This is a genomic window from Eleftheria terrae (genome assembly GCF_030419005.1).
Classification (GTDB): Bacteria; Pseudomonadota; Gammaproteobacteria; order Burkholderiales; family Burkholderiaceae_C; genus Caldimonas; species Caldimonas terrae.
Genome location: NZ_CP106953.1, coordinates 403,701 through 461,371, shown reverse-complemented (window position 1 = coordinate 461,371; position 57,671 = coordinate 403,701). Strand labels below are relative to the sequence as shown.

General features: G+C 58.9%; 29 protein-coding genes, 6 pseudogenes and 1 other annotated feature (2 of these 36 cut by a window edge). Of the genes and pseudogenes, 16 read left to right on the top strand and 19 right to left on the bottom strand.

The annotated features are described in order from the left end of the window. Positions 1-780, bottom strand: a pseudogene (locus N7L95_RS28815) (site-specific DNA-methyltransferase) (it extends 472 nt beyond the left edge of the window). Positions 781-2,590: 1,810 nt separating this feature from the next. Between N7L95_RS28815 and N7L95_RS28810 the strand changes: the two are divergent. After that, entirely contained in the window at positions 2,591-3,706 is a 1,116-nt protein-coding gene (locus tag N7L95_RS28810; protein WP_301261052.1) for an IS5 family transposase, read from the top strand. 369 nt (positions 3,707-4,075) lie between these two features. On the opposite strand, the gene N7L95_RS29810 is transcribed toward N7L95_RS28810, so the two are convergent. Continuing rightward, a complete protein-coding gene (locus N7L95_RS29810) occupies positions 4,076-4,390 on the bottom strand; it encodes a DUF3885 domain-containing protein (protein WP_494516332.1) in 315 nt (104 codons plus the stop codon). A gap of 148 nt (positions 4,391-4,538) precedes the next feature. On the opposite strand from N7L95_RS29810, the gene N7L95_RS28805 reads away from it, so the two are divergent. Next, positions 4,539-5,654 carry an IS5 family transposase gene (locus N7L95_RS28805; protein ID WP_301255679.1) on the top strand — a complete coding sequence of 372 codons (1,116 nt, stop codon included), beginning with the start codon at positions 4,539-4,541 and terminating at the stop codon, positions 5,652-5,654. A gap of 134 nt (positions 5,655-5,788) precedes the next feature. Here the strand turns inward: N7L95_RS28805 and N7L95_RS28800 are convergent, their stop codons facing one another. The 13 genes and pseudogenes from N7L95_RS28800 to N7L95_RS28740 form a co-directional block, all read right to left on the bottom strand. Then, positions 5,789-6,055 (bottom strand): DUF3885 domain-containing protein, encoded by a 267-nt coding sequence (locus N7L95_RS28800; protein ID WP_301261051.1) that lies wholly within the window; start codon positions 6,053-6,055, stop codon positions 5,789-5,791. 100 nt (positions 6,056-6,155) lie between these two features. After that, entirely contained in the window at positions 6,156-6,527 is a 372-nt protein-coding gene (locus N7L95_RS28795; protein WP_435870128.1) for a DUF6362 family protein, read from the bottom strand. 25 nt (positions 6,528-6,552) lie between these two features. Then, the gene (locus N7L95_RS28790; protein WP_301261049.1) at positions 6,553-6,762 is read right to left on the bottom strand and encodes a hypothetical protein; all 210 of its coding nucleotides are present in this window, start codon (positions 6,760-6,762) and stop codon (positions 6,553-6,555) included. Between the two features lie 2 nt (positions 6,763-6,764). After that, the gene (locus N7L95_RS28785; RefSeq protein WP_301261048.1) at positions 6,765-7,217 is read right to left on the bottom strand and encodes a hypothetical protein; all 453 of its coding nucleotides are present in this window, start codon (positions 7,215-7,217) and stop codon (positions 6,765-6,767) included. 313 nt (positions 7,218-7,530) lie between these two features. Then, positions 7,531-9,786 (bottom strand): AAA family ATPase, encoded by a 2,256-nt coding sequence (locus tag N7L95_RS28780; RefSeq protein WP_301261047.1) that lies wholly within the window; start codon positions 9,784-9,786, stop codon positions 7,531-7,533. A gap of 143 nt (positions 9,787-9,929) precedes the next feature. Continuing rightward, on the bottom strand, positions 9,930-10,217 hold the full coding sequence (locus N7L95_RS28775; protein ID WP_301261046.1) for a helix-turn-helix transcriptional regulator: 288 nt from the start codon (positions 10,215-10,217) through the stop codon (positions 9,930-9,932). 89 nt (positions 10,218-10,306) lie between these two features. Next, positions 10,307-10,924 carry a hypothetical protein gene (locus tag N7L95_RS28770; protein WP_301261045.1) on the bottom strand — a complete coding sequence of 206 codons (618 nt, stop codon included), beginning with the start codon at positions 10,922-10,924 and terminating at the stop codon, positions 10,307-10,309. 390 nt (positions 10,925-11,314) lie between these two features. Further along, positions 11,315-12,097 carry a P63C domain-containing protein gene (locus tag N7L95_RS28765; RefSeq protein ID WP_301261044.1) on the bottom strand — a complete coding sequence of 261 codons (783 nt, stop codon included), beginning with the start codon at positions 12,095-12,097 and terminating at the stop codon, positions 11,315-11,317. 11 nt (positions 12,098-12,108) lie between these two features. Further along, the gene (locus N7L95_RS28760; protein ID WP_301261043.1) at positions 12,109-12,612 is read right to left on the bottom strand and encodes a hypothetical protein; all 504 of its coding nucleotides are present in this window, start codon (positions 12,610-12,612) and stop codon (positions 12,109-12,111) included. Between the two features lie 182 nt (positions 12,613-12,794). Beyond that, positions 12,795-14,020, bottom strand: a protein-coding gene (locus tag N7L95_RS28755) for an IS3 family transposase (RefSeq protein ID WP_301261042.1) whose coding sequence is annotated in 2 segments (ribosomal slippage) — positions 12,795-13,732 and positions 13,732-14,020 — 1,227 coding nt in all. Because the reading frame shifts where the segments join, the coding sequence is not laid out codon by codon here. Continuing rightward, positions 13,626-13,742: a sequence feature (AL1L pseudoknot), on the bottom strand. It overlaps the preceding gene by 117 nt. Before the next feature lie 441 nt (positions 14,021-14,461). Further along, complete coding sequence (locus tag N7L95_RS28750; RefSeq protein ID WP_301261041.1) at positions 14,462-16,516, bottom strand: hypothetical protein; 2,055 nt, start codon at positions 16,514-16,516, stop codon at positions 14,462-14,464. 276 nt (positions 16,517-16,792) lie between these two features. Then, complete coding sequence (locus tag N7L95_RS28745; protein WP_301261040.1) at positions 16,793-16,915, bottom strand: hypothetical protein; 123 nt, start codon at positions 16,913-16,915, stop codon at positions 16,793-16,795. 135 nt (positions 16,916-17,050) lie between these two features. Further along, positions 17,051-18,622, bottom strand: a pseudogene (locus tag N7L95_RS28740) (IS3 family transposase). A gap of 72 nt (positions 18,623-18,694) precedes the next feature. On the opposite strand from N7L95_RS28740, the pseudogene N7L95_RS28735 reads away from it, so the two are divergent. The 7 genes and pseudogenes from N7L95_RS28735 to N7L95_RS29795 all read left to right on the top strand — a co-directional run bounded on the left by N7L95_RS28735 (position 18,695) and on the right by N7L95_RS29795 (position 45,955). Next, positions 18,695-19,602 (top strand): annotated as a pseudogene (locus tag N7L95_RS28735) (IS3 family transposase). An 88-nt stretch (positions 19,603-19,690) separates the two neighbouring features. Beyond that, positions 19,691-20,461, top strand: coding sequence for a class I SAM-dependent methyltransferase (locus tag N7L95_RS28730; RefSeq protein ID WP_301261039.1), 771 nt, complete (start codon positions 19,691-19,693; stop codon positions 20,459-20,461). Between the two features lie 158 nt (positions 20,462-20,619). Further along, positions 20,620-22,116, top strand: coding sequence for an FAD-dependent oxidoreductase (locus N7L95_RS28725; protein WP_363324901.1), 1,497 nt, complete (start codon positions 20,620-20,622; stop codon positions 22,114-22,116). Positions 22,117-22,169: 53 nt separating this feature from the next. After that, positions 22,170-27,329: a non-ribosomal peptide synthetase gene (locus tag N7L95_RS28720; RefSeq protein WP_301261037.1), complete on the top strand. Its 5,160-nt coding sequence runs from the start codon at positions 22,170-22,172 to the stop codon at positions 27,327-27,329. Then, positions 27,326-33,934: pseudogene (locus tag N7L95_RS29805) on the top strand (amino acid adenylation domain-containing protein); the annotation flags it as partial. The gene N7L95_RS28720 and the pseudogene N7L95_RS29805, both read left to right, overlap by 4 nt. Positions 33,935-34,390: 456 nt before the next feature. Further along, positions 34,391-44,593 (top strand): annotated as a pseudogene (locus tag N7L95_RS29800) (non-ribosomal peptide synthetase); the annotation flags it as partial. 93 nt (positions 44,594-44,686) lie between these two features. Further along, positions 44,687-45,955 (top strand): condensation domain-containing protein, encoded by a 1,269-nt coding sequence (locus N7L95_RS29795; RefSeq protein WP_435870134.1) that lies wholly within the window; start codon positions 44,687-44,689, stop codon positions 45,953-45,955. A gap of 272 nt (positions 45,956-46,227) precedes the next feature. On the opposite strand, the gene N7L95_RS28710 is transcribed toward N7L95_RS29795, so the two are convergent. After that, positions 46,228-47,336 (bottom strand): IS3 family transposase gene (locus tag N7L95_RS28710; RefSeq protein WP_435870127.1). Its coding sequence is split into 2 segments (ribosomal slippage): positions 46,228-47,084 and positions 47,084-47,336, totalling 1,110 coding nucleotides; the frame shifts between segments, so codons are not numbered across the junction. A 294-nt stretch (positions 47,337-47,630) separates the two neighbouring features. On the opposite strand from N7L95_RS28710, the gene istA reads away from it, so the two are divergent. Together istA and istB are read left to right on the top strand one after the other, a co-directional pair. Next, positions 47,631-48,647 (top strand): IS21 family transposase, encoded by a 1,017-nt coding sequence (istA, locus tag N7L95_RS28705; protein ID WP_301255746.1) that lies wholly within the window; start codon positions 47,631-47,633, stop codon positions 48,645-48,647. Continuing rightward, positions 48,644-49,414 carry an IS21-like element helper ATPase IstB gene (gene istB, locus N7L95_RS28700; RefSeq protein ID WP_301255747.1) on the top strand — a complete coding sequence of 257 codons (771 nt, stop codon included), beginning with the start codon at positions 48,644-48,646 and terminating at the stop codon, positions 49,412-49,414. Before istA ends, istB begins: the two co-directional genes overlap by 4 nt. On the opposite strand, the gene N7L95_RS28695 is transcribed toward istB, so the two are convergent. Then, entirely contained in the window at positions 49,398-49,763 is a 366-nt protein-coding gene (locus tag N7L95_RS28695; RefSeq protein WP_301261034.1) for a LysR substrate-binding domain-containing protein, read from the bottom strand. The two genes, istB and N7L95_RS28695, sit on opposite strands and share 17 nt — an antisense overlap. 226 nt (positions 49,764-49,989) lie before the next feature. Beyond that, positions 49,990-51,105 carry an IS5 family transposase gene (locus tag N7L95_RS28690; protein WP_301261033.1) on the bottom strand — a complete coding sequence of 372 codons (1,116 nt, stop codon included), beginning with the start codon at positions 51,103-51,105 and terminating at the stop codon, positions 49,990-49,992. A gap of 192 nt (positions 51,106-51,297) precedes the next feature. On the opposite strand from N7L95_RS28690, the gene N7L95_RS28685 reads away from it, so the two are divergent. Together N7L95_RS28685 and N7L95_RS28680 are read left to right on the top strand one after the other, a co-directional pair. After that, entirely contained in the window at positions 51,298-52,395 is a 1,098-nt protein-coding gene (locus N7L95_RS28685; protein ID WP_301261032.1) for a hypothetical protein, read from the top strand. 49 nt (positions 52,396-52,444) lie between these two features. Beyond that, positions 52,445-53,392: a hypothetical protein gene (locus N7L95_RS28680; protein WP_301261031.1), complete on the top strand. Its 948-nt coding sequence runs from the start codon at positions 52,445-52,447 to the stop codon at positions 53,390-53,392. A 742-nt stretch (positions 53,393-54,134) separates the two neighbouring features. Here the strand turns inward: N7L95_RS28680 and N7L95_RS28675 are convergent. After that, positions 54,135-54,968 (bottom strand): tetratricopeptide repeat protein, encoded by an 834-nt coding sequence (locus N7L95_RS28675; protein WP_301261030.1) that lies wholly within the window; start codon positions 54,966-54,968, stop codon positions 54,135-54,137. A gap of 464 nt (positions 54,969-55,432) precedes the next feature. Here N7L95_RS28675 and N7L95_RS29790 point away from each other — a divergent pair. From N7L95_RS29790 to N7L95_RS28655, 3 genes and pseudogenes are all read left to right on the top strand, one after another. Further along, a pseudogene (locus N7L95_RS29790) lies at positions 55,433-56,070 on the top strand (transposase). Positions 56,071-56,121: 51 nt separating this feature from the next. Then, a protein-coding gene (locus N7L95_RS28660) for an IS3 family transposase (protein WP_435870126.1) occupies positions 56,122-57,248 on the top strand; the annotation gives its coding sequence in 2 pieces (ribosomal slippage) (positions 56,122-56,383 and positions 56,383-57,248; 1,128 coding nt in all). Positions 57,249-57,263: 15 nt separating this feature from the next. Further along, positions 57,264-57,671: the 5' portion of an integrase core domain-containing protein gene (locus tag N7L95_RS28655; RefSeq protein WP_363324904.1), read on the top strand. Its footprint extends 111 nt past the window's final position; only the first 408 of its 519 coding nucleotides appear in the window; the start codon lies at positions 57,264-57,266; the stop codon falls past the right edge of the window.

Here is a 57,671-nt window from a genome sequence, read left to right as displayed (position 1 = left end):
CTGTCCAGCTCGCTGGAGGACATGGCGATGTACATCGCTCCTCGGCAGCGCGGGACCATCAGCGATAGGGCATCAGCGAGGAACCGCTGGAAGCCGGCACCCAGAGCGTCGTTCAGGATGGGACGGGCCGTGCCGCGCTTCTGGTGCATCGGGTTTCCGGTGTACGCGACGTTATAGGGCGGGTCGGTGAACACCATGTCGACCTGTCCATCGCCCAGCAGCAGCTGATAGGCCTCGGCGTTTGTTGCGTCGCCGCAGACCAGGCGGTGCTTCCCCATCAGCCACACATCACCCACCTGGGGGATTGGACGCGCCCCCCGGCTCCGGAACTGCATCGTCGTTAGTCGCGCCATCGTGATCTGGCTCCTCGCCCTGCAGCAGCTCGGCCAGCGCGTCTGGGTCGAAGCCGGTCAGGTCCAGATCGAAGCCTTCGGCGTCCAACGCCTTCAGCTCAAGCCGGAGCAGCCCGTCGTCCCAGCCCGCAAGCTCCGCCGTGCGGTTGTCGTTGATCACGTAGGCCCGCTTCTGCACCTCGGTCAGGTGCGCGAGTTCGATCACCGGCACCGTCTTCAGGCCGAGCTTGCGAGCGGCGAGCAGCCGGCCGTGGCCGGCTACCAGTACGCCGTCGGAGCCAACCAGGCACGGGTTGACGAAGCCGTAGGCCACGATGCTCGCTGCAATCTGCGCGACCTGCTGCTCCGAGTGAGTGCGGGCATTATTTGCATAGGGCAGCAGCCGCTCGATCGGCCACTGCTCGATCTTGGCGGCCAGCCAGTTCACGGCGGGCGACTTGGGAGGGAGCATTTGATTTTTCAGGAGGAGGTCTGGCTCCTGAGCTGAGGCCGGCACCAGGAAGACGGGCACACGACCGCAGGAGCATCTGTAATGACTGGTCGAGGCCCGGTCAAAAGTTTGGTTAGAACCTGCAGGCAACACGAAGGAACGGTCACGCCTGCGCTGCTGTGCCTCGTCTGATGAGGCCGACGGTATTCGCCATTGATACGCAGCAAGTAGAAGCGGGCTAAACCGGGAGAACGTGATTCACTCCTGCCCCGGCAGAAGCAATTGGAGGAACTTGGCGATGCAAGGCGTTCGGCTCTCGAAGTGGCACTGGGCAGCAGTCCGGCCACTCGCTACCGGTCTCCTATTGGGGCTATCCCCCGCTATCGCCCTGCAAGCCGTTGCGAGGCTGGTAATGGGTCCTCAGTGCAACTTCCATGAAGGCGTGGGAGCCGTTTTTTTTCTCGGAGGGTTTGTCGCCTTTCCGCTCTCTCTATACGCGGTATTCGCTGTATTCGCGCGGGCAACCGAGGCCTTTCGAGTCTACCCTAGAGGTCACAAGTTGGCACTTTTCATGGTTCTCGCGCTGACGGTCGGGGCGCACCTCATGCCTTGGATGGGCAACGGCTTCTTCGAGCGAGCGTTGCGCACCTTAGGCCTTTGCTAAAGCCGACTTGGTTGGATGCGAGATCCATGGCGAAGTCCGGCTGAAGAACGACGTCGACCAGGCACTACCGCCCGCGAACTCCGCAAACCTTGGTTTGCATCAACCGGTAGATGAGCGTCGCGGGTTTTCCGCCCGCATTGGGTACCAAAAGGAAGGACCCACAAACTCTCCCGTGGGCTGGCGATGAGGGCGCCAACAGCGATCCGAGGTGGATCGCGTCGCTCTACAGAAGGTCCTTGTGCAGTCGCAGTTCGAACTGTACCGAGAACGACGCCGGCCGTCTTGTGCTCCGACGCGCCGGCTACACCGCGGGTGGGAGCGCCAGCCCTCCTATCGCCGCGGACGGGAGCGCAAAGTAACTCTGGCTACCAAGGTCTGCTTTACGCTCCGGGAGATTACTCCCTACTGCTGGTCCCTGCGCCACCGTACCCAAAAATGTACCCAAAAACGGCCAAAGTGTTGCAGCCCTCAAGTAGCGCTTGAGGGCGCGCATGGGAGCTATAGCCGCATTTCAGGTGCACCTGGGTGCGCAAAGGAGCGCTGGCATCAACGGCCTGCTGGTTGAGTCGATCCACGACGACCTGCAGAGCCACCAGCCACCGGCGCCAGGCCGTGTTGGCGATCTCCTGCCAGCCATAGCGCTGCGCACGCATCCACACCTAATGCCGCGGCTCGACCTCCGGCCGTCGCACCCCTCTCATCACCTTCGGCGAGGCGCTCATTCTGACGGCTTTGACGGCACTTAAAGCTCACCGCGCGCCATCTTGCCGAGTTTCAGCACAGCGTCGTAGAGCGCCCGAATCGGCTCGCCCTGGTCGTCGAATCGCCCCTGCCAGATCACCGAAGCTCTCTGGTGGCCTCTCGCTACATAAAGTCCGAAACGCGCACCGCCTAGCATTGGATTAAACGGGTGCTCCCGAAACGAGCACGTGATCATGTCCGTCAGCTCAACGAGCCGCCACATTTGCTCGGGTTCCACCTTGAAGTCGGTATGCGGGAAATCGGGCTGGAACTCCGGGTCACGGCCGCGCCTCGGAACGTCCTTCTAGCAGGCTGCTGAAATACCTCGCCGTCGGCAGCGCATCCTGGCGGAGATGCGGCACAGTGTCACCCAGCACCCGAACCTGAATCTTGTTGCCACCTATGCGCGGTCCCGACACCTTCACCGAGAGCCTGTTCAGCGTCAAGAAGCTGGACGACTTCGTGCCGGCCACGCATCCGCTGCGGGCGATACGCGCGATGGTCAACGACGCGCTGAGCGAGCTTGAAGACATGTTCGCCGACATGTATGAGGACGCCGCCAAGGGCGGGCGTCCGAGCATCGCCCCGCAGAAGCTGCTACGGGCGATGTTGCTGCAGGTGCTGTACTCGGTGCGCTCGGAGCGACTGCTGATGGAGCAAGTGCAATACAACTTGCTGTTTCGCTGGTTCATCGGCCTATCGATGGACGACAACGTGTGGGTGCCCACGGTATTCAGCAAGAACCGACAGCGCTTGATCGAGCACGATGCGGTGGTCGCGTTCTTCAACGAAGTGCTGGCGCAAGCCGAGCGCAAGAACTGGCTGTCCAAGGAACACTTCAGTGTGGACGGCACGCTGATCCAGGCGTGGGCCAGCCACAAGAGCTTTGTGCCCAAGAAGGCCGGTGACGACGACGACGCGGGCGGTGGCAGCAGCAACGATGGCAGCGACTTCCGGGGCCAGCTGCGTAGCAACGACACGCACGAATCGAAGACCGATCCAGACAGCCGCCTGTATCGCAAGGGCAAGACTGCCAGCGAGATGCGCTTCATGGGCCACACGCTGATGGACAACCGGCACGGCCTGATCGTCAATGCCGTGGTCACTCAGGCAGACGGCTATGCCGAGCGCGCGACGGCCCGGGCCATGATCAACGATGCCCGGCAGGTCAGCCCTGAGGCAGAGATCACGCTGGGTGCAGACAAGGGCTACGACGCGGCGCAGTTCATCGCCGAGTTGCAGCAGCTCAAGGTCGAGCCTCATGTGGCGCAGAACAAGTCGGGGCGTCGCTCGGCGGTGCCCGATGAGATCGCCCAGACCGACGGGTACGCGTTGTCGATGCAATGCCGCAAGCGCATCGAGCAGGCCTTCGGGTGGGCCAAGACCATCGGCTCGATCCGGCAGGTGATGGTGCGCGGACTCAAGAAGGTGGACCAGTTGTTCGTGCTGAACATGGCGGCCTACAACTTGGTGCGCATGCGCTCGCTGGGACAGGTCCGTCTGCAAGGCGCCAGATGAGCAGCGCAGGTGCGCAACTCGGCCCTCCACAGGGGCGAACCGGCCTGGAAATGGCCCTTCTGACACTCCTCGCGACGGCAGCTACCGAAGCTCCATCAGCTCGCGGGTCAAGGTAGGTGCTTCAGCGCAGTATTTCAGCAGCCTGCTAGGACTGCACCACTCCAGTCGCCACGTCCTCCTCGAAGCCAGAAGCGCCGATCTCAATGAGATAACCAGAGACAGAGGGTCGGTGAGGTACCAGCCATATCCCAATCTCGATTTCTGGAAGTGTCATGTCGTCTCACGCAGTGCCGCTGTCCATCTGTACCAGGGGATGGTATGGTCTCAGCCGAGGTGCTTGGCGATCTCCGCTCAGTAGCTCGGGCAGCCCTATGACTCGAAGGTAGCTCTCATGGCATCCAAGTCATAGCGCAGGAGGTACGCCATATAGCGCGCATAGAGCTTCGCCAGAAGCGCATGGTTTGGGCCGACAACGTCCATCCCTCTGTCGTCGTACGGCCACACCATCACCCCGTCGGCCAAGTTGAAAAGGTAGCAGTCGCACGCGGGGCGGGGTCGGACGGATCCGAAATCGCGAGAGAAGGCGCACCACAAAAAGCGGTGCAGATAGGACGTGGGTGCTTCAAATGCAAGGCTCACGTACCACTCCTCCGCATCCTCATCGAAACGATCGTCGAGAGGCACCGGCTCTGTCCACAAGGACCGCTCCCTGGGCGCCTTGATACCTGTATTCCCTAGCAGGCTGCTGAAATACCTCGCCGTCGGCAGCGCATCCTGGCGGAGATGCGGCACAGTGTCACCCAGCACCCGAACCTGAATCTTGTTGTCACCTATGCGCGGTCCCGACACCTTCACCGAGAGCCTGTTCAGCGTCAAGAAGCTGGACGACTTCGTGCCGGCCACGCATCCGCTGCGAGCGATACGCGCGATGGTCAACGACGCGTTGATCGAGCTTGAAGACATGTTCGCCGACATGTATGAGGACGCCGCCAAGGGCGGGCGTCCGAGCATCGCCCCGCAGAAGCTGCTACGGGCGATGTTGCTGCAGGTGCTGTACTCGGTGCGCTCGGAGCGACTGCTGATGGAGCAAGTGCAATACAACTTGCTGTTTCGCTGGTTCATCGGCCTATCGATGGACGACAACGTGTGGGTGCCCACGGTATTCAGCAAGAACCGACAGCGCTTGATCGAGCACGATGCGGTGGTCGCGTTCTTCAACGAAGTGCTGGCGCAAGCCGAGCGCAAGAACTGGCTGTCCAAGGAACACTTCAGTGTGGACGGCACGCTGATCCAGGCGTGGGCCAGCCACAAGAGCTTTGTGCCCAAGAAGGCCGGTGACGACGACGACGCGGGCGGTGGCAGCAGCAACGATGGCAGCGACTTCCGGGGCCAGCCGCGCAGCAACGACACGCACGAATCGAAGACCGATCCAGACAGCCGCCTGTATTGCAAGGGCAAGACTGCCAGCGAGATGCGCTTCATGGGCCACACACTGATGGACAACCGGCACGGCCTGATCGTCAATGCCGTGGTCACTCAGGCAGACGGCTATGCCGAGCGCGCGGCGGCCCGGGCCATGATCAACGATGCCCGGCAGGTCAACCCTGAGGCAGAGATCACGCTGGGTGCAGACAAGGGCTACGACGCGGCGCAGTTCATCGCCGAGTTGCAGCAGCTCAAGGTCGAGCCTCATGTGGCGCAGAACAAGTCGGGGCGTCGCTCGGCGGTGCCCGATGAGATCGCCCAGACCGACGGGTACGCGTTGTCGATGCAATGCCGCAAGCGCATCGAGCAGGCCTTCGGGTGGGCCAAGACCATCGGCTCGATCCGGCAGGTGATGGTGCGCGGACTCAAGAAGGTGGACCAGTTGTTCGTGCTGAACATGGCGGCCTACAACTTGGTGCGCATGCGCTCGCTGGGACAGGTCCGTCTGCAAGGCGCCAGATGAGCAGCGCAGGTGCGCAACTCGGCCCTCCACAGGGGCGAACCGGCCCGGAAATGGCCCTTCTGACACTCCTCGCGACGGCAGCTACCGAAACTCCATCAGCTCGCGGGTCGAGGTAGGTGCTTCAGCGCAGTATTTCAGCAGCCTGCTAGTTCGCGAAGCAGATGACGATAGGCAAAGGGCTGACTTGGCCCGCGTACCCGCAGGCACACCGTCAGCACTTGCTGGCCTTCGAACACGCTCTCGCAAATCTGCTGACCCTTACGCAACGCCGTCAAGAACTGGTCAATGGCACTCCCGCCCTCTGAAAGCTCGAATCGGAGGCCTCCGGGGTACCGATAGAACAATGGCCGCAGGAACGTCTTGCCGTTGAAGACATTCTCGATCTCATCACGGATCCGCATTCATCCTCCCGGAGGACACCGTCACACCACTTCGCATTTTTGCACGGCGTCCGCGGAGTACGTGGAGGCGTTCATCTTGCTTCTCGCCAAGCACTCCCTGCTACTCAATGAATGCTAGGGAAGTGCCGCAGCAGTTCAGCTGCTCCGCTACCCGACCTAACGCCCTCTGCCGGCGCCGCCACGCGGTCGTGCGGTCGCAGCCCAGGCGCTTGCCGATCTCCTGCCAGCCGTAGCGCTGCGCCCGCATCCACACCAAGTGCCGCTGCTCCACCTGCAGCCACTGCACCCACTGCATGGCCTGCAGCAGGCGGTCGATGTCCTGGGGGCTGGGCGGGAAGCGCATCGGCGTCTCCTCCCTGCGTCCCAGTGCCTCCCACTGCTCCCGAACGACCCGCGGCCAGGTGCTGAGGTAGCCCTGCACTCGGACAGCGGGCAGCCGCCGGGACGTCTCCGCAGCATCGGCGAATCGCATCGCCACAGCCTCAACGGTCCACTGCTCAGCCATGGCGCTTGCCTCCCTTGCCGTAGAGCCGCTCGCCGATGCGGCGGACGATCTCGCGTTCGACGAAGTCCAAGCGTTCGTCGGCTTCGCTCACCACGAGGATGCGTTGGTCTCGCCAGCCGTGTTCCTTCACCGCATCCAGGTCGGTGGTCTGCGGCTGCAGCTTGCCCAACGGGCAGCGATAGCGGTGATGGGGTGTCATCATGTTCAACCCTCCTGCGTTTCGATGGCCCACAGCAAGAGCGCAAGTGCGTCGGCCTCGTTATCGTCCAAAGGCCCGTAGCCGCGTTTTTTCACCGCGGCAGCCACCTCCCCCTTGCCCGCGTTGCCGCGGCCCGCTACGTGCCGTTTAATGGTCCGCACGGGCGCGCCCTGGTACGGGACTTGGTGCTGTTCGCACCAGGCCGTCAGGTGAGCCATGAGGCCGCCGTACAAGTGGGCCGCATCGACGCCGGTGTGCCGGCGCACCTCCTCGAAGTACACCGTGCCCAGTTCGCCGCTGGCGGTGTACAGCTCGGATAGCCAGCGCTTGAACCGCAGAAAGCGCATCCCGCCGCCCTCGAAGCGCTGGGGCTTGAAGTGCTGCGTGCCGCTCGTGATGGTGCCGTCGCGTTGCCGCACTGCCCAGCCCGTGCTGGTCCCCAGGTCCAGCGCGAGCACTGCGGCTTTGCTTTTGGGGTGGTGGTGCACAGAACCCGGGTCTACCTCCTTACGTACGGGGGAGGGAGTTACTACTCCCTCCCCTACGTAGTAGGGAGGGGGTCTCCGACAACTGAATGAGGGAGAAAAAATGAGCGCGGGCGCGCACTTAGGACAGTTGGCTAGTTGGCATGAAAGCCAACTGCCGGTTGCAGGCGGTTCGCCGTCAAGTCCTTGTCGCGCCTGGATTTTCGGATCGCAGGCCGGCATCGGCTGATGGCACTCGGTGAGCGCCGAGGCCCAGTTGGCTGATTTTTCGCCAAGACTTCTTTGCTCATTCATCGCCGGCCTCCGGGTCGTTCTCGTCATCTTGGTAGACCCACACCCCGGCGTTTTCGACGGGCAGCACTGCTCCGTTGGGACCCCACTTGTAGTGGGTGGGCACCACCATCAGTTCCGTCACGGGCAGCTCACCGGCCACCAGGTCGGGCTCGCCGAGCGGTGTGCGCAACACCATCGCTTCGACGCAGAGGTAGCCGAACTTGGTGCGGCCTGCAGGCGGCAGTCCGTAGTCCGCCGCGTTGCGGAAGAACTTGATGTAGCCCTGGGTGGCCAGCACCGAGATGCGCTCGCGGATGGTCCGCTCGCCGCCGAGCCCGGCCTTGCCTTCGAAGGTCTCGGCGAATTGGTTGGCGGTGTAGCAGCGGCCGGCGCCGGCTTCGTCGTAGATCATCTGCAGGATGACGTCGTGCTTGCGGCGGCGCTCCGCGTCCAGCCGCGCCCCGTGGTCCTGCATCACCAAGCGCCGGCTGGGTGCGATCTCGCGCCACTCGCCTTTGACCTTGTCGACACTCTTCGCCGCGATGGCCGCGCCGTTGCGCAGCTCGAAGATCACCTCGCGCGCTGAGGTCGCCTCGTCCGGGCGGAACAGCAGCATGCCGGTGGTGTAGTAGCCGCGCAGGCTGCCGGCGCCGGCCAACGCCTGGAACGGATCTTCTTCGAACTGCTTCTTGCCGAGCTTGCGGGTGTGGTGGGCGAGGATGACGCCTGCCTCGGGATTCACTTCGTGGCGCAGCCGCTCCACCCGGTCCCGCAGGAAGGTCATCATGGCCTCGTTGTCGTTCTCGCCGCCGGCCTCCCCGCCGTCGAAGACGTTGCGGATCGGATCGATCACGAGGATGTCGGGCCGCTCGCAGCCGAAGGCCTGCTTGACGGCCGGGATGACCAGGCGCAAGCCGTCCTCGTTGAGGAGCAGGCGCAACTGGGAGGTGACGACCAAGTTGTCGCGCGCCATGAGCAGCCGGCTGGCCGGCAGGCGGATCTCCTTCACCCGCTCGCGCAGGTAGTGGTACTGCACCTCGGCTTGGAGGTAGAACACACGCAGCGGGCGAGGCGGTCGCATGCCAAGGAAGGGCGCACCGGCGGCCGTGTGGGCGAGCCAGTTCAACAGGAAGTCGCTCTTGCCCACTTTGGAGGCGCCGCCGAACACGAGCAGGCCGCCCGGTGTGAGCACACGTGGCGAGATGAGGTCCGGCGGCACCGGCGAATCGTCCTCGAGCAATGTCCGCAACGTGAAGGCCGGCAGCAGGGGCTGCGCGGCGGCGCGCTCGCGCTTGGCGCTCGCGATGAAGCCGCGCACATCGAAACCTTCCTTGACCGCATCGGCCGCGTCCCAGCCTTCGGGCTTGCCCTGCGGGGGCTGCAGGATGGCGCAGGAGAGCGCGCCGGCCGCCAGGATCGCCTGCGCGGCGCGCTCTGCGTACTCCCGGCCTGGCTCGTCGTTGTCGGGCCAGATCAGCGCGTGTTTGCCCACCAACGGTGTCCAGTCGGTCTTGTCCACGGGTGCGCTCGCGCCGTGCATCGCGGTCGTGCCGCAGCACTCTACCGTGATGAGGGCGTCAGCGGACTTCTCCCCCTCGGCCAGCACCACCTCGTCGGCTTTGGCGATGCCCGGCAGGTTGTACAGCGGCCGGGGAGTGGGTGCAGCCCACTTGCCGCTCTTCACATCCAAGGGCCTGAACTCTTTTCGGCCGTCCGGCCGGTCATAGCGGTAGACGGCGGCGATCAGGTGGCCGCCGGCATCGAGGTAGTTCCACTTCGCCGTGTACATGCCCAGCGTGTCGATGGGTGGCTGCCGCTTCGCCGGTGTGGCCGGTGCGGCGGACGTTCGGCCCAGCAACTCAGTGGAGGTCTTCAGCACTTCCGTGAAGCGGGTGCGGGCGTCGATGCCGTAGCGACCGCCGATCAGCGCGAAGACGTCGCCGCCGCTGCCGTCGGCCCGGTCGGTCCACAGCCCGGCCTTCTCGCCGTCGAGCACCACCTCGAGGCTGTCGCCGGGGCTGCCGGTGATGTCGCCGATGAAGAACTTGCCATGGCGTGTCTTGCCGGCCGGGAACATCGTGCACAGCACGGTTTCAAGCCGTGCCAGCAGCGCTGCCCTGATCTCGTCGCGTTCGGCGTCCGGCTTGCGGCGGGGCGGCTCTTGCGGGGCCGCGTCATTGAAGTCCAGAAAGCGCACGGGCGCATCGCTCGCGGCGGCCCCTTCCAGGACGGCCTGCGGAGGGAGCGGGGTGTCGATGTGGTTCGTCATGAAGGTTCTTTGGGCGTCTTTGGCCCTGCAGTGCAAGGCCGGCGTTCTATTGGGTCGGGGGTGACGTGAAGCTCAGCCTCTTCGCCCACCGGATTGCAAGGTGGCGATGGAGTCGGCAGGACAAGGGGGCGGCTGGGACACGCTCAAGCCTCGCCGCGACAGGTCAGCTCGGCAGTGCTGCGGACACGGCGTCTGTTGGCTTCGAGCCAAGCCAGCACATCGGCCTTGCGGTAGCGCACGCTGCGGCCGATCTTGGTGAGCAGCGGGCCGCCACCGTGCGTCGCGGTCCATTCCAGCCAGCCGGTGGAATAGCCCAGGCCTGCCGCCGTGGTCTTGCGGTCTAGCAGGGCTTCGGAGGGAGCGCGCCAGAATTCGGCGCGAAGATCAGCAGTGGAGGCCTGCTGCTGCGGAGGGTGGACCCGTTTGGGCATCTCGGCATTCCTTGAGGTTGGTTCGGAATGCCGAGTGTTGATTTGGACGGGCTCGGAACCCGCTGAAATTCAGGAAGATTTTCCGAACTTCAGTTTTCCCAACGTCGTTTGGGAAGCTCGCGGTCGAAGACCTTCAAGGCCTCGCTCATCTTCTTGTGGAAGGACTTGAAGCCGCGCACGTCGTCGCCGAACAGCTGCTGCGCGGCCTCGGCGACCGCTTGGCCGATCTGGGCTGCGTTGGGACGGTCCCCCGTGCGATAGACGTTGGAGGATCTGGCCAGGAGGTGGCCCATGATGGCGAGGGCCTTGAGACTGTTCAACTCGGTCGCCTCACTGCCATCGGGCAGGACCGGCTGGCGCATCTCGTCGAACAGGAAAGCGGGCCGGTCCTCGAAGGGCAGCTGCTCAAACCAGCGGCGCAGGCTGTCCTTGTGGATCAGCAAGCGGTCCCTCTGCAGCAACTCGTCCAGCGGCGCATCCTTGATCCGTTGGCCGTGGCTGCCGACGATGCCCAGGTCTTCATACTCCAAGCGGCCTTCACGCAATGCAGTCACCAGCGCAGCGCGCTTGGCACTCATACAGTGGGTGTCGAACCCCAGGCCGCCGAGTTCGACGGGATCGACGTTGCACCACAGCGCGATGGCGTCGTCGAGTCGGATCTGGCTGGACAGATCCCAGTAGCGCAGGCAGTTGGAGGGGTGGCGCATGGGCGATGCTCGGCGGCTGTTGAAGCCGCCGAGGCTACTGAGCCAAAGCAGCGATATACCCGTCAGAAAAACCAGGACGCCGCCGCGGCAGGGGGCTGTGTGAAGGGGAGCAACGCGGACGCGTCGGTCGATTCTTGCTGCGGCCAAGTTGCCGCCGAGACGCGCGGCAGTCAAAATCACGGCATCCCGATGCCTATCCCTGCTCTCTATGAACCTTCGAAGCTTCCTTGCAGATCAGACCGGCCAGGAACAAGCCTACATTGTGTTGAACACAACGACCAACATGGGCTCGTTTCTTGTCGGGCTGGCAGTCGGCAAAGTTAGCGGCGGCGAAGCCTTGGTGACTCCCGTGGGGCAGGCATGCCTGAACCGGATCGCCGAGATCGCCGATCAATCGTCCAAAACCGTGCACGTCGTCGAAGTCGCGGGCAAGAACAAGCTTCGCGAGAAGGTGCGGGGTGCCTTTCTTCGGGCTACCGCACGCGATTGCATCTTCTTCGTCTGCGGCAACGGCAAGCTGTACGACGACGTATTCAAAGAACTGAACTTCCAAGCGCCAGACGCAACATCGCACGCCACGCATTGAGGAGCGATACCAGGGCCGTTGAAGTCAAGCATCGGGCGCCTCCAGCCGAACAGCCGGTAGATGGCGCGGTAGTACTCCGGGTGGAAACGCCGCTCCCAGGAGGCACAGGACTGGCGCAGCAGCCGGGCGATCAGCTGCTGCAGTGCGTCCGGCCCGCGGCGGTACTGGAAGCCCGTGGCTTCATTGATCAGCGCAACCTCGCCCGTGGTGGCGAGCGCTTGCGAGATCGTCATGCAGTTCGGCAGGACCGCTCGACGCGACTTGTGCAGCGTACCGCCGAGGGCAGCGTTCACCACCGCCGCTGCTGCATCGGCGATGATGCCCGCCGGAAAGAACTGCGCCTGTTGCCCTGTCGGCAGCAGAATCGGCCAGGGTGATTTTTCTAGACATGGCAATGACTTAGGCGGGAAATCGGCAGAAAAACGAGCAAATCGGCCACCCTTGTGCGTTTCGTGAAAACCGAGCAACTTTGCGAGCTGGCGACGCGCGTAGCCCCGCTCGCCGCTGTTTAGCACAACGGCTTCGCATTCCAGGTCGCCGAAGCGCACAACGCCATAGTGGCTGGCCGCCACAACGGATGAATTCATCGCTGGCTCCCTCAGGCTGCGCAGGACGGCTTGGCCGTCACCGGCGTGCGGGTGGCGGCCGGTTGCGGTACCGAGACGGGGCGAGCTGCGGTAGCCGGCGCGGTCCTCGATGCTGGCGCCGCCCGCGTCACTGTGGCCGGCGCCGGCGATGCTGCGGGCGCGGCAGTGCCCTGCGTCGCAGGCGCCTGGCTCGGGCGCGATGCCACGCCCATCAGGCGGGCGTGATCCGGGTGATCCGGCTCCACCGCCACCTTGACCACGTTCTTTGGGTTGCCACGACCGCCGACCTCAACGTCAATGAGGGCCAGGAACTCGATGCCGTCCAAGTCGCCGAAGGAGGCGATGTGGCGCGCTGCCGCGGCCTGCGGGCTCATGTCCTGCGGGTGGAAAGAGCTGCCGTCTTCGGACTTGATCTCGACGAGCGTCACGACCTCGTCGATCACGCCGGGCAGCTTGTTGGCAGTCTTGCTGCCCTCGATCTGCCGCAGTCCTGTCAGCCCGGCGAGGGAGCGCAAAGGAGTTACGTCTACCGGATCTTGGTCCTAGCATCGGATCGGTTTACTCGTGATCTTCTTCGCATGCGCCTGCACCAACCATCCTCTGCCAGCGGCCACCAAGCACAAGCCGACTCGCCCCGCCACCCACACCAGGAGATTGAATCGCCCCGGGTTTCGTGGAGGCTGGTTGGTTTAAGTGGTCACGCCGTCACGGCCGATCGCTCGGCGAGTTGGCGGTGGTAGTTTGCCTCGGCCTCGGCCGGCGGGATGTAGCCCAGCGGTGCCATCAATTGATGATGGTTGAACCAGGCGACCCATTCGAGCGTGGCAAGCTCGACGGCCTCGCGGGTCTTCCAAGTGCGCCGGTGGATCACCTCGGCCTTGTACAGCCCGTTGATGGTCTCGGCCAGGGCGTTGTCATAGCTGTCGCCCTTGCTGCCAACCGAGGGCTCGATCCCGGCCTCGGCAAGCCGCTCGGTGTAGCGAATGCTGACGTATTGCGAGCCCCTGTCCGAGTGGCAGATCAACCCGTCTTCGGCTTCGGGCTGGCGGGCGTACAGCGCCTGCTCCAGCGCATCCAGGACGAAGTCGGTGCGCATCGAGTGGCTCACGCGCCAGCCCACGATGCGCCGTGCGAAGACATCGACGACGAAGGCGACGTAGGCGAAGCCCTGCCAGGTCGACACGTAGGTGAAGTCGCTCACCCACAGCTGGTTGGGCCGGTCCGCCCGGAACACCCTGTTGACCTTGTCGAACGGGCACGGCGCCTTGGCATCGGCCGCCGTGGTGCGAACGCGCTTGCCTCGAATCACGCCGCGAAGACCCAGCCTGCGCATCAGGCGCTCGACGGTGCAGCGCGCCACCTTCATGCCTTCACGCCCGAGCTGGCGCCAGACCTTGTCGGCACCGTAGACCTGCCGGTTGGATTGCCAGACCCGATCGATCTCCGACATCAACTGCGCATCGCACTGCGTGCGTGCGCAGCAGCGGCCCGGCTCGCGCCGGCGCATCGCATGGCGTCGGTATCCCGACGGGGCGATCTGCAGCACCCGGCAGATCGGCTCGACCCCGAAGTCACTCCGATGCGCGTCGACGAACGCCTTCAAGACTTCGTACGGCGGTCGAGCTCCGCCTGGGCGAAAAACGCGCTGGCCAGCTTCAGGATCTCGTTGGCCCGGCGCAGCTCCTTGACCTCGCGCTCCAGCTCTCTCAGGCGCTGCGCCTCCGCGGTCGTCGTGCCCGCGCGCGTACCGGCCTCTACCTCTGACTGCTTGACCCAATCCAGCAGCGTCTGCGGCACGCAGCCGATCTTCGGCGCGATCGATTCGACTGCGCCCCATAGCGACGGGTACTCCCCGCGCGCTTCCTGCACCATCCGCACTGCGCGCTCGCGAACCTCAGGTGAGAACTTGTTCGACTTCTTCATGGCTCCATCTTCTCAAGAGTTGGAGCCTCCACAAATCCCGGGGCGATTCAGTAGAGGTTCGCGCCTTGTAGCGCCTGGAATCCCAGTGAGTCCACCCCTGCAGTCGAGGTTGCCTGCACGCTTACGCTGGATGGGATAGCCGGGCGCTTACGCATGGTTCTTAAATGTGGGGGTACGCATGCACGCTTATCGAAGCATGGCGGCGACAGTACAACGAGGAATGACCCAAGAAGCACCTCAAAGGACTTACACCGGTTCAATACGCAAAGCAATTGAATCAAAATTCAGTCACGGTAATGGTGACTCTAGGCGCAATTGCTACTGAATGTGCGGGGGCGCGGATCGCGCAAGCCCCGCCGGTTACCAATTCAGTTTATCCCCAGATAGGCTTGCAAGATTTGCGTCCGGCAGTGACGAAACTGTTCAATAACCCTTGCCCCCTTAATCTACTGGCGGAGCCCAGTAAGCCAGGCCGTCTTCCCATCTGTTATTTGTGAGGCGATAAAGAGCGCCGTCTTTTAATCGATAGGCATAAAGATCCCCGTAAGGCTGAGGATTGAATATGGGTATGTTCAGGAGCGGCTGTTCATCGTTCAGACCACCTCGCTCAGAAGTGAATATCAGCCATTGCGCATCCGGTGAGTATTGTGGATGGGCATTTTGGCCGCGGCTGTAGGTGATTCGGCGCAATTCACCCGGCGTGCCATCAGGTGAAACTTTCAGAGTATATATCTCGAATGTCCTGCGCCCGGTCTTAGGGTCCAATTCTCCATCGCGGTCAGAGGAAAACGCAATTTCATCGTTGAGAGGTGAGAATGCGGGGAAATTGTCGTTTGACTGACCATCCGTCAAACGTTTTACACCGGTCCCATCTGAATTCATGACGTATATATTATAATTCCCTGTTCGTCCGCTGCGGAAAGCGATTCGACGGCCATCCCCTGAAAAACTCGGAGAGCCGTCATTCCCAGGCGAATTCGGTGTCAAATTCACGGCTCCTGTACCGTCCGGATGTATCTTCCAAATGTCAGCCTCCGTCTTCGGCGGCGAAAACAGGCTGCCCTGGGTAAAAGCGATCCATTTACCATCTGACGACCAAGACATCTCCTGCCAAGGCAGGTCCGTGGAGGGCAAGCGAGTAATCTTTCTAATGTCCGAACCACTTATGTTAGTTAGCATCAGTGTTGTTGATCCTGATGACGTTATGGTGCTCGCTAAACGACTCTGGTGTGGATGCGGAAGGACAGAAAATGCCCGTACCGCGTACAGCTCCACTTCTCGGTCTGGAAGAGACACTCGCCTAGGCGAACCATTAACGAGAAAAGGCCCTCGGCCGAGATATTGCATGCCCGGAAAGAGCGGTCCTTCCGGTATGCCAGGTTTCATGGGCCCGATCCCATGGCAAAACATTGCACCTGTAACCGGATCGAACACGGGTTTGTAATAGTCCGTCGATGTATCGGTTTCCTGGCGTTGGTTCGAGCCGTCCTGTTCAACAGACATCACTTTCCAGCGTGCGTTTTCGCCTTCGCCTGTTTGGACAACATATGCAACCCGTCCCTCTGGAGTTAGAGTCGGGGAAAAAGCGACTTCGTTAGGGGCAGATATCGGTCTGGGAAACCTTCCATTTACATCCATTACCCAGATACGAGACTGATTACCATTTATGGGATAAGTAGTAAAGTTACTAGCGGAATAGCTGGTAGAGTAGAAGAAAATATTCTTCCCATCCTTCGACCAGGTCGGTGATCCATCCCAGCCGCGCGAATTGGTCAATCTGCGCCGATTTTTTCCGTCGGAGTCCATCACGTAAATGTGGCCCTCTCGCACTCGAGCATCCGGTGGTCCGGTAACTGGAGTATCTCCATCCGAGGAAAACGCAATCATGTGTCCGTCGGGCGAGAAGGCAGGCCGAAATTCTCCGCCAGTATCATGAGTTAGATTGTTGGCCCGCTCGATGCCTTGAATTTGTTTTGGATTGAATGGCAGAGTGAAAATGTCAGCAGTGCCGTCACGCGTGCTAACAAAAGCGATTGTCTTATCATCAGGGCTGATAACAGCCTGATCCTCCATAAATTCGCTATGGATTAGTGGCCTAGGATCGCCACCGTTTTTCAGGTCGAGAACATAAAGATGGGGATTCCCATTTCGTTCAGATGTAAAAACCAGCCAGCGTCCGTCGTGTGATATCGTTGCGTTGTAATCATTGCCAAAGTCTGCCGTAATTCGTCGAGGTTGGGCTCCAAGCTTGGAAAAATAATAAATATCCAGATTGCCTGGTTGCATACTGATGTAGAAGATTCTTTCGTGTCGTTTTTGTGCTGCTGTCGCGGCACCATTCGATGCTTCTACAAGTGGAGCGGCAAGAGCCAAAGCAATCAAGCAGCAAGAGAAAACTATATTTCGTTGGTACTCTGCATACCTACAGACAATGGTCAACATCGCTCCCAACGGATAATGAGTGCGTCGAATCATTAGTCGGACCGCATCAATCATCGCTTACCCTTCAATTTATGTACCGTAATGACAAATCTCCCTTTCTGCAACAAAACTTGGACCCATGGCGAGGCCCTCTACGCGAGACGGAAGATGTCCTGATCCTAGCACTGCACGAGCGACCAGATTTCTGTCAGCGGCCAAAGCAAGGTGCCGCACACGGTGATAACTGATAACGCGGCCGATGTCGTGCATTGTTGCCGCCGCCCGAAAGTGAGCCACTTGCGTCAGATTGCCGCCGCGATTTCCTGTGCTTCAACCTCGGCCTAAACCTTCTCAGTGAAGATTGGTTGCGCGCAGGTTGTTGCCGCCGGCGGCGATCCTGGCGAACTCCCCGCCCTCTTCGCGGGCCTCGTGCAAGGTCATGCCGCTCACGCAGCGCGGCTCGTAGTCGGCCACTGTCAGGATGTCCCGAGTGCCGTCCGCTCGCGTTTGCCGGTACATGCAGACGCGAGCACTCGCCTCGATCCAGCGGACGGTGAACCGGCCGTGACCGCGCGCACCCGGCGCGCGTCAAGCTACTTGTCGCCTGACTCAAGCGGCTATCGGCTGAGTATCGTGGTGCGCTCCTGCGGTCGGGTTGACGAGGATGTCACGCTCCGGGTTCAGCGTGACCGAGGCGATGGGTTGCCAGTCCCGCGTTGGGCCTGACCAGCGGCGAGGATGGCGTTGCCGGGCTTGCGTGTAGAGGTCATGACGAGCCGCCAGGACGGCCTGGTCGTGTCCTGCATGGCGCTGCGCCGGGCTGACGTAGCGGATGCCGCTGTGGCGGTGCTCGTGGTTGTACCAGTGCACGAAGTGCCGCGCCCATTCGCGCGACGCCTGCAGGTCCGCGAAGCCCTCCACAGGGAACTCGGGCCGGTACTTGGCCGTGCGAAACAGGCTCTCGACGAAGGCGTTGTCGTCGCTCACGCGTGGGCGCGAGTACGAGGGCCTCACGCCCAACCAGCACAGCATCGCCAGTACCGTCGTTGCCTTGAGTGTGGCCCCGTTGTCGCCGTGGAGCACGGGACGCTGCTCGCGCGGCACGGCATGGATGCCTTCAGCCAGCGCGGTGCGTTGCACCAGGCGCGCGGCATGATCGCAGTCGTCAGCGTCGTGCACCTCGAAGCCGACGATCTTGCGACTGTAGACGTCCAGGATCAGGTACAGGTAGAACCAGCGCCCCGCCACCTGCGCCGGCAGGAAGGTCATGTCCCAGCACCACACTTGGCGCGGCGCAGTGGCCACGTGCGTGGTCGGTGGGCGGCCGCGTCGCGGCGCCTTGGCCCGGCCGCGATGGCGTGTCTGCCCGTGCGTGCGCAGCACGCGCTGGAAGCTGGACTCGCTGGCGATGTACACGCCTTCGTCGGCCAGCGCGGGCACGATGCGCGCCGGCGGCTGGTCGGCGAAGCGCGGCTCGTTGGCCACGCGTACGATCTGCTCGCGCTCGGACTGCGTCAACGCGTGCCCGGGGACTGGCCGTACCGCGCCGGGGCGGCCATCACCGACCACCAAGCCTGGACCAGCCCTCCAACGTGCGTGCCGTGATGCCCACGGCATCGCAGGCTTGCTTCAGCCGAGCGCCTTCAGCTCGGGCCAGTTCGATGTCTCGGGCAATCTGCTGGCGATCTTCCAGGACGATCATTCGTCCTCGCCTTTGTGGTACTTGTTGAAGATCGCCTCGGCTTTTTTTGTCAGCACCAGCAGCGCCGCCGTCTCCGCCAGTGCCTTGTCCTTGCGCCGCACTTCGCGCTCGAGTTCCTTGATCCGCTGCCGGTCCTGCTTGGTTCGCGACGGGCTCGCGCGCGACTCCTCGGGCGCGGCCAGCGCTTGCGTGGCACTGTCGCGCCACTGCTGCAGTTGCTGCGGGTACACGCCATTCTCGCGGCACCAGGCGCTGCGCGCGGCCTCGTCCATCACCGCTGTCGTGATCACCGCTTCCAGCCGCGCCGCAGCTGTCCATACACGCTCGCGCGCCGGCTGCGCCAGCGACTCCACTCGCCAGCGTTCGAGCGTGTCCGCGCTCACCCCTATCTCTCGCGACACTGTTGCCGCTGGCGCGCTCTCCGGCGGCAACATGCGCGCTACCGCCCTATCCTTGAATGCTTTTCCGTATCGAGCCAACTCGTTCTCTTCTCGCCCCCGCGGTCATCGTTCTATTGGGGCGACAAGTATTGTGACGCGGGGGGCACCCAGATCATTGGGTTCCTCAAGCAGGCCGAGGCCGGTATCCCGATCGCCGAGATTTGCCGCAAGGGCGGCTTCAGCGACGCGACGTTCTACAAGTGGCGCTCGAAGTTCGGTGGCATGGACGTGCTGGACGCGCAGCGGCTGCGCGAGTTGGAGGCGGAGAACGCCAAGCTTAAGAAGCTGCTGGCTGAGGCCCATCTCGACATGCATGCGCTCAAGAGCGTGCTCGGGGTAAAGCGTTAGCCCCAGGGGTCAAGCGCGAGGCGGCCTGCAGGATGGTTCAAGAGCACCAGCTGTCGCAGCGTCGCGCGTGTCGTCTCGTGGGGCTCTCCCGCAAGGTCCGCAGGCCGGCGGCTGAGCGCCTGCCGTTGCAGGCGGCCACCGCGGTCAACGAGGTATGGAGCATGGACTTCGTCAGCGACCGCCTGGCCAGCGGCCGGCGACTGAAGTGCCTGACGGTCGCCGACGACTTCAGCCACGAGTGCGTCGACATCACCGTCGACTACGGCATCTCCGGCGAGTACGTCACGAGGCTGTTGGACCGCGCGGCTCGCTTCCGAGGTTATCCCGCCGCGGTGAGGACTGACAACGGGCCGGAATTCACCAGCCGCGCCTTCATCGCCTGGACCATCGAGCATCGTGTACGGCACCTGCGGATCCAGCCGGGCAAGCCCATGCAGAACGGCTACATCGAGAGCTTCAACGGCAAGTTCCGCGACGAGTGCCTCAATGAGCATTGGTTCCAGACCCTGCAGCAGGCCCGGGAGACCATCGGGCACTGGCGACGCGACTACAACAAGGTACGTCCCCACAGCAGCATCGGACGCATCCCGCCGGCACGCTTCGCCGAGCAGCACCGCCAGCATGCTGGCGGTGCTGCTCGACAACAAACAGCTTCGAAAGAGATCAAGTAACCTTCAACCCCGACTCCTTCCGAATGAGTGGCACGGCGGAAGGGGGCAGGTCACCTCACCCTTATTCAAATCGAAATGGAGAATTCAGATGGAAGATAACATCTTGGACACGGTTAATAACTACTACGAAACACTCATGTTTGGCGAGCAGGCAGAACCGATCCACAAGTTAGGTTTCTTTAATGTCGGATATTGGAAGGGGGTTGAGGACAGTCTAGAGATCGCTCAGATCAATCTGATCGAAACGTTGGTCTCATTCTTCACCAATACAGACGGGAACGTTTTGGACGTCGCCTGCGGGAAGGGCGCTTCTACGAAATTTCTGACAAAGTATTTTGCGCCCAAGAACATAACTGGCATCAACATTTCAGAACGACAGTTGGAAATCTGCCGGGCAATTGCTCCGGAATGCGATTTTAAGCTAATGGACGCAGCAAACCTCAATTTCAGCGAGTCATCGTTTGATAACGTACTCTGTATCGAGAGCGCAAATCATTTCCGAACGCGCTACAAATTCCTCCAGGAGGCTCATCGCATCTTAAGGCCCGGTGGAAGGCTGGCAATATGGGATTTCTTTTATGATGAGAGTCTGCTCGCCGATGTAGGCCCAGCCTTCCCTAAAGAGAATTACCTGCCAACTCTGGATGCTTACAGAGACGACGTGCTAAAAGCTGGTTTCAAATATGTTCGAGTTGAGGACACCACTGAGTTTGCAGTTAAGTCATTACATAGGCACGAAGCCAAAAGAATGGAAAGGGAATTTGAAAAGAAGCGGGATTACAAAATCCTGGAAGAAATAATGCAAAACCAAAGATACGTGGACGGCACCACGATGTGCTTGGTCTACGCCATCAAGTAGGCATGTCTTCTGGCACTAGGTCATTCATTTGCGCAATAGCCCGCATTAGGTCCCAGTGACGAGAGTTCTACAGCAAGGAAGGAACTTGCCACACAGCGAGTTCAAGGCACGCTAGCGGCGTGTAAGTCTTCAATTATAAATGGCACAACTTTTGAGGTATGGAAACTCATAGCCTTGCGACTGTGTGCCAAGAAAGTAATACGATGCGACCCGATCCATGCAGACCCATAAATATTGTAGGTGCAGGTTTGGCCGGCCCCTTGCTTGCTTTGATGCTGGCCCGTCGGGGATTTTCAGTGGTTCTGTATGAGAAGCGCTCAGATCCACGGCGAGTGAGGACGCAACGTGGCCGCTCTATCAATCTCACGTTGGCTGCGCGCGGAATCAACGCGTTGGAGCGAGCTGGCGTCATGAGTACCGTTGCGTCACGACTGATACCGATGCGAGGCCGCATGGTTCACACTACTTCACGACGCTCAATCCTACAACTCTATGGACAGCGAGAGCACGAGGTCATCTACTCAATCCAGCGCGTCGTCCTTCAACGTATTCTGATCGAAGAAACTGCGCGCTATCCTAATATCACTATTCGATTCGATCAGCAATGCATAGCTGCCGACCCAAAAGAGAATCGACTTACCTTTCGCGACAAAACGCATGGAAAGGAATACAGCGTCGAGTTGGCACCCACCATTGCCACTGACGGCGCAAATTCAGCCGTTCGAGCGAGTCTTGTTGAAAGAGGCTATTTGGCTGCGTGTTTTGACATGCTCGACCATGGCTATAAAGAGCTCACACTCCCCTCATTTGCTGGCGGCTATGCGCTAAATTCTGACGCACTACACCTATGGCCGCGCGGTGACTTTATGCTTGTGGCGATGCCGAATCTGAATTGCAACATGACCGCCACTTTATTTCTGAAGAACACCGGGCCGGTAAGTTTCGCGGCATTAAAAGACTCACAGGGCGTGAGCGAGTTTTTTAATAGGGAATTTCCGGATGCTGTGCCACGCATCCAGAACCTGACCGAGCAATTTAGCTCGAATCCACAGAGTCGGCTGGGCACTGTGTCTGTGAAGCCGTGGCAAACCCTGGGCGCTGTATTGCTTCTGGGAGACGCGGCACATGCTATCGTGCCCTTCTACGGTCAGGGCGTAAATGCAGCATTCGAGGACTGTGTGGTGTTCGACTCGTTGTTGGACAAGCACGAGCAGTGGGCGCCTCTATTCCTGGACTTCGAAAAAGTACGCCGCGCAGATACGAATGCTATCGCTCAAATGTCTCTTGAGAACTATATGGAGTTGTCTGCCGCAGTACTTCAGCCAGATTTTGTTCTCCGCAAGTTTCTGGAACTTGAGCTCGAGAGGCGGTTTCCTGATCGATTCATTCCCCAGTATTCCATGGTGACATTTCATCCGGAGATCTCATACGCACAGGCACAGCAACGAGGAAAAATTCAAGAGGATATCTTGGCAGAGCTTACCTTGGGAGAAAGCAAATCTGCGCAGCACCGGCTAGGGATCACGGACTTCGCGCTTGCCGCCAGATTAATACATGAAAAGCTCCCTGTCCTCGCCTGTGGTAGTGCCCCGAACAATGATTCTAGTGCCAAATGGCACGATATTTCCCGGCGGCCAGAGCTAATAAGATCATGAGCCGTCGGGAAACATCTGCCTCTGTGTCCGAGCTTGAAATCCTAGAACTTCACATGAAAACTGAAATGATCACTCATGCGCCAATCTCAAGGGTAGAGCGGCAAGATGCGAGGGACAACGAGCAACAGCACGAGATTGAGCTCTTTAATGCGACGCAAATACCGTATCCAAATGAGAGCCTCATTCATCGGCTTTTTGAGCAACAGGTAGAACGAACGCCAAATGCGGTGGCGCTCGTGTACAAAGATGTGACGCTTACCTACACCGAACTCAATTCAAGAGCCAATCAACTTGCGCACTATTTGGTTCGCAAGGGCGTGGGTCCGGATCGATTGGTGGGATTATATATCGAACGCAGTATTGATACGATTGTGGCAATCTTTGGCATACTTAAAGCCGGAGGAGCATATGTACCACTGGACCCCGATTATCCGGCGGAGCGGCTGGAGTACATGCTGAGAGATGCGGCACCCGACATTCTGCTAGCTTTAGGCACACACCGTAAAGGCGTACCACCAACAAATGCCCAAGTTATTGGCTTGGGGGATTTGAATGAAATCGGGCTGGAGCCGAGAGGCAATCTAGACTTGCAAGAGCGGGAGTTAAATTCCGATAATCTGGCTTATGTAATCTATACCTCTGGATCTACCGGGCAGCCCAAAGGAGTGTTGGTCGAGCATCGGCACGTCATAAATCTGTGGCAAGGCCTGGAGAAAGTCTACGACAACGCAGCAGAGTGTTGCCGTGTCGCGGTAAATGCGTCCTTCAACTTTGATGTGTCTGTTCAGCAGACCATTCAATTGTTGTCCGGCAGAGCGATTATTGTGGTGCCGCAAGAGTATCAAAATGATATATCGATGCTCGGGGACTATTTATCCCAACACGCGGTCGAGTGTATTGACTGCACGATATCTCAACTAAGATCATGGATTTTCGCAGGTTTGTTCGATCGCGCACGACAGCTACGGCTAGTCCTAGCGGGCGGCGAAGTCATCGACGTGGATTTGTGGCGGACTTTGGCAAGGGACGAGCGAATAGAATTCTTTAACGTCTACGGTCCAACAGAATGCACTGTAAGTGCAACGATTGCTAGTTTGAAGGGAGATGAAACGCCGCCACACATCGGCCGCCCCATGGGCAATAGGCGTATCTACGTGCTGGATGAGCACCTCCATTCTGTGCCAGTAGGGGTTACAGGAGAGATTTACATCGGCGGAGAAGGAGTGGCCAGGGGGTATCTGAACCAACCGGAGCTGACGACGGAGAGATTTCAGCCGGACGCGTTTAGCGACGATCCGACGGCACGGATGTACCGGACTGGAGATATGGGTCGGTGGCGTGTTGATGGAAATATTGAGTATCTAGGCCGCAATGATCATCAGGTCAAGATTCGTGGTTTCCGGATAGAGCTAGGCGAGATTGAACTTGCGCTGTTGCGGCATGAAGCGATTCGTGAAGCGGTGGTGGTGGCGCGCGAGGATGAACCTGGCGAGAAGCGGCTGGTGGCGTATGTCACGTTAAAAACGGTGGACCCGGAGACGGATGTCGTTGCTAGCCTGCGTGACCATTTGTTAAAAGCACTCCCCGATCACATGGTTCCCAAGGCGTTCATGGTGTTGGAGCACCTACCGCTGACTCCCAACGGCAAGCATGATCGTAAAGCTTTGCCGCCGCCAGACAACTCGGTCGTAGTGCGCCGGGTTTATGAGGCGCCACAAGGGGAGATAGAAATAGCGATCGCCAATATTTGGTCTGCGCTGCTGAAGATAGAGCGAGTGGGTCGTTGGGACAATTTTTTTGAGTTGGGCGGTCACTCGCTGTTGGCGGTGACATTCATCGAACGGTTGAGACGCCTAGGACTTGCCGCCAACGTGAGCGCGCTGTTCGCGACACCGGCCTTGTCGGCGTTTGCTGGTACGTTGGATGAATCGAGTGGGATGGTAGTGCCGCCTAACTTGATAGACACAGCTACCAAGGAGATCACACCAGAGCTGCTGCCGCTCGCGCGACTGGATCAAGCAAGTATTGATCGTGTGATTGAACGTACTCCTGGTGGGGTGAGCAACATTCAGGATATCTATGGTTTGTCGCCGTTGCAGGAGGGAATCTTATTTCACAATTTGCTGTCGGTGAAGGGTGATCCGTACTTGCTGATCGGTCAGATGACATTTACCAATCGGGAACTGTTGGATCGATACCTGAGTGCACTGCAACAAGTCGTGGACCGGCACGATGTTTTACGAACGGCCTTTCAATGGGAGGGCTTGTCTGAACCTGTGCAGGTTGTTTGGCGGGAAGCAAGGTTACGTGTTACGCATTTAGAGCTATCAGCCGGGGCAGGGCCTGCGGCGGAGCAGATGAGGAAGCTTTTTGACCCGTTCCATTACCGGATTGATTTAACTCAAGCGCCTTTAATGCAGCTGGCGGTAGGGTTTGACGGTGAGAATGGCCGATGGGTGCTGACCATGTTATTGCACCACCTGATCGGGGATCACCTGACGCTGGAGATTCAGAGCCGTGAAGTCGGGTTCCTATTGAACAATCGCGGCAGTGAATTATCGCTGCCGAAACCATTTCGGAACTTGATTGGACAAGTGCGATTGGGGATAAGTTGCGAAGAGCATGAGAAGTTTTTCCGGGAGATGTTGCAGGACATTGACGAGCCGACAGCACCGTTTGGTCTGCTGGGAATCCGCGATGTAGGTCAGAGGGTTGAGGAAGCGCACTTACCGCTGTCTGATGAGTTGGTTGGGCGGTTAAAGAGACTATCGAGGCGGATGGGCGTTAGCGTGGCGAGTGTGTGTCACGTGGCGTGGGGCTTGGTCGTGGGCCGAACGGCGGGTCGCGAGCAAGTGGTATTTGGAACAGTATTGCTTGGCAGGATGGAGGCAGGTTCCGGTGCGGACGAGGCGATGGGGTTGTTCATTAATACGCTGCCAATCCGCGTATCGATCGAAGGGAGAAGCGTACTCGAATGCGTGAACCAGACGCATCGTTCGTTAGCGAGGTTGTTAAGGCATGAACACGCGTCGTTGTCGCTGGCGCAGCAGTGTAGTGGTGTAGCGGCGCCAGCTCCGTTGTTTAGTGCGCTGCTGAACTACCGACACAACCGACCAACGGTAGAGGATATTGCTGAGCGGGTGGAGGGAATGGAATGGATTTATGTTGAGGAGCGCACTAACTACCCGCTGATGTTATCGGTGGATGATTGCGGTGAAGCGATGGGGTTGACGGTTCAGGCTGTGCCTGGTGTTGAAGCCACGCGTATCTGCCGATTCATGGAAAAATCGCTAAGTGAATTGGCGGGGGCATTGGAGCTATCCCCCGATAGATCAATTGGCGAGCTGGATATACTGCCCGCAGGAGAGCGGCGTCAAATATTAGAGGAATGGAACGCAACTAAAGGGGAGTATCCAAGAGATCGTTGCGTGCATCAGCTTTTTGAGGAGCAAGTAATCAAAACTCCCGATGCGGTGGCAATTGTTCAGGGTCAAGATCGGCTGACCTATACAGAGCTTAATGTACGTGCGAACCGGCTAGCGCGCTATTTACGGGGATTGTCTGTAGAGCCCGACACGCTGGTAGGAATCTGTGTAGGCAGGAGTGTCGAAATGGTGGTGGGTTTGCTGGGCATCCTGAAGGCAGGTGGGGCGTATCTTCCGTTGGACCCTGAATACCCAGTAGACCGGTTGCGATTTATGTTGAACGATGCGCGTCCGCAAGTGGTGTTATGCGATGACGTTGGGAGTGAGGTGCTGGGTAGTCTGGGAGTGGAGTCGTTGATAAAGATCGGCTGCGGTACTCGGTCGGAGGGCGGCAGTGAGGGAGTAAAGAATATAGGGGCAGCTGAAAGTGGCGTAAAGCCTAATCATCTGGCTTATGTGGTCTATTCCTCTGGGTCAACGGGTCAACCCAAAGGTGTGATGATCGAGCATCGTAGTGCGGTGAATCTATTGCACTGGTCTCGCTCGGAGTTTGCTTCGCAAGAGATGGAGCAAACACTGTTCTCAACATCGATAAATTTTGACTTATCAGTCTATGAATGTTTCGCTCCTCTGGTGCGGGGCGCCACAGTGCATCTCGTGAACGATGTTTTCGCATTCGCGAATAAATCGCAATCGATCTCGCTAATCAATACGGTTCCGTCCGCTATTAACACAATGTTAGATAGCTATCAGGAAACTTTCAGTGGTGTTCGAGCTATCAATTTAGCTGGTGAACCGCTAAGGTCGAGCTTGATGGAGAAAATCTATTCGGTATGTGGGGATGTGGTGTTGCGTAATCTTTATGGCCCATCAGAGACGACTACCTATTCTACATCGACTCGAATTGAACGGCAGGCAGAGAAAATCGAGCACATTGGCCGCCCTATATTAAACACACAAATATACATATTGGACGGCCACCGTCGTGCTGTACCGATCGGCGTGATTGGCGAGCTATATATAGGAGGAGTTGGGGTAGGACGTGGGTATCTGAATCGAGCCGAGCTGACAGCTGAGAGATTTCTGGCGGACCCCTTTGGAGATGAGCCAGCAGCGCGCATGTACCGAACGGGAGATTTGGGTCGGTGGCGTGTGGATGGAAATATTGAATATCTTGGCCGTAACGATCATCAGGTCAAACTTCGCGGTTTCCGCATAGAACTTGGCGAAATTGAGCATGCGCTGGTGTGTCATGAAGCGATCCGCGAAGCAGTGGTCGTTGACAGAGAAGATATTCCAGGGGAGAAGCGGCTGGTGGCATATTTGGTGGGTGATCCCGAATCGAAGTCAGCATCGGTTAACGAACTGAGACGCCATCTGCAGCAAGTATTACCTGAATACATGATACCTAGTGCATTCGTATATTTGAGCGAGCTACCACTGATTCCGAGCGGCAAAGTGGATCGTAAAGGCTTACCGCCGCCTGATGCCAGCCAGATTAATTTAGGAACGGAGTACGTTGCGCCACGGACAGAGATAGAGCGCACGTTAGCGGAGATTTGGGCAGACGTACTAAAAGTGGAGCGCGTGGGCATTCACGATAACTTCTTCTCCTTGGGGGGCGACTCGCTATCCGCAGCTCGTGTGGTCAATTGGCTTAATTACGAGCTGGGAATAGAAATTCCGCTGCTTGCGATGTTCAAGAGTCCAACGGTTGAAGGACTGTGTGACTATGTTTTGACTCAAATAGAGGCTGATCTGGTTAGTATTGAGGGGGCGTCCTTGTGAGCGAATTGTCGGCAAAGAAGTATTCGAAGGGACAGCTCAGTCAACTGAGCTTGAAACAACTTAGAGATTTGCATAAGCAGTCTGCTCAGCATGCCGACAGGCACGAGCTTCCACTTGCCCCGCGATCAGCTGGAAATATTCTGCCTCTTTCTCATGCTCAGGAGCGGCTATGGATTTTGGAACAGTTAGGGACGATGGGGGCCGCGTATAACATTCCAATAGGATTGCGGCTTGAAGGGAGACTGGACGCGAGGGCGCTTTCGCTAAGTCTGGTGGAACTGTGCCGCCGCCACGAGAGTTTGCGCACGCATTTTGAGGTGCTTAATGACCAACCGGTGCAGGTGATCGGCGAGGACGCGAACTTCTGCCTTAATCTCACCGATTTGGCTGATTTGCCAGCTGAAGAGCAAGAAGCCGAGGTGACCCGCTTAACACAAGCCGAGGTAGATACCCCGTTTGATCTGACGCGCGGCCCTTTGTGGCGTGGAAGTTTGTTGCGGCTATCGGATGAGATCCATGTGCTGCTGCTGACGCAACATCACATCATCACGGACGGTTGGTCGCTGAATATCTTCAAACAAGAGTTGGCGGCGTTGTATCAAGCGTTCAGTAACAACCGCCCTTCGCCGTTGCCGACGCTGCCTATTCAATATGCCGACTATGCGGTGTGGCAGAGACAGTGGCTGCAGGGCAAGGTGCTGGACAGGCAACTGAATTACTGGAAGCAGCAATTGAGCGGCCTTGAACCGCTGGCCTTGCCGACTGACCGGCCCCGGCCGCAGCTAACGAGTGTGAGGGGCGCAACGCTATGCTTCGAAGTTTCCGCTGAGGTTTCGCATCGGATAGCAGCACTAAGCCGACAGGCCGGTGCAACATTATTCATGACGATGCTGGCCGCCTATCAAATACTTCTATCGCGCTGGACCGGTCAGGACGACATTGCGGTGGGTACGCCGATCGCCGGTCGCACGCATAAGCAGCTAGAAGGGATAGTCGGGTTTTTCGTGAACACGCTGGTGCTGCGATCTTCAGTGGCGGGAGACGCGACGTTCAAGGAGCTGCTACAGCAAGTTAAAGAGACCGCGCTAGCTGCCTATGCAAATCAAAATCTCCCGTTCGAAAAATTGGTGGCGGAATTGCAACCGGAGCGCGATCTATCACGCCAGCCGCTATTCCAGACGATGTTCGAGACGCAGGAGCTAGTTATTGAAGACGCTATCAGCTGGCCGGGCCTCAAAATTGCGCCGTCACAGATCGGCCCAGAGAACACGGCAAAGTTTGATTTGACGTTCAGCGTTTCTGAAACTAGGGCGGGGTTCAGTTGCACTTTCACGTACCCCATTGACTTGTTTGACGGCGCAACGATCGAACGAATGGCGGGGAGCTTTAGGACTTTATTAGAACAAATTACTACCAAGCCAGACGCTAAGCTCAACGAGCTAGAGATCCTAGCGCCACAGGAACGTCAGCAGCTACTGGTGGATTGGAATGATACGGGAGCGGAGTTTCCTGAGGACGAGTGTATCCATCAGTTGGTTGAAGCGCAGGTGATTAAAACACCCAATGCGATTGCAGTGGTGTATGAAAATCAGCAGCTGACATATCAGATGCTCAACGAACGCGCCAACCAGCTGGCTCACTATTTAAGGACGCTGGCAATCAAGCCGGACGATCGTGTAGCCATCTGCGTTGAACGCAGCATCGAAATGGTGGTGGGGGTGCTGGCCATTTTGAAGGCGGGTGGGGCCTATGTGCCGCTGGATCCCGCGTATCCCAAAGACCGCTTGATGTACATGCTAAGCGATAGCGCGCCCGTGGCGTTATTGACGCAGGCCAGGGCGCTCGCGGTATTGGGTGATGTCGGTAAGACGATCCCTATCATTGACCTGGAAGCGGATGTAGCACTCTGGGCCGATGACAGCAAGGACAATCCCCTTAAATCGGCAATAGGACTGACTGCCAATCATCTGGCCTATGTCATCTATACCTCAGGCTCTACTGGACGCCCTAAGGGAGTCATGGTGGAGCACCGTAGTGTTAACAATCAGATTCGTGCACTGCAAGAATATTACGGGATTGATTCAAATGACCGAGTTCTTCAGTTTTCTTCTTTCTCGTTTGACATGTCGGTGGAGGAAGTCTTTACTTCCTTAAGTACTGGATCGGCTTTGGTGTTGCGTACTGAAGCTTGGTTGGGAGGGCCTGTCGTATTTTGGTCTTTGTGCCAAGAGCATCAAGTCTCGGTGGTTAATCTGCCGGTTCAATTTTGGCAACAGTTGATAGAAGATTATGCGGTAGAGATTCCACGAGTGGTCCGTCGTGTCCTTATTGGTGGTGAGGCCGTCCACGCCCAAGCGCTTCGCAATTGGTTTGAGCATGGTGAGTATCGTCCAAGATTGTTTAACGCTTACGGCCCAACAGAATCAACTGTTAATGCAACTATTCATGAGCCATTAAGAAGTGACTCAAGATCGCAATTGATCGGCCGACCGATATCGAACACGCAGATATACATTCTTGATCGGCATCTTCAGCCAGTACCGATTGGTGTCACTGGTGAGATATATATTGGTGGTGCGGGTTTGGCGCGCGGATATCTGAATCGTCCTGACCTAACAGCCGAGCGGTTTGTTAGAAATCCTTTCAGTGCTGATCCGACTGCGAGGCTGTACAAGACTGGTGACCTGGGTCGATATTTGCCTGACGGCAACATTGATTTTTTAGGTCGCAACGATCACCAGGTCAAGATTCGCGGTTTCCGCATTGAGCTGGGAGAGATTGAGACACAGCTGGCGCGATGTGAAGGAATACGCGAAGCGGTGGTGCTGGCGCGCGAGGACAATCCAGGTGATAAGCGCTTGGTGGCATATGTGACCGCCAAAGACTCCTCCATAGCTCCCACTGCAGAGTCTCTGCGGGCGTATCTGAAAGGGCTCTTGCCTGGGTACATGGTCCCTTCAGCCTTTGTCGTGCTCGAGCGGCTGCCCTTGAATGTCAATGGCAAGCTAGATCGCAAGGCATTGCCGGCCCCGGATGGAGACGCCTATGCCACCCAAGAGTACGAGGCCCCGCAAGGGCGGATCGAGCAGACACTGGCGCGGGTCTGGGAAGAAGTGCTGGGACTGGAGAAAGTTGGTCGGCACGACAACTTTTTTGAGTTGGGAGGCCACTCGTTGCTGGCGACGCGAGTGCTGGCGCAGATCCGTGAGCAGCTGCCCGGGCGTAGCGTGGCGCTGCGGCTATTGTTCGAAGCCGCCACGGTGTGCGAGCTGGCGCAGCGCTTGGAGGGGCTGGGCGAAGCCGGAGGTGTGGGCAAGGTTCCGCCGCTGGAAGTGCAGGAGCGACCTGCGGAGCTGGCGCTGTCGTATGCGCAGGAGCGGTTGTGGTTTTTGGACGAGCTTGGCCAGGTCGGCAGTGCCTACAACATGCCGAGTGCCTGGCGGTTGCAGGGGCAATTGGACGTCAAGGCGCTGCAGTGGAGCTTGTTTGAGTTGGAGCGTCGGCACGAGAGCCTCCGCACGTACTTTGAGAGTCGCGGGGGACGGGCGATCCAGCGCATCGGGGCATTGGGGCAATTGCGGCTCGAGAGGTTGGATCTGAGTGATCTCGAGGCCTCTGAGCGGGAGCGACGGGTTCGAGAATCGATCGATGAGGAGATTGAGCGTCGCTTTGAGCTGAGTCGGGGCCCGCTGTGCCGATTGAAGCTGTTGACCGTATCTCAGCAGGAGCATGTGCTGTTGTTGACGATGCATCACATCATCTCGGACGGGTGGTCCGAGAGTGTGCTGTTGAGAGAGTTAAGCGAGCTGTATGGGGCGAGAGTTCGAGGGGAGCGATCGGGGTTGGCGCCAGTGGTGCTGCAGTATGCGGACTATGCGTTGTGGCAACGCAGCTGGCTGCACGGAGAGCTGCTCGAGGAGCAGCTGGCGTACTGGCGTGAGCAGCTGAGTGGTGCGCAGGTATTGGCGCTGCCGAGCGATCGGGCGCGGCCTGCGGTGTCGAGCCACGCGGGAAGGGTGCATGAGTTTAAGTTGAGTGGGGAGTTGAGTCGGCGTCTGAGTGAGCTTGGGCGGGGTGAGGGCGCGACACTGTTCATGGTGTTGCTGGCAGGGTTTCAGGTGTTGCTGTGGAGGTGGAGCGGGCAGGAGGATTTTCTGATCGGGGCGCCGATTGCGGGGCGCACGCAACGTGAGAGCGAGGGGCTGATCGGCTTTTTCGTGAACACACTGGCACTGCGGGCGCAGGTGAGAGGGGAGTGCAGTGTCGTGGAGCATTTGGCTCAGGTGAAGCAGATGCTGCTGGGGGCGTATGCGCACCAGGACGTGCCCTTCGAGAGGTTGGTGGCGGAGCTGCAGCCCGAGCGTGATCTGAGCCGCCAGCCGCTGTTCCAGGTGCTCCTTGCGTTGGAGAACTTCGCACAAGCAGATCTGCAGCTGCCTGGTCTTCGTTGTCAGCTCGTTAACGGCGAGCATCGCACCGCCAAATTCGATGTGGTGCTGTTCGTGAACGAGAAGTCGACGCATCTCCAATGTGCGTTCGAATATGCGTCAGAACTGTTCGACGAATCGACCATCGAGCGTCTAGCCGAACAGCTGCAGATCGTGTTGGCTGGCATGGTCGAGCATCCCGAAGGCCGTCTTCATGACCTGCCTCTGATCACTCCTAGGGCGCGCCATCAGCTGCTGGTGGAGTGGAATGCCACGGCGGTGGAGTTTCCGCGGCAGAAGTGCATTCACGAGCTGTTTACCGAGCAAGCCCGGCGCACCCCGCAGCAGATTGCGTTGGTGTATGAGGATCAGAAGCTGAGCTATGGGGAGCTGGAGCGGCGCTCGAACCAGCTGGCACATCACCTGCAGCAGCTGGGTGTGGGGGAGGAGTTGATCGTCGGGCTGTGCGTGGAGCGCAGCATGGAGATGATCATCGGGATGCTGGGGATACTCAAAGCGGGCGGAGCGTACCTGCCGTTGGATCCGGAATATCCAGCACCGCGGCTGAGCTACCTGTTGCAGGACACGCGTTCACCGGTAGTGCTGACCCAAGAGAGCGTGCAGAGCAAGCTGAATCTGGCCGGCGCACTCTCGCTCGTGAGATTGGACAAGGACTGGCCGCAGATTGCGCTGCACCCCGAGCACTGTCCTACAAGCGGTGCGCGGCCCGAGACGCTCGCATATGTGATGTACACCTCCGGTTCGACCGGCCATCCCAAGGGCGTGATGGTGGAGCATCACAGTGTGGTCGGGCTGGTTCACGCGGGATATGCGGCCCTGGGTTCCGAAGAGCATATCTTGCAGCTAGCGCCGCCGACATTCGATGCGGCCACCTTCGAGATCTGGGGAGCGCTGCTCATGGGCGGCCGTAGCGTTTTATATGCGGAGAAGTATGTCGATCTGCAGCGCCTGCGCCAAGTGATCCAGGAGCAGCAGATCACGACGCTGTGGCTGACGGCAGGATTGTTTGCGCAGGTGGTGGAACTGGACGTGCAGTTGCTGGCGCCGGTGCGCCAGCTTCTGGCGGGCGGGGATGCGCTGTCTGCGCATCACGTGGGGAAGGTGCAGCGCGAGCTGCCGGGCTGCACGTTGATCAACGGCTACGGACCGACGGAGTGCACGACCTTCAGTGCCTGTCACCGCTTCGAGGGTGGGAAGGATGAGGGAGTGAGGATTGGTCGGCCGATCGGCAACATGCGTGCGTATGTATTGGACGAGCGGCTGGAGCCGGTACCGATCGGGGTGGCAGGGGAGTTGTATATCGCCGGTGAGGGGGTGAGCCGGGGGTATTTAAACAACGCGGGGTTGACGGCGCAGCGTTTTATGCCAGAGCCGTTTGGGGCAGTACGCGGGCGTATGTATCGCACGGGTGATCGGGTGCGCTGGGATGCGCAGGGGCGCCTGGAGTTTTTGGGTCGATTGGATCAGCAAGTGAAGATCCGCGGCTACCGCATCGAGCCTGGGGAGGTCGAGACGGTGCTGCTGGATTTGCCGGAAGTCCGTGAGGCGGTGGTCGTGATGCGTGCGGATCAGCCGGGTGACCAGCGCCTGGTCGCCTACGTAGTGCGAGACCCTGATCCAGGTCTGTCGTCCGAAGAATCCGCAGCTCATCGCGATCAGACCATCGCGCAATGGAAGCACATCTTCGATGAGCTCTATGCGACGAATATGGCGAGTCGTGCACCGCACTTCGGGGGGTGGAAGAGCAGCTATACCGGCGAGCAGATTCCTGATCAACAGATGCAGGACTGGTTGGCTGCCACGATCGAGCGAGTGCTGGCCTTGCATCCACGGCGCATACTGGAGATCGGATGCGGTGTCGGCCTCCTTCTGCAACGGCTGGCGTCGCATTGTGAGTCTTATGTTGGGACCGACGTGTCGGCCGAAGCGATACGGACGTTGACGGATTGGGTATCACGCCAACCGGCTGCTTCCAGCATCCGCTTGTTCGAGTCCCCGGCTATCGATCTGCAATGCTTGTCCGAGGGCCGTTTCGATACTGTCGTTCTCAATTCAGTCATTCAGTATTTTCCAGATACGTCGTATCTATCGTCCGTGTTGGAGCAGGCGCTGGCGCTGGTGCCGGACAACGGCCATATTTTCATCGGCGACGTGCGCAACTTCGCGCTGTTGGAGCTGTTCCACGCTTCCGTTCAGCTTGCCAGAGCACCCGCAGATCTGACGGTGGGATCACTCAGGCGTCGGATCGATGTGGCGGTCGAAAACGAAAAAGAGCTGCTGATCGACCCGCTGTTCTTCGTGCAGCTGGCGCAACGCCTGGCGCGTATCGGGCGGGTCGAGATCTTGTTGAAACAAACCGAGGCTGACAATGAGTTAACGCTGTATCGATACGATGTAGTGCTGCATGTGGGTACGGCGGAACACCCCCTAATCGGTGCCGTGATTCCATGGTCAACAGCGTGGTCGTCATCTCAGTTGGAAGACTACCTGCGGACTCATCGTCCACAGTCGTTGCAACTGACCGGCATTCCCAACAGGCGGTTGGCCCGCGATTTGGCGAGCCGTGCTGCGATTGCAACGAGTGCCGCGGACGTTACTGTGGACGCGATACGGATGCGGCCCCTTGACGAGTCGACCGGCGAATTCCCGAGTGCGTTCAGTGCAATCGCAGTGAGGTGCGGCTACGAGGTGCGCGTGAGCTGGACGCCGGACTGCTCGGATGGGAGATTTGACGTACTGCTGTATGACCCTGTTCGGGTGGAGACCGGGACGACGCCAGCCATAGTAGTACCGCACTTTCCAGGCAAGGAGGTTGCCAATGTCCCGCTGTCCCACGGCATCGATGTATTTCCTGCACAGCTGCGGCGAAGCCTGAAGCGGCACTTGCCGTCGTACATGGTGCCTGGATCGATCGTGGTGCTGGAGAGTTTGCCGCTGACGGCGAATGGGAAGGTGGATCGCAAAGCGTTACCGGCACCCGAAGAGAGTGCATATGGCAATCGTGAGTATGAAGCGCCGCTTGGGGAGATGGAGCAGTCACTGGCAGGGATCTGGCATGACGTGCTGAAGGTTGAGCGGATCGGTCGTCGCGACAACTTTTTTGAGTTGGGCGGGCATTCACTGTTGGCAGTGCAGGTGATGTCACGTATTCGTCAAACACTGGGCGTGGAAGTATCACTGCGAGATGTATTTGCTCAGCCGAGTTTGCAAGCGCTCGCTGCTACCTTGGCGAACGCTCACGCCACTTCCTTGCCCTCGATTACGGTGGCTGATCGTGGGAGCCCTTTGCCATTATCGTTTGCGCAGCAACGGCTGTGGTTTTTGGCTCATATGGATGGCGCTAGCCAGGCATACAACATGCCTGGTGGGATGCGACTGAGAGGGCAATTGAACCGCGTCGCGCTGCGCGCAGCATTAGATCGCATCGTTGCGCGGCATGAAGCGTTGCGCACGACATTTTCTCAAATTGAGGGGGCGGCGATCCAGGTGATTGCTCCTGAGGATCAGTGCATGACGTTGTTGGAGCATGATCTAAGTGCCCATCCGCAAGCGACAATTGAGTTGCAAGAACTGAGTGCACTGGAAGCCACCGCTTCATTTGATCTTGAACGTGGTCCGTTGATTCGTGGGCGCTTGATCCGTATGGCGCCTGATGAGCATGTATTGCTCATTACGATGCATCACATCGTGTCCGATGGTTGGTCAATAGGTGTGTTTCTCAATGAGTTCAATCAGCTTTACAGTGCGTTCAGTCAAGGGCAAGTCGATCCACTGCCGCCATTAAAGATTCAGTATGCCGACTACGCTGTGTGGCAGCGTCAGTGGTTGGGAGGCGAGCATTTACAGCGACAGGCAGAGTACTGGCGGCATACGCTCAAGGGCGCGCCGGCGTTGCTGGAGCTACCTACTGATCATGTCCGTCCAACAGTGCAGAACTATGTTGGAGCCGGTCTGAATATCGGCCTGGATGCGGAGCTGACACGAGACTTAAAGGCGCTCAGTCAACGTCATGGCACGACGTTATTCATGACATTGATGGCTAGTTGGGCAGCATTGTTGTCACGGTTGTCTGGACAAGACGAAGTGGTGATTGGGACACCGATCGCGAACCGTATGCGAGCTGAGATTGAGGGCCTGATTGGATTTTTCGTTAACACGCAGGCATTGCGCATTGACGTGTCTGGCTCACCTACAGGGAGTGAGTTGTTGGCACGGACGAAGACCCAAGCGTTGGCGGCCCAGAGTCATCAGGACATTCCATTTGAGCAAGTTGTGGAGCTGGTCAAGCCACCGCGTAGTTTGGCGCATAGTCCCATCTTTCAGGTGATGTTTGCCTGGCAGAACACACCTGGCGGGCGCTTGCTGTTGCCGGAGCTGCAGCTTGAGGAAATGACCTCGCCACATGTAACAGCACAGTTTGATCTGTCGCTGTCGTTGGGCGAAGAAGGCGAGCAGATTGTGGGCTCGTTGGAGTATGCCACCGCCTTATTTGAGCGCGACACCGTGGCGCGATACATTGAATATTGGAAGACCTTGCTGAAGGGAATGGTGGCGGACGACCAGCAGCCGGTCGATCGCCTACCGATGCTCAGTGACACTGAGCGTCAACAAATTCTGGTGAACTGGAACGATACGGCAGCGGAGTATCCGCAAGATAAATGCGTTCATGAGTTATTCGAGGCGCAAGCGGCCCAGACACCGGATGCGATCGCCGTAATCTATGAGGGTGAGCAACTGACGTATGGCGAACTCAATCGACGAGCCAACCAACTGGCGCATTACTTGATTGAGCGAGGTGTTAAGCCAGATAGCCGAGTGGCGATTTGCGTTAAACGCAGCATCGAAATGGTGGTGGGCGTGCTGGCCATTTTGAAGGCGGGTGGGGCCTATGTGCCGCTGGACCCGGCGTACTCCGCTCATCGTCTGACGTACATGCTCAAGGATAGCGCGCCAGTGTTGTTGCTCACTGACTCGCGGGTGAGTACTCGCGCTGCGTTACGCGAAATGAGCCGTGATGCTGCCGCCGTGACGGTCCTCGATCTGCAGGCGGATATCGCCCTCTGGGCGCAGGAGTCTGAAGACAATCTGGATCGATCGACAATAGGGTTGGCGACTCGCAGTCTGGCGTATGTGATTTACACCTCGGGATCTACCGGTCAACCAAAAGGAGTGATGGTTGAACACGGCAATGTCATCAATCTGATTCATACCCACATTCGCAACTGCGCGCTTACAGCTGCTGACCGGGTGCTGCAGTTTGCTTCCTTCGGTTTCGATGCATCGGTGGAGGAGATCTTTCCGCCGCTTGCCGCGGGCGCAACGATCGTGCTGCGTCCGCAAGAGATATCGGCTCCAGATGAGGAGTTTGAGCGACTGTTGCGAACGGAGCGAGTAACGGTGCTGGAGTTGCCGACGGCGTTCTGGCATCTGTGGGTTCAACAGGAAAGCAAGGATGCTCGTGGGCAGGAAGAGCGTCCGCGCTTGGTGGTGGTGGGAGGAGAGAAAGCGGAGCGCCGGCATCTGGAGCGTTGGCGAGCGAAGTTGCAAGGACGCGAGTGCAGTTGGCTAAACACTTACGGCCCGACGGAAGCCACGGTGTATGCGACATCGCTGTTAGTAGATGGGCGCAGCGAGTTGATTGCGCAAGAGATTCCCATTGGTCGTCCGGTCTGCAATACACATTTGTATATTCTGGATGCTCATCGACAGCCAGTAGCGATAGGCGCGGTGGGAGAGCTTTATATTGGTGGTGCGGGTGTTGCGCGCGGTTATATCAATCGAGCAGATTTGACGGCGGAGCGATTTATCGCCAGTCCGTTCGTGACAGGCGAGCGTTTGTACAAGACGGGGGATCTAGGGCGGTGGCGAGCGGATGGAAACGTCGAGTATCTGGGTCGTAATGACCACCAGGTAAAGATTCGCGGTTTCCGCATTGAGCTGGGCGAGATTGAGGCACAGCTGACGCGCTATGCAGGCATACGCGAAGCGGTGGTGTTGGCGCGCGAAGACATTCCAGGTGATAAGCGCTTGGTGGCGTACGTTACGAGCGACGTGGCACTGAGCGCTGAGGCGCTACGCAGTCATTTATTGGGTCAGTTGCCGGAGTACATGGTGCCGGCGGCGTATGTGCAGTTGGAGCGGTTGCCGCTGACGGCGAATGGGAAGGTGGATCGCAAAGCGTTACCGGCACCCGAAGAGAGTGCATATGGCAATCGTGAGTATGAAGCGCCGCTTGGGGAGATGGAGCAGTCACTGGCAGGGATCTGGCATGACGTGCTGAAGGTTGAGCGGATCGGTCGTCGCGACAACTTTTTTGAGTTGGGCGGGCATTCACTGTTGGCAGTGCAGGTGATGTCACGTATTCGTCAAACACTGGGCGTGGAAGTATCACTGCGAGATGTATTTGCTCAGCCGAGTTTGCAAGCGCTCGCTGCTACCTTGGCGAACGCTCACGCCACTTCCTTGCCCTCGATTACGGTGGCTGATCGTGGGAGCCCTTTGCCATTATCGTTTGCGCAGCAACGGCTGTGGTTTTTGGCTCATATGGATGGCGCTAGCCAGGCATACAACATGCCTGGTGGGATGCGACTGAGAGGGCAATTGAACCGCGTCGCGCTGCGCGCAGCATTAGATCGCATCGTTGCGCGGCATGAAGCGTTGCGCACGACATTTTCTCAAATTGAGGGGGCGGCGATCCAGGTGATTGCTCCTGAGGATCAGTGCATGACGTTGTTGGAGCATGATCTAAGTGCCCATCCGCAAGCGACAATTGAGTTGCAAGAACTGAGTGCACTGGAAGCCACCGCTTCATTTGATCTTGAACGTGGTCCGTTGATTCGTGGGCGCTTGATCCGTATGGCGCCTGATGAGCATGTATTGCTCATTACGATGCATCACATCGTGTCCGATGGTTGGTCAATAGGTGTGTTTCTCAATGAGTTCAATCAGCTTTACAGTGCGTTCAGTCAAGGGCAAGTCGATCCACTGCCGCCATTAAAGATTCAGTATGCCGACTACGCTGTGTGGCAGCGGCAGTGGTTGGGAGGCGAGCATTTACAGCGACAGGCAGAGTACTGGCGGCATACGCTCAAGGGCGCGCCGGCGTTGCTGGAGCTACCTACTGATCATGTCCGCCCAACAGTGCAGAACTATGTTGGAGCCGGTCTGAATATCGGCCTGGATGCGGAGCTGACACGAGACTTAAAGACGCTCAGTCAACGTCATGGCACGACGTTATTCATGACATTGATGGCTAGTTGGGCAGCATTGTTGTCACGGTTGTCTGGACAAGACGAAGTGGTGATTGGGACACCGATCGCGAACCGTATGCGAGCTGAGATTGAGGGCCTGATTGGATTTTTCGTTAACACGCAGGCATTGCGCATTGACGTGTCTGGCTCACCTACAGGGAGTGAGTTGTTGGCACGGACGAAGACCCAAGCGTTGGCGGCCCAGAGTCATCAGGACATTCCATTTGAGCAAGTTGTGGAGCTGGTCAAGCCACCGCGTAGTTTGGCGCATAGTCCCATCTTTCAGGTGATGTTTGCCTGGCAGAACACATCTGCCGGGCGCTTGCTGTTGCCGGAGCTGCAGCTTGAGGAAACGACCTCGCCACATGTAACAGCACAGTTTGATCTGTCGCTGTCGTTGGGCGAAGAAGGCGAGCAGATTGTGGGCTCGTTGGAGTATGCCACCGCCTTATTTGAGCGCGACACCGTGGCGCGATACATTGAATATTGGAAGACCTTGCTGAAGGGAATGGTGGCGGACGACCAGCAGCCGGTCGATCGCCTACCGATGCTCAGTGACACTGAGCGTCAACAAATTCTGGTGAACTGGAACGATACGGCAGCGGAGTATCCGCAAGATAAATGCGTTCATGAGTTATTCGAGGCGCAAGCGGCCCAGACACCGGATGCGATCGCCGTAATCTATGAGGGTGAGCAACTGACGTATGGCGAACTCAATCGACGAGCCAACCAACTGGCGCATTACTTGATTGAGCGAGGTGTTAAGCCAGATAGCCGAGTGGCGATTTGCGTTGAACGCAGCATCCAAATGGTGGTGGGCGTGCTGGCCATTTTGAAGGCGGGTGGGGCCTATGTGCCGCTGGACCCAAGCTATCCTGTGGAACGCTTAAGCTACCTGCTACGTGATAGTGGCCCTTGTATCGTTCTCACTACTGATGTATCACGCGCTGTGTTGCAGGTTCGCCCGTCTTCCGCCACGCTCATCGATCTGAAAAATGATTCAGATTTATGGGGTGGTCTGAGCGAGGCAAATCTGCACAGGGAAGCCGTCGGACTCACGCCACGGCATCTCGCTTACATCATATATACATCAGGTTCGACGGGGACACCGAAAGGCGTGATGGTCGAGCACGCAAATATTGTGCGGTTGTTTGCGGCCACGCAGCCCTGGTTTCACTTCGGCAGTGAAGATGTCTGGACCTTATTCCACTCATTTTCCTTCGACTTCTCGGTGTGGGAGATATGGGGAGCATTGCTGTACGGCGGACGCCTGGTGGTGGTGCCTCACCTCACTAGCCGAGAGCCAGATAGTTTCTATCGACTGGTGTCGGAACAACGTGTCACGATCCTCAATCAAACTCCCAGCGCCTTTACCCAGCTGATTGCCGCGCAAGCACGCAATCCCCTACCTCATGTACTGAGACACGTGATATTTGGCGGAGCGACGTTGGACCTGAAAAGTCTCGAACCTTGGTATGAACGTAATTCCGAGTTTCAGCCGAAACTGGTTAACATGTATGGAATCACTGAAACTACCGTACATGTGACGTATTACCCTTTGCAGAAGACGGACCTCAAGCGATACCAAGGGCGCAATCCGATTGGGTCGCGGATTCCGGACCTAAGACTGTATATTTTGGATGCTCATCGACAGCCAGTGCCGATCGGTGCAGTGGGAGAGCTGTATATTGGAGGAGCGGGGGTTGCGCGCGGGTATCTGAATCGAGCGGATCTCACGGCGGAGCGATTTATCGCCAGTCCGTTCGTGACAGGCGAGCGTTTGTACAAGACGGGGGATCTAGGGCGGTGGCGAGCGGATGGAAACGTCGAGTATCTGGGTCGTAATGACCATCAGGTAAAGATTCGCGGTTTCCGCATTGAGCTGGGCGAGATTGAGGCACAGCTGACGCGCTATGCAGGCATACGCGAAGCGGTGGTGTTGGCGCGCGAAGACATTCCAGGTGATAAGCGCTTGGTGGCGTACGTTACGAGCGACGTGGCACTGAGCGCTGAGGCGCTACGCAGTCATTTATTGGGTCAGTTGCCGGAGTACATGGTGCCGGCGGCGTATGTGCAGTTGGAGCGGTTGCCGCTGACGGCGAATGGGAAGGTGGATCGCAAAGCGTTACCGGCACCCGAAGAGAGTGCATATGGCAATCGTGAGTATGAAGCGCCGCTTGGGGAGATGGAGCAGTCACTGGCAGGGATCTGGCATGACGTGCTGAAGGTTGAGCGGATCGGTCGTCGCGACAACTTTTTTGAGTTGGGCGGGCATTCACTGTTGGCAGTGCAGGTGATATCACGTATTCGTCAAACACTGGGCGTGGAAGTATCACTGCGAGATGTATTTGCTCAGCCGAGTTTGCAAGCGCTCGCTGCTACCTTGGCGAACGCTCACGCCACTTCCTTGCCCTCGATTACGGTGGCTGATCGTGGGAGCCCTTTGCCATTATCGTTTGCGCAGCAACGGCTGTGGTTTTTGGCTCATATGGATGGCGCTAGCCAGGCATACAACATGCCTGGTGGGATGCGACTGAGAGGGCAATTGAACCGCGTCGCGCTGCGCGCAGCATTAGATCGCATCGTTGCGCGGCATGAAGCGTTGCGCACGACATTTTCTCAAATTGAGGGGGCGGCGATCCAGGTGATTGCTCCTGAGGATCAGTGCATGACGTTGTTGGAGCATGATCTAAGTGCCCATCCGCAAGCGACAATTGAGTTGCAAGAACTGAGTGCACTGGAAGCCACCGCTTCATTTGATCTTGAACGTGGTCCGTTGATTCGTGGGCGCTTGATCCGTATGGCGCCTGATGAGCATGTATTGCTCATTACGATGCATCACATCGTGTCCGATGGTTGGTCAATAGGTGTGTTTCTCAATGAGTTCAATCAGCTTTACAGTGCGTTCAGTCAAGGGCAAGTCGATCCACTGCCGCCATTAAAGATTCAGTATGCCGACTACGCTGTGTGGCAGCGGCAGTGGTTGGGAGGCGAGCATTTACAGCGACAGGCAGAGTACTGGCGGCATACGCTCAAGGGCGCGCCGGCGTTGCTGGAGCTACCTACTGATCATGTCCGTCCAACAGTGCAGAACTATGTTGGAGCCGGTCTGAATATCGGCCTGGATGCGGAGCTGACACGAGACTTAAAGGCGCTCAGTCAACGTCATGGCACGACGTTATTCATGACATTGATGGCTAGTTGGGCAGCATTGTTGTCACGGTTGTCTGGACAAGACGAAGTGGTGATTGGGACACCGATCGCGAACCGTATGCGAGCTGAGATTGAGGGCCTGATTGGATTTTTCGTTAACACGCAGGCATTGCGCATTGACGTGTCTGGCTCACCTACAGGGAGTGAGTTGTTGGCACGGACGAAGACCCAAGCGTTGGCGGCCCAGAGTCATCAGGACATTCCATTTGAGCAAGTTGTGGAGCTGGTCAAGCCACCGCGTAGTTTGGCGCATAGTCCCATCTTTCAGGTGATGTTTGCCTGGCAGAACACACCTGGCGGGCGCTTGCTGTTGCCGGGGCTGCAGCTTGAGGAAATGACCTCGCCACATGTAACAGCACAGTTTGATCTGTCGCTGTCGTTGGGCGAAGAAGGCGAGCAGATTGTGGGCTCGTTGGAGTATGCCACCGCCTTATTTGAGCGCGACACCGTGGCGCGATACATTGAATATTGGAAGACCTTGCTGAAGGGAATGGTGGCGGACGACCAGCAGCCGGTCGATCGCCTACCGATGCTCAGTGACACTGAGCGTCAACAAATTCTGGTGAACTGGAACGATACGGCAGCGGAGTATCCGCAAGATAAATGCGTTCATGAGTTATTCGAGGCGCAAGCGGCCCAGACACCGGATGCGATCGCCGTAATCTATGAGGGTGAGCAACTGACGTATGGCGAACTCAATCGACGAGCCAACCAACTGGCGCATTACTTGATTGAGCGAGGTGTTAAGCCAGATAGCCGAGTGGCGATTTGCGTTGAACGCAGCATCCAAATGGTGGTGGGCGTGCTGGCCATTTTGAAGGCGGGTGGGGCCTATGTGCCGCTGGACCCAAGCTATCCTGTGGAACGCTTAAGCTACCTGCTACGTGATAGTGGCCCTTGTATCGTTCTCACTACTGATGTATCACGCGCTGTGTTGCAGGTTCGCCCGTCTTCCGCCACGCTCATCGATCTGAAAAATGATTCAGATTTATGGGGTGGTCTGAGCGAGGCAAATCTGCACAGGGAAGCCGTCGGACTCACGCCACGGCATCTCGCTTACATCATATATACATCAGGTTCGACGGGGACACCGAAAGGCGTGATGGTCGAGCACGCAAATATTGTGCGGTTGTTTGCGGCCACGCAGCCCTGGTTTCACTTCGGCAGTGAAGATGTCTGGACCTTATTCCACTCATTTTCCTTCGACTTCTCGGTGTGGGAGATATGGGGAGCATTGCTGTACGGCGGACGCCTGGTGGTGGTGCCTCACCTCACTAGCCGAGAGCCAGATAGTTTCTATCGACTGGTGTCGGAACAACGTGTGACGATCCTCAATCAAACTCCCAGCGCCTTTACCCAGCTGATTGCCGCGCAAGCACGCAATCCCCTACCTCATGTACTGAGACACGTGATATTTGGCGGGGCGACGTTGGACCTGAAAAGTCTCGAACCTTGGTATGAACGTAATTCCGAGTTTCAGCCGAAACTGGTTAACATGTATGGAATCACTGAAACTACCGTACATGTGACGTATTACCCTTTGCAGAAGACGGACCTCAAGCGATACCAAGGGCGCAGTCCGATTGGGTCGCGGATTCCGGACCTAAGACTCTATATTTTGGATGCTCATCGACAGCCAGTGGCGATCGGTGCAGTGGGAGAGCTGTATATTGGAGGAGCGGGAGTTGCACGCGGGTATCTGAATCGAGCGGATCTCACGGCGGAGCGATTTATCGCCAGTCCGTTCGTGACAGGCGAGCGTTTGTACAAGACGGGGGATCTAGGGCGGTGGCGAGCGGATGGAAACGTCGAGTATCTGGGTCGTAATGACCATCAGGTAAAGATTCGCGGTTTCCGCATTGAGCTGGGCGAGATTGAGGCACAGCTGACGCGCTATGCAGGCATACGCGAAGCGGTGGTGTTGGCGCGCGAAGACATTTCAGGTGATAAGCGCTTGGTGGCGTACGTTACGAGCGACGTGGCACTGAGCGCTGAGGCGCTACGCAGTCATTTATTGGGTCAGTTGCCGGAGTACATGGTGCCGGCGGCGTATGTGCAGTTGGAGCAGTTGCCGCTGACGACGAATGGGAAGGTGGATCGTAAAGCGCTGCCTGCACCGCAAGGTGATTCGTATGCCACGCGTGAGTACGAAGCGCCGGAAGGTGAAGTGGAGACCGTGTTGGCACCGATCTGGGCCGACGTTCTCAAGCTCGAGCGTGTGAGTCGACACGATAACTTCTTCGAACTCGGAGGTGACTCGATCCGCGTGGTGCAGCTCATCTCACAACTGCGCCCCCTTAATCACGACCTGCAAGTTACCGATATCTTCAAGCGACAGACGATTCGTGAGCTCGCAGCCTATCTGGCGGACAGAAAGAACCGCGCAGAACGGATTGAACCGGCACCGCTGCACCTGCTGGCGCCCGCACCTCATTGCGGGTCAGGCATGTCGGAAGGCGTCGCAGATTCCTATCCCGTGACCGAGATGCAACGGCTCATGCTCTCGAAGAGCATCCAGCATGGCTGCGGCGTTTATCGGCCCCAGATGGTGTTCGAAATCACGGATCCGGATTTTTGCGTTGATACATTCAGGCAGGCAACGAATGTCCTTTTCGCACGTCACGCTGTGCTGCGAACCCGCTTTGCGAAGGTAGGGGAAGATGACTTCATGCAGATGGTTCAGGAGCGCGCTGCTCCCATCATTGAATGCACAAACCTGCTCGGGATGTCGGCCGCGGACCAGGCTGCGGTGATCAGCCGATATCTCGCGCAGTCCGTCGCAGACAGTTTCGACGTTGCAGCTGACGCACCGCTGATTCGCTTCGATCTGTTCTGGCGCGCCCAGGGAATGTGGCAGCTCGTGATGACTACGCACCACGCCATCGAAGACGGCTGGGGCATGGTTGAGCTCCTGGCCGAGTTGGAGCAGGTTTATCGTCAGATATCTGCGGGTGCCGTGGGCGAGGCTGCAACTGTTGCCGTCAACGGCATGAAGGAGCACGTGGCATTGGAGATCCAGGCGGCCGACAATCCTCTCGCGCGGCAGTTTTGGGAGCATCGTATTGCAGACGTTTTGCCCATGATGCTGCCGGGAGTGCAGCCTGCCCACGTCGATGGCACCGAGGTGCATGAATTTGCAATTACTGGGAGCAGACTGCAGGAACTCAAACATCAGGCCGCGATGAGCCATGTTCCGCTTAAGATCTTGTTCCTGGCTGCGTACTCGAACAGTTTGGCGCGCGTGCTCGATCGTCGGCAGGTGGTCGTGGACGTCGTTTCGAACGGTCGCAGCAACCGCCTCTCTGACCCTTTGCATGCGCAGGGCCTGTTCTGGAGTTTCCTGCCCATCGGTGTTTCAAGCATGTCGCTGACCAGCGAGATGCTTCGCGAGCTGCATGCGAGCGTGCTCGATGCTGAGGCGCACGCCGCCTTTCCAGTGCGAAAACTCCTCCGCGCGCAGGGTGTCACTGATCTCACGTGCGCAGCCTTCAACTACGTACACTTTCACCACGACCAGCCGCAGCGCGCTGCCTTGATGCGCTACGAATACGGCGTGGATCGATTCCATCACCCACTACAATTGGTTGTCTCGCTGTCTCCGGATACGACCAACGTTCACGTGGCCTTGCACGCGGTGGCGACACCGGTGGTTGCACAGATTGCTGCGGCGCTAGGCCGTGAGCTGGGTGCGTGGATCGCGGCTGAACCAACATAGCCTGAAGTAGCACCATGAAGTTGACCCTGTCGCACTGACTGGTTGGGACTTGATATCAAGTCGGATCGAGAGTGCGGGAGCAGAGATACCCGCCGGCGGCGTGGCGACTGTCACGCAGACGCCGACGGTAGGTATCCCGTGTTCAAGGGGCGCGGGATTGCGTGCGAGCGTCCTGACCTGTTCCCTTCCACCGTGCCACTCATTCGGAAGGAGTCCGGGTTGATGACCCTGCACCCGTTTCAGTACCGCCCAGAAGTTCGGACTCCCGATTGCTATGACATCGCCGTTGCTGCCTGCAGGCAGCAACGGCGGGCGAATTCGGCGGGGGTGGCCCATTCGAGCGCAGAGTGGGGGCGCGTCTCGTTATAGTGGCTCCGCCAGGCCCCGATCTTGGTCTTCGCGTCGTCCAGTGACAAGAACCAATTCGCATTCAGGCACTCCTGACGCAGTCGGCCGTTGAAGCTCTCCACGCCGGCGTTGTCGGTGGGCCTGCCAGGCCGGCTGAAGTCCAACTCCAGCCCGCGCTCGTAGGCCCATCTGTCCATCACCTTCGAGATGAACTCGCTGCCGTTGTCGGATTTGAGGGTCTTGGGCAGCCCGCGCTGCTCGGTGATGGTGTTCAACACTCGCACGACGTCCTCCCCCTTGAGGCTTTGGCCGACCTCGATCGCCAGGCACTCCCGCGTGTACAAGTCGACTACCGTCAACATGCGCAGCTTGCGGCCATCGGACAGCGCATCGGCGACGAAGTCCATGCTCCAGATTTCGTTGATGGCGTGGGCCAGCTGCTTGGGTTGCCGCAGCTTGGCCGCCTTGTTGCGCCGAGGCCGCTTCAGCCTCAGCGACAGGCCTTCCTCGCGGTACAGCCGGTACACCCGCTTGACGTTGTCGGGGTGGCCTTCGCGGCGCAGCATCACGTGCACACGTCGATAGCCGTAGTGCACGCGCGTCTCGGTGATGTCCTTGATGCGCATCTTCAGCGCCGCGTCGTCCTTCTTGACCGGCCGGTACAAGTACGTCGACGCCGACATCTTCACCATGCGCAACGCGTTGCGCTGGCTACAGCCGAAACACCGCATCAAATCGGGCACCAACGCCCGCCGCAGCGAATGCCCTAAACTTTTTTTGCCACGATGTGCTGCAGCATCGCTTTGTCCAGGCTTAGGTCCGCCACGATCTGCTTGAGCTTGCGGTTCTCTTCCTCCAGCTGGCGCATCCTGCGCAGCTCCGAGGGTCCCACGCCACCGTACTTCTTGCGCCACACATAGAACGTCGCGTCGCTGACGCCCATCTTGCGACAGACCTCCTCCACGCTCGTCCCCAGCTCCGCCTGCTTCAACGCATACGCGATCTGCTCATCGGTGAACTTGCTCTTCCTCATGGCACGCTCTCCTGGCCCATCGTCGGGCCTCCATCATGCCGGGATTCCTGTTACCGAACGGTTCGAAAGTCGGGGACAGGGTCACACCTATGCGGTTGTAATTGATGGCGTTGCTAAGCAGATTGACCTGGACTTGACGTAAGCGGGGCCAAGTCGCGACACTCTTTCAGCGACGAGATGCGCCCCGCGACTGCGACTCGGTCGTCCGGATGTGTTGCCGTCGGAGTAATACTGACCCACCGCGCCGGAGTAAAACTGACCCGCCTGGGATGAAGATGGCGGCTTTGTCCGCCGATGTTGACCCAGGAGCAAGCAGTGGAGATCAAGGTTCTGGCCCGGCGGGGCGTGAGCATTCGGGAGATGGCACGGCAGTTGAACTGTTCGCGCAACACGGTGAGGCGGTACCTGCGCGACGAGGAGGCGAGGCACTACGGCCCGAGGGCACCGAGGCCTACCAAGCTCGACGCGTACAAGGACTACCTGTTGGGGCGTATCGAGGCGGCCAGGCCGCACTGGATCCCGGCGGTGGTGTTGCTGCGCGAGATCACCGAACTCGGCTACAGCGGCGGCGTCACGCAGCTCAAGCAGTTCATCAACGAACACCGCTCAGTGGCCGAGGAGCCGGTGGTGCGTTTCGAGACACCGCCGGGCAAGCAGATGCAGGCCGACTTCACCCATATCCGGCGCGGTCGCAGTCCGCTGCTGGCCTTCGTCGCAACCCTGGGCTACAGCAGAGCGGCCTGGGTTCGCTTCACTACGAACGAGCGCGCGGAGACGTTGTGCGAGTGCATTGGCCAAGCCTTCGAGTACTTCGGCGGCGTGCCGCAGCACGTGCTGTTCGACAACGCCGGCACCATCGTGGTCGAACGCGACGCCTACGGCGAGGGGCAGCATCGCTGGCACAGCAGGATGCTGGAGCTGTCCGAGCGGTACGGCTTCGCACCACGACTGTGCCGGCCCTACCGAGCCAAGACCAAGGGCAAGGTCGAGCGCTTCAACTCCTACCTCAAGGGCAGCTTCTGCGTCCCGTTGGCTGCCACGCTCAAGCAGGCCGGGCTGAAGCTGGACGCACAGGCGGCCAACGCGTATGTGGGCCGCTGGCTGGCGGAGGTGGCCAACAGCCGGGTCCACGCCACAACGCAGGAGCGACCCGATCGACGCCTGCTGGTCGAGCGGGAGGCGCTGCTGCCGCTGCCGCAGGTGAGCCGACCGGATCTGCCGGTGCGCCAACTGCGGCACCTGCCTGTGCCGGTGGAGAGCCTGCAGCACCCGTTGTCAGTCTACAACGAGCTGCTGCAGGTGCCGGCATGAACCTGCAGCACGAACGCATCACCAGCCTCTGCGGCATGCTGAAGCTGGAGCGCATCGCCAGCGAGTGGCCAGCGCTCGCGCAGCGTGCGGCGCAGCAAGATGCCAGCCTGGCTGACTTCCTCGAGCAGGTGCTCGTCGAAGAGAACAACGCCCGTCTGGAACGCCAGCGCAGCGCGTTGCTGAAGATGGCCACGCTGCCGTCGGTCAAGACGCTGGAGGAATACGACTTCGGCTTCGCCAGCGGTGCGCCACGGAGCCAGATCCAGGATCTGGCGGCCCTGAGCTTCGTCGAGCGCGCCGAGAACGTCGTCTTCCTCGGCCCCAGCGGCGTTGGCAAGAGCCATTTGGCGCAAGCCCTGGCGTACCGGGCGGTGATGGCGGGCATCAAGACGCGCTTCATCACGGCGGCCGACCTGATGCTGCAACTGGCCACGGCCCACAAGCAAGACCGACTCGAGGATTACTTCAACCGGGCGGTGGTGGGCCCCAAGCTGCTCGTCGTTGATGAGATCGGTTATTTGCCCTTCGGGCGCGAGGAGGCGACGCTGTTCTTCAACGTCGTGGCCAAGCGGTACGAGCGCGGCAGCATTGTGCTCACCAGCAACCTGCCGTTCAGCCAGTGGTCCAGCGCCTTCGCCGACGACCAGACCCTCACGGCTGCGCTGCTCGACCGGCTGCTGCATCACGCGCACATCGTGCAGATCGCCGGCGAGAGCTACCGCCTGAAGGACAAGCGCAAGGCCGGACAGGTCAAGCCGAAGAATTGACGCAATGAGGCCCCGGGTGGGTCAGATTTACTCCGACGCCATCGCCGGAAAGTGGGTCAGTTTTGAACCGACGTTGACAGCACGCCACCGACACCGCGGAATGCCTCGGCCGCAGGCACGCCATACCAATGTCGATTTCATTCGCAAGCAAGGCTTCGGTTTGCTCAGTGCTTGCGATGTCGCGCACGTCCATGTCGAGTTCGGAGAAGTGCGCCTGCAGCCGGGCTGCGAGCCCAGGCAGCACCGGAATGGCCAACGAAGGAGCGATGCCGACCCTGAGTCGGTGCTTCTCCACGCCCCTTGCACGACGCGCCAGGTCTGCCAGGCGTCCCATGGACGCAAGTTGCACGCGGGCCTCGGGCAACAGCGCTTTGCCGGCGGGCGTCAACACAACTCCCCTGGCGTGCCGAGCGAACAGCAGGACCCCTAGCAGGCTGCTGAAATACTGCGCTGAAGCACCTACCTCGACCCGCGAGCTGATGGAGTTTCGGTAGCTGCCGTCGCGAGGAGTGTCAGAAGGGCCATTTCCAGGCCGGTTCGCCCCTGTGGAGGGCCGAGTTGCGCACCTGCGCTGCTCATCTGGCGCCTTGCAGACGGACCTGTCCCAGCGAGCGCATGCGCACCAAGTTGTAGGCCGCCATGTTCAGCACGAACAACTGGTCCACCTTCTTGAGTCCGCGCACCATCACCTGCCGGATCGAGCCGATGGTCTTGGCCCACCCGAAGGCCTGCTCGATGCGCTTGCGGCATTGCATCGACAACGCGTACCCGTCGGTCTGGGCGATCTCATCGGGCACCGCCGAGCGACGCCCCGACTTGTTCTGCGCCACATGAGGCTCGACCTTGAGCTGCTGCAACTCGGCGATGAACTGCGCCGCGTCGTAGCCCTTGTCTGCACCCAGCGTGATCTCTGCCTCAGGGTTGACCTGCCGGGCATCGTTGATCATGGCCCGGGCCGCCGCGCGCTCGGCATAGCCGTCTGCCTGAGTGACCACGGCATTGACGATCAGGCTGTGCCGGTTGTCCATCAGTGTGTGGCCCATGAAGCGCATCTCGCTGGCAGTCTTGCCCTTGCAATACAGGCGGCTGTCTGGATCGGTCTTCGATTCGTGCGTGTCGTTGCTGCGCGGCTGGCCCCGGAAGTCGCTGCCATCGTTGCTGCTGCCACCGCCCGCGTCGTCGTCGTCGCCGGCCTTCTTGGGCACAAAGCTCTTGTGGCTGGCCCACGCCTGGATCAGCGTGCCGTCCACACTGAAGTGTTCCTTGGACAGCCAGTTCTTGCGCTCGGCTTGCGCCAGCACTTCGTTGAAGAACGCGACCACCGCATCATGCTCGATCAAGCGCTGTCGGTTCTTGCTGAATACCGTGGGCACCCACACGTTGTCGTCCATCGATAGGCCGATGAACCAGCGAAACAGCAAGTTGTATTGCACTTGCTCCATCAGCAGTCGCTCCGAGCGCACCGAGTACAGCACCTGCAGCAACATCGCCCGTAGCAGCTTCTGCGGGGCGATGCTCGGACGCCCGCCCTTGGCGGCGTCCTCATACATGTCGGCGAACATGTCTTCAAGCTCGATCAGCGCGTCGTTGACCATCGCGCGTATCGCCCGCAGCGGATGCGTGGCCGGCACGAAGTCGTCCAGCTTCTTGACGCTGAACAGGCTCTCGGTGAAGGTGTCGGGACCGCGCATAGGTGGCAACAAGATTCAGGTTCGGGTGCTGGGTGACACTGTGCCGCATCTCCGCCAGGATGCGCTGCCGACGGCGAGGTATTTCAGCAGCCTGCTAGTGGAGGATGCGGTCAGTATGATTGAGGAGCATCACCCTGGACAGACCATCTGGGTTGAAGCCAGGAACTAGCTGATCGGAGAGAAGGAGGCAACTTGAGCCAGAAGCGCGATCACAAACAGCTTGAAGACGATGTGCGAGCCGCAGTCCGGAGCTTTGCTGCCTCGCTCACTTCAGCCAGCCAGGGCGTGGCCGATATGTCAGCGCTCGTCCGGGTCACCTCAAGGGCATCGCTACTCAATCTGGCGCACTGGGAGGGGTTGATTCGCGACGAATTCCATGTCACATGGCGCGCTGCTGAGCGTTCCGAGAGCAGCAGATGGCGAACGTTGCTCCCATCCAGTCGTTCGAAGGGAAGGGCTGAGCCAGCGAGATTCTTGACTTGGATCGACCTGAGCCACTGGGATGGCTACGTTCGTGAGAGGACACTACGGAGTCTTTCGGGTTCCGCGCCCAACAGCTTTTTCTTTGCCTTGGCTGCACGCAGGCTCAATGACTGGGTGCCTCAGGTTAGAGCGGCAGCGAGAGAGGTCGTCCCCAGACTGGCTGAGTCTTCGGACCCGGAGCTGGTGGCGGAGGCGCTGTGCGCGCTGCTGCCGACTTGGACCTCCTGGGGCCGTCTTGAAGAGTCGGACAAGGACGTTATCTCAGAGCTCGTCTCCCTTCCCGAACTCGCCACACCGCTCACCCGCAGGCTACTCGTTTCATCAACGGGACCCATGTCTGCGGTTTTGGCCCAGATTCAACGGTGGACGGTCCTCGATGAGCATTTGAAGGTGATCGCGTCAGAGGCGGTGCAACCCGCGGTACGTGCGCGAGCCTATCGAAGCATGCTTCTAGGAAAGGCTGTGTGGGTGGAAGGGCGTAGCTGGCGGTGGACCGATATCAGGTACCTGCAAGGCCGCCTGAACAACGTTCTAGGTGAGCGACGCCTGAGTCACGTCCCTGTGCTCTTGGAAACCCTGAACGCCGCCGCACTTGATCGCTCGTCGATTGTCCGCCGCGTTGCTGCTGAGGCGCTCGTCCGTGAGATCGACAACCTCGGCGAGGCCGTCATGCCCTTGGCTCGCAGGATTGCCGATGACCCGTCGCCTTCGGTTGCAGAGCGAGGGGCGTTCGTTCTGCGGCAGCTGGCGATCCGAGCGGCGGAGACTGCTGCTCGGAGTTCCGTTAAGCCGGCGGCTGCTCCATGAGAGCAGGTCTGACCGGCTCTAGCAGGCTGCTGAAATACCGTTTCTAGACATGCTTGCGGAAAAGCTGGACCTGTCAGAACGGCTCACAATCGATTTTCTGCACCAGCTTGAGGGCTCAGGCACCCCGCAAAGAGGCTCAATCGGAGATATGAAAACGGTATTTCAGCAACCTGCTAGCAGCGCGAGCGGCGAGCAATCCATGCTGCGCACCGAAAACTATTCCTCATGGTCGCCGGACAGAGGGAACCAATCATGCCACAGCAAGGAGCTTCGGCGAGCTGAGTTTTGGTGGGAACGGCAATCGCCCAGCGTTGAAGTTTCAAACGGCGGCCGTCGCAGGATCGGGGCAACAGATTCGTCGACCGTCCCCGAAGCCGGGCCTCGGAAACGCGCGGTGGGCGGGGCATACCAGCTCGCGTGTCCTCCATGCTCGAACGGAATGCTGGACTCGAGCGTTGCACGCGTCGCCGCAGAGGACGTGAACGAAGACAGCCGGTTCTACTTTGCAAGGGAAGTTTTTATGAGTGCGTCGGATTGTGAAGGGGAGCAAAACTTCTTCGTCGCGGAAACGGCTCGGTTAGACATTTTCGCCGAATCAGGCGTACATGTATACGCCAGATTTCGGCGGTTCGAGTATGAGTCGCTAATGCTGTTGCGTGATGAAATCAATGCTGAATTTAATGAGTGGCTACCCGTTCTCGAACTTGTGTCTAAGAATCAGGCCACCGCAGAGCAACTAAATAATGCCCGCAGCAGAATAATAGAATTTCGGCGGCAGCATATTGGGTTGAAAACGGTTGGTGCGGAAAAGGAAAAGCCCGCGCACGCTCTTACGACTCTTATGCTTTTTTGCCTCGAGAGCTGGCCAGCTCAGCCCGATGAAATTCCGAAAACGGCCCTTGTTCAGGATATCGATGAATTCGCCATGATGTTCATCGGCTCCTATGGAGGGGGCAAACGTCTGCTTGAGATATTGAAGAAATGTTTCGGAGTGTAGTCAAAGAATGGACTTGGGGCGGGCTTGTTCACCGGTTGCGGCGTCTTGGCGAACCAACCAATAAGTCCCACTGACCGAAGACCTCCTCTAGCAGGTTGCTGAAATACCGTTTTCATATCTCCGATTGAGCCTCTTTGCGGGTGCCTGAGCCCTCAAGCTGGTGCAGAAAATCGATTGTGAGCCGTTCTGACAGGTCCAGCTTTTCCGCAAGCGTGTCTAGAAACGGTATTTCAGCAGCCTGCTAGGCGGCCATCCTCCTTCGAGGGGCGAATGAAGACGCCTTCGCCGAAGGGGCCGATGTCCCGAGCGAAGGGCATCGAGCTTTTCGCCGATCGGCCTCCGGCCTCTCGAAAGGGCCAAAGCCGTCTGCACGAGACGGGTTGTACTGGTTGCACATGAGTTCATCGTAATCGGCACGCCGCCTATGAGTAGCGAGGAAGCGGCCTCACCCTCATGCCGGGGATTTGGATTTCACCTTCGTGGGGAAGTACGTGGAGGAGAACCGGGGATACTTAAGAAGATCTGGGGCGAAGCGGTGTTTGCTCGTCAGCCCCAAGCGCGGGCAGTCGACGCGTCGAAGAACTGCACCTCCCTGCCGGCCGAATCCAGAAAAGCACGAGCATTAGCCTTCAGTCGAATATTACTCTCGGAGTGCTCGACTCCGTGCGCGTCTGTCGGCCCATCGGCACAGTGCGGCAAAGGCCCGAGCGCGGGTCAGGCCAGTAAAAACTCAAGCCCACCCTCACTCGCCAGGCAAGGGGCTTCCAACCTTCCAATTCGAAGAATGCCTAAGAGCTTGCTTCAACTCATCCGCCGTTAGCTGAGGATGAAGTCTTGCTTGATTCATACGCGCCAGTTCCAAGCCTCGCTTGCCAGCGATATCAAAAAAGGCATAGGCAATTACCTTGTTCTCGCGAAAGCCGGTTCCCTTTATGTACATGATGCCCAGAAAATTTAGCGCCGCAGTAGAGCCCTGTCGCGCGGCTTTTACGTACCAATTGGCCGCCTTCCGAAAATCCACTTCGGTTCCGACACCCTCATAATAGACCCTCCCCATGTTCTCTTGAGCTATCGCTGCGCCTTGATTCGCAGCCTTTTCTGTCCAAAGCAATCCAAGCTTTAAATCTTGCGGAACCCACTTCCCCGCGAAATAGATGGCCCCGAGATTTGCTTGTGCAGCAGTATATCCTTGATTTGCCGCAAGAGAATACCACTTTACGGCCTCGCTGTAGTTGCGCACCCTCCCTTCCACCTCGCTGTGCATCAACCCTTGCACGAACTGCGCGGTCGCAACTCCTTCGATTGCCGCCGATTGACTTAGCCGTTCAGCCGCTTCGACATTTCTCGGGACTCCTCTTCCTTGTAGGTACATGAGGCTAAGACTACCGCGAGCGTTCACATCGCCTGCTCTTTCCAGCGCGGCGAACGCTGCTGCCGCGGCGTTGAAATCGCCGTGTTCATACGCAGCCACCGCCTTCAAATATTCAGCTGACGCAGGCGGGGGCGCTGATGTCGCCTGAAATGGAATTAGGAGGCACCAGCAATAGAGCAACACGAATGCAAGCTTTTTGTACATGTGAGAATTGTCGTTTGTGCGGTCCGTCGCGCCACCAAAGTGCGCACATTCCTACCATGTAAGTTGTGGGCTACCCGCGAGGAAGCACGCGCAAGAATGAAGATGAACAGCGCTGCGAGACCATCGTCCATGTCCGCCGGGCGCGAGTCGGGCCGGACGAGTAAGTAATGCCGACGGCCATGTTGGTTTTGAGTTAGTCCAGAGTGCCGACGAAGTATCGACATTGTGCAGAGCGACGATACTTCTACAAGCGGGACAGCGCTGGAACGCACTCGCCATCTTCGCCGATCGTGCGAATGTCACACGTATCGTAGGACGCACATGCGTTGGCTACATGTCCATCGGCAGTCATCCTCTCGCTCGCCGCACCGGTCATCCTTTGGACGAATGCCACCTGCGCTGCCTCCGGGACTTCGTAGCAGGTAGGTCTAGAGTCCGATCAACCCGAGATGGAGATCGGACCGATGAAGAAGCGATACACCGAGGAGCAGATCATTGGCTTCCTGCGCGAAGCGGATGCAGGGCTGCCGGTCAAGGAGTTGTGCCGCAAGCACGGCTTCAGTGAACCGAGCTACTACGCCTGGAAAGCCAAGTTCGGCGGCATGAAGGTGTCGGACGCGCAACGCCTGAAGGCGCTGGAAGCCGAGAACACGAAGCTGAAGAAGCTGTTGGCCAACTCGATGCTCGAAGTGGACGCGATGCGCGAGGTGCTCAAGGGAAAGTAGTTGCCGTGTCGGCGCGACGCGAGGTCGTGCGGCAGCTGCAGGCCCGGGGCCTGAGCGAACGCCAGGCGCTGAAGCTGATGGGCATGAGCCCGAGCACGCTGCGCTACCGACCCCGCGACGACGGCAATGCGGCCCTGCGAGAGAAGTTGAAGGAGCTCGCCGGCCAGCATCGCCGCCACGGCTACCGAATGCTGCATAGCAGGCTGCGCATTGACGGCTGGGCCATCAACGTCAAGCGCACCTACCGCATCTACCGCGAGGAAGGCCTCATGGTGCGCAAGCGCCGGCGCAAGAAGCTGCCGGTGCCCGAGCGCCAGCCACTGCTGCGACCGACGCAACCCAACGAGGTGCGGAGCATTCGTAAGCTCCCCCTGTGAGTAGACAACCGATTTTTGGAGAATGCGGCGTCATAGGAAGGAAGAGGCCGAATGAGGAAGAGCAAGTTCAGCGAGAGCCAGATCGTGGCGATCTTGAAGGAAGGGGAAGCCGGAATGCTGGTGGCCGAGGTGTGCCGCAAGCACGGCATCAGCGCGGCGACGTACTACGCGTGGAAGAGCAAGTACGCTGGGGCCACGGTATCGGACCTGACGCGCATGCGCGAACTCGAAGCCGAGAACGCGCGGCTGAAGCGCATGTACGCGGACCTGGCGTTGGAGAACGCGGCCATCAAGGACGTGCTGTCAAAAAAGTTCTGACGCCGTCCGCGAAGCGGCAGGTGGTGCAGGTCATGGTGACCGAGCATCGCTTGTCGATTGCGCGAGCCTGCACGGTTGCAGGCTTGTCGCGGGCGGCGTACTACAAGACGCCGGTACTACCCCAGGAGAAGGATGCCGAGGTCATCGACGGGCTCAACGGCGTGGTGGAGAAGAACGGCCGCTGGGGGTTCTGGAAGTGCTTCGACCGGCTGCGCCTGGATGGCCGGCCATGGAACCACAAGCGGGTCTGGCGCGTGTACTGCGAGTTGGGGCTGAACATCCCGCGGCGCACGAGAAAACGCATCCCCAAACGAGTTCCGGTCCCGCTGGCGGCCACCGGCTTTGTCAACGACGGCTGGGCGCTGGACTTCATGCACGACGTGCTGTACGACGGACGGCGGTTCCGCACGCTCAACGTGATCGACGAGGCCAACCGCGAAGCGCTGGCCATCGAGGTGTCGCAGTCCATCCCTTCGACGCTGCTGATCAGGACGCTGGATCGGTTGATCGAGTGGTACGGACCGCCGAAGTCAATCCGCATGGACAACGGCCCGGAGATGACCAGCCATGACTTCGTGAAATGGGCGCAGCGCAACGGCATCGCGCTGAACTACATCGAGCCCGGCGAGCCGAACCAGAACGTGTACATCGAACGATTCAACAAGACCTACCGCACCGAGGTGCTCGACGCCTACCTGTTCAGCTCGATTGAACAAGTCAAGGCGATCACCGAGGAGTGGATGACGCAGTACAACGAGTACCGACCGCATGACTCGCTGGGCGGCATTCCGCCACGCCAGTTCATGCCACGTTTGACGACCACAACCGCTGCAAACTTCAGTATTCAACTGTCTGCTTGACAGGGGAGCTTACGCATTGACTTCGTGTTCGACGAACTGGCCAACGGCCGGCGGGTGAAGACGCTGACCGTCGGGGACGACTGCAGCAAGGAGGCTGTGCAGATCGCAGCCGACACCTCGATCCCGGCGCTATACGTCACGCGCGTGCTCGACCAGGTCAAAGCCGAGCGCGGGCTGCCCAAGGTGATCCGCACGGACAACGGGCCGGAGTTCGCCGGCAGGACGATGCAGCGCTGGGCGGCCACCAACGGCGTCGAACTGCGCTTCATCCAACCCGGCAAGCCCGTGCAGAACGCGTACATCGAGAGCTTCAACAGCCGCTTCCGCGACGAGTACCTGTCGCAGCACTGGTTCGCGAGCCTCAGCCACATGCGCAGCGTCATCGACAACTGGCGCGACGACTACACCCACCACCGGCAGCAC

What these genes read in the sequence shown, in the direction of transcription:
- N7L95_RS28810 (WP_301261052.1), top strand. Translation starts at nt 2,591, where the DNA reads ATGCGCGGTCCCGACACCTTCACCGAGAGCCTGTTCAGCGTCAAGAAG.
- N7L95_RS28805 (WP_301255679.1), top strand. Translation starts at nt 4,539, where the DNA reads ATGCGCGGTCCCGACACCTTCACCGAGAGCCTGTTCAGCGTCAAGAAG.
- N7L95_RS28800 (WP_301261051.1), bottom strand. Translation starts at nt 6,055, where the DNA reads ATGCGGATCCGTGATGAGATCGAGAATGTCTTCAACGGCAAGACGTTC.
- N7L95_RS28795 (WP_435870128.1), bottom strand. Translation starts at nt 6,527, where the DNA reads ATGCGATTCGCCGATGCTGCGGAGACGTCCCGGCGGCTGCCCGCTGTC.
- N7L95_RS28790 (WP_301261049.1), bottom strand. Translation starts at nt 6,762, where the DNA reads ATGATGACACCCCATCACCGCTATCGCTGCCCGTTGGGCAAGCTGCAG.
- N7L95_RS28780 (WP_301261047.1), bottom strand. Translation starts at nt 9,786, where the DNA reads ATGACGAACCACATCGACACCCCGCTCCCTCCGCAGGCCGTCCTGGAA.
- N7L95_RS28775 (WP_301261046.1), bottom strand. Translation starts at nt 10,217, where the DNA reads ATGCCCAAACGGGTCCACCCTCCGCAGCAGCAGGCCTCCACTGCTGAT.
- N7L95_RS28770 (WP_301261045.1), bottom strand. Translation starts at nt 10,924, where the DNA reads ATGCGCCACCCCTCCAACTGCCTGCGCTACTGGGATCTGTCCAGCCAG.
- N7L95_RS28765 (WP_301261044.1), bottom strand. Translation starts at nt 12,097, where the DNA reads ATGAATTCATCCGTTGTGGCGGCCAGCCACTATGGCGTTGTGCGCTTC.
- N7L95_RS28750 (WP_301261041.1), bottom strand. Translation starts at nt 16,516, where the DNA reads ATGATTGATGCGGTCCGACTAATGATTCGACGCACTCATTATCCGTTG.
- N7L95_RS28730 (WP_301261039.1), top strand. Translation starts at nt 19,691, where the DNA reads ATGGAAGATAACATCTTGGACACGGTTAATAACTACTACGAAACACTC.
- N7L95_RS28725 (WP_363324901.1), top strand. Translation starts at nt 20,620, where the DNA reads ATGGAAACTCATAGCCTTGCGACTGTGTGCCAAGAAAGTAATACGATG.
- N7L95_RS28720 (WP_301261037.1), top strand. Translation starts at nt 22,170, where the DNA reads ATGAAAACTGAAATGATCACTCATGCGCCAATCTCAAGGGTAGAGCGG.
- N7L95_RS29795 (WP_435870134.1), top strand. Translation starts at nt 44,687, where the DNA reads ATGTCGGAAGGCGTCGCAGATTCCTATCCCGTGACCGAGATGCAACGG.
- istA (WP_301255746.1), top strand. Translation starts at nt 47,631, where the DNA reads ATGTTGACCCAGGAGCAAGCAGTGGAGATCAAGGTTCTGGCCCGGCGG.
- istB (WP_301255747.1), top strand. Translation starts at nt 48,644, where the DNA reads ATGAACCTGCAGCACGAACGCATCACCAGCCTCTGCGGCATGCTGAAG.
- N7L95_RS28690 (WP_301261033.1), bottom strand. Translation starts at nt 51,105, where the DNA reads ATGCGCGGTCCCGACACCTTCACCGAGAGCCTGTTCAGCGTCAAGAAG.
- N7L95_RS28680 (WP_301261031.1), top strand. Translation starts at nt 52,445, where the DNA reads ATGCTTGCGGAAAAGCTGGACCTGTCAGAACGGCTCACAATCGATTTT.
- N7L95_RS28675 (WP_301261030.1), bottom strand. Translation starts at nt 54,968, where the DNA reads ATGTACAAAAAGCTTGCATTCGTGTTGCTCTATTGCTGGTGCCTCCTA.